Below are 57671 nucleotides of genomic sequence, written 5' to 3'. Positions count from 1 at the left end.
GACCCGGTGGACACGCCGTCCGCGCAGGCCCAGCCGCTCAACCCGATCGCCGCAGGCGACCTGAAGCGGATGGTGCGCCGGGCCGTCCAGACCGGGTCCTCGAAGGACGCCAACGTCACCAGCGGCGGCCAGGTCTCGGGCGTGAGCGCGGTCGTGAACTACCAGGAGGGCGGCCAGACCAAGACCGTCTCCTGGTTCGTCGGCTTCCGCGACGACATGGCGTTCGCGATCGCGGTCGAGGGCAGGGTGAACGCGGCGAAGATCGCCGCGACGTTCCTCACCGGCACCACGCCGTCGCCGCCGAGCAGCACCAAGCCCCCGCAGGGCACGAACCCCGGCACCGGCGGTCCCCGGCAGCCGTCCGGCGGCGGCCAGAACCAGCCGGGCCGGAACCAGCCCACGGGCAACCCGACCACCCCGAGCACGGACCCCACCCGCCACCGCTGAGCGGCCCGCGTGGGCACACTCAGTGATCGGTCGCTGGCTTTTTGTCATTCCTTGACGCGGTGGACGCAACCTCCCGCGGCCTTCCCGGCGTCTTCCCGGGTGACTGAGATCCCGCTCGGGGGGTTGCGGGACTCGGTCGCCGTGATGAGACCAGAGCCTCGTCTCGGGGGAGGCTCTGCCGTCCGGACCGGCCCGACCCTGCCGGTCGGCCCCGGTGGGCGCGCGACACGTTCGCCGCCCACCGGGGCGTCACTTTTTCCCGTCCCCCGGGAATCCCGTTGGCATCCGGCGCGTTGACCTACTAGTGTCTGGTGATGGACGCCCCGGCGTCCGACTTCTTGACAAGTCAACATGGGGGTGACCGGTCTCGACTTCGGTAGTTCGGGACAGGGGAAGCGGGTCGAGGGTTGCTGTCGTGACCTCGTAAATCCTGTGACAGCAAACCTATAACTGCCAACAAGAAGCAGTCCGAGTTCGCTCTCGCCGCCTGAGGCGAGTAGCGACTCTGCCGGCCCGGGTACGTCTCCGCCCCGGGATCCGGCATCATCAGGAGACTCCACTCTTCCACCCGGTCGCGGGGTGGAAGAGAACATCCAACAGCGACTGAGCCCGTCGGCGACTCGCCTGCGAGAGCGCCGGGGCTGAGAAAACGTCAAGCAGGCTGCACCCGGAGAAGCCCTGCCTCATCACCGAAGGACGCGGGTTCGATTCCCGCCACCTCCACGAGATCAACTGGCCTCTGACCTGCATAGACAGGTCAGAGGCCAGTTGCGTTTCACGACCTCGCCGCAGCCGTGAGGGCTGGCGGGTGAGCGACGACCCGACGGTTACCTCCAGGACTGCCGCGGACGGTGGTTGCTTCCGCCCGAGGTGCCTGCTCCCGAGCCGTCGGGCCGCCGACCGGCCGCGTCCGGGAGCGCGGGCTCGTGCCGTAGCGGAAGTGCTGGTCGCGTCCCTGCCGCTTGTGGGGTCAGGGGGTGGGAGCGGGGCCGTAGAGGTGGATCAGGCCTCGGTAGTCGCCGAGGCCGAGGGTGGACGGGTCGGTGTTGCAGGCGGGGAGGACCGGGGCCAGCGACAGGGAGTCGTGGCCGCTCGGGACGTGGGCCAGGCCCAGCAGGTGCAGGGACTCGTGGGTGGCGACCGAGACGGCGTCGTAGTGGGACGGCGGGCAGGGCGTCTTCGGGGTGCCGGGCGGGGTCTCGGACATCCACCAGGCGACGCCGTCGGCGCGCATCGCTATGTCGGCCTCGACGATGTGGGTGCCGCGCCGCCACACGCAGGTGATGGCGAGCAGGCGCGACGCGGGGTCCGCGAAGTTCAGGAAGCCGACGGTGTTCACGCCGTCGGAGTCGCCGCAGGTGCCGCCGGCGTCGATGCCGGGCGGCTTCGGCGTCCGGGAGTCGATGGACGCCCTGATGTTCGGCGGAGGGGAGAACACGCCGCGCTTGTCGCAGTCCGTCACGGCGTGGGAGGCCCTGCGGATGCCCTCCGGCAGGGACCAGTCGAGCGCCGTGGAGTTCGGCGCGTACTGCTGCAGGTGGACCGTCGAGCCCTTCGGCCAGGAACCCCGGCTCACGTAGGTGGCGTCGGTGCAGGCGTCGTCGGTCGCGCGCCGTCGGGACGGCTCGGACGGCGCCGTGGCGTCGCTCGCGATGACGCGTCCGTCGGCGCGGTGGGAGAGCGTGAGCTGGGCTGTGCCGCCGGTCGTCGTGACGTAGGCGGTGACCGAGAGACCCTTGGCCGGGATGCGCGCGCGGGCGACGCCGTAGGCGGCGCTCAGCCTCCCGCGCGCCTCGCACTCCAGCTTCACCTTCGCGCGCGGGGGAGTGCTGAGCCGGAGCCGCCTGGCCTCCTGGGCGCAGGGTGTGCGGGCTTCGGCCGGACGGGCCGTCGCGGACAGCGTCGCGGCCAGGCAGAGCCCCGTGCCGATCGCCGCGGTCAGTCGTTGCGATTCCCGGCGCGCCGACATCAGGGACCAACTCCTTGCGTTCGTGGGTGTGGCCGCCGGTCCGGGAGCGACGGACGGAGTCGAGGAGCGGCGGAGACGGAGAGAGAGGTGGGCGGCGGGACGGAGCGAGGTCCGCCTCCGCCGCCTCGTCATGCCCGGAGCGCGCCGAGCGGAGCGCCGGGGAACCGCGCGGTGGCTAGTAGCGGGCCAGGTACGAGCGCGCCACGTACTTCTTCACCCACGCGGGCTTGACGCCGCCGTGCAGCTGGGCCCAGCCGTGGGCGGAGTGGCACCTGTCGGCGAACACGATCTTGCCGTTCGGCAGGGTGCCGAGGATCTTCCCGCGCGGTGTCAGGCGGACGTGCACCCCGTGCCGCGCGTGCACCGTGTAGCGGCAGACGGGCTCCGCGGCCGCCGTCCTGCCGGCCGCCGGGACGGCGGTGTGCGTCGCCGCCTCGGCCGCCCCGGACGCCAGCAGGGTCAGGCCCCCCAGGCCCAGCCCCGTGACCGCCAGGGCGATGCTCCGTCGTGCTGTCGCTCCCATGTATCTCCTCCTCGATCGCGCCGTCGCTTGGGCGACGTGCTTCAACGTGACTGGGAATTCCCGACATATGGCATGGCTAGGCCCGCAGTGCGCCAAGAAATGCGAAACATCTCGGGGCCGCGGAAGGCGCGGGCGGCGCGGGACGGGAAGGGCCACGCATTCGACGGCGTGTCGCGGCGAACGCGGAAGGCGCCGCGGCCGGATGGCGTGTTGATGCGGTTTGGCTGAGGAAAAGCAGATTTGTGTTATGAAGAAGTGTCATAGGAGCGTCAAATCTGAGTGATCAACGCGCTAAGGGGGCCGTTGAGGGTAGAACTCGGCGCGCGGTGCCTGTTGAGTGTCGCAAGAGCCGCGCTCACCGGAGTGGGGCTCGATCGAGATTCTCCTACTGTGTACAGAAGGGCTTCGGCATGAAGCGACTGGTGGCAACGGGTCTCCTGGCCCTCACGACCGGCGGCGTGCTGCTGAGCGCGTCCCCGGCGATGGCCGACTACGACGACAACGGCGCCGGCAACGGCAACTCGCAGAACGCTCAGATCCTGGGTGTCCAGACCTGCCGCGCGATCGACGTCGCCATCATCGGCGCGGCGATCCACAACATCCTGGGCCTCGACGACGAGTCCGGTGACTGCGCCAACGGCTCGAACTCCCGCTGATCTCGGCCTTTCCGGGCCGGGGGCGAGTTCGTGGCGTCCCCGGCCCGATCGCTTTCACCGGGCGGACGACCGCCCGGTGAAAGCCGCTTGAAAAACGGCGCCGCGGGCTCGTCCCGCGGCCCGTTCGCTTTTCCGGCCGTGCTCCCACCGCGCGGGTCCCTTTCCGGGGCGCCGACCGCGCGGACGGTCAACGCTCGTCCATCGTCCGCACGCTGTTCGACAAAGTGCGGTGGCGGTGCGCGCGCCCTTCACGGGCGGCGTGTGATGCTCGCCAGCAGATCGCGAACCCGAGCGAAGAGAACCCCCGGAGGGATGGGTGTCCCGAGTGTCCCGGCCGCCCGCGCCGCCCGGGCCGTCTCGCTCCCGGCCGATATCCGAAGGTGGCAAGACGGTGTGCCTGGCTTCCAGTCGTCACGCTGTTCCCGCGCATTCTCCGCGCGCCACCTGTTCGTACTACGAACGGTCGGTACGGCTCGTGCGCGAGCATTTTCGGGACGGTTCGCCGGAATGCCGTCCGGTACGGCCGGAGCCGGCGGTCCGTCCGGAATCGGCGCTGCCGGAGCCGACAGCGCTGCCGGAGCCGGCGGCCCGTCCGGAGCCGGCGGTACGGCGGGCGTTCTCCGCATCGTCCGCGCGGCCACTGCGCCTACCGCGCTCACCGCGCTCACCGCGCCCACCGCACTCACCGCGGCCACGCACGCGCTTGTCGCGCCCACCGCGGCCACGCACGCGCCCGTCGTGCCCGGCGCGCCCGCGGACGGCCCGCACGGCCTGGCTTTTCTGTTCCCGGGAAGGACGTCGATTTGGGAGCTCAGGGGCTTGCCGCCCTCGGCACGGCCGAGGAGACCGCGACTTTCCCGCCGGCCGTCCAGGACCCCGCGGCCGGCCCGGGAGCCCGGCGGTCGGCGCGGCGCCGGTTCCCGGCGCGCGCCTGGATCGTGTCGCGGCTGCCCGTCACCGGGTACCGCGTGTCGCTGGCGGTGCTGGACTTCGCGGTCGCCGGCGGGCTGGTGCTGCTGTGGAGTGACTCCGCCGCACGGGCCGTCCTCACCGGGACGTTCCTGGTGGCGTTGCAGGCCGCGCTCGCGGGATACCGGCCGCGCCGCGGCCCGAGCCTGGTCGACGAAGTCGCGCCTACCGCGTCCCGCGTGCTGCTGGCCGACCTCGCCGTCAACCGCGTCCTGCTGGCGCCCGGCCCCGCGGCGCTGCCTCTCGCGACGCTGCGGATGCTGGAGTTCGTCCTGGCCGCGACGCTGCTGTCCCTCGCCGGGCGCATGCTGGTGTTCGACGCCGCGCGGCGGTTCCGGCGCAGGCCCGGACGGCTCAGGGCGACGGCCGTCATCGGGGCCGGGGGCGCGGCCGACCGGATCGCCGAGCACCTCGACCGCAACCCGGAGCTGGGGCTGGCGGTCACGGCCCGCATCGACCCGCACGAGATCGACGAGCCCGGCCTGCAAGCGGCGGCGGCCGGGGAGTGGCCGCAGCTCACGCGGGCCCTGCGCCGGGCGCGGACGCGCGTGGCCGTCGTGGTCTGCGAGGGCGTCGACCCGGTGCGGATGGACGGCGCCGCCCGCGCCGCCGCCCGGATCTCGGGCGAGGTCTGGGCGGTCGTGAGCACGCCGGGCGTGGTGCCCGCCGGGGCGCGGGGCCGCGAGTTCCTCGGCGGCGTCCCGGTCGCCCGCGTTCGGGACGCCGCGCAGGTCACCCCCGCTCAGCGCGCCAAGCGGATGTTCGACTTCGCGGTGGCGTCCGCGCTGGTCATGGCGCTCGGCTGGCTCATGCTGGCCTGCGCGGTCGCCGTCCGGATCGAGGGCGGACGCGGCGTGCTGTTCCGCCAGCGCCGCGTCGGACGCCTCGGCCGCGAGTTCACGCTGGTCAAGTTCCGGACGGTCCGTCCGAGCACCGAGCACCACGGGGACACGAGCTGGTCGGTCGACCACCATCGGCTGGTGGGGCCGGTGGGCCGGTTCCTGCGCAAGACCTCCCTGGACGAGCTGCCGCAGCTGTGGAACGTCATCCGCGGCGACATGAGCCTCGTCGGGCCGCGTCCCGAGCGGCCCCACTTCGTCGCCACGTTCAGCTCGTCCGTCCCGAACTACGGGCTGCGGCACCGGATGCCGGTCGGGATGACCGGCTGGGCCCAGGTGAACGGGCTGCGCGGCGACACCTCGATCGAGGACCGCGTCCGTTACGACAACTACTACATCGATCACTGGTCGTTCGCCGCGGATCTCCGGATCCTGCTGATGACCGTCCGGTCGGTGATCGTGCGGGAAGGCCGGTGACCGGTCGATGAATCCGCCAGTACCCACCGACGATCCACCCGGTTCCGCATGACGGGCGCGCAGTCGCCGGCCGCGGCCCGGGACCGGCGTCCGTGCCACCGCACCCTCCCGCAGCAGATCCACCTCCCGCGCAGGCAGGGCCGGGGGCCGCGCCACGGCCGGACCTCGACGCTCCGCCGGCTCCCCGGGCCGCGCCCCTCGTGGCTCGTCGCGGCGACCGTGCTGAGCGTGGCCGCACCGCTGAGGGACGGCCCGGTCGGTTCCGGCACGCACGCCTCGACGGGTGACGCCGCCAGTCTCGTCCTCGTCGCGGTCGCCGGAGCGCTGTGGCTGCGGGACCGTCCCCGCACCCGTGCGCGCGTTCCCGTCGCCGTCGCGCTCGTGCTCGCGGCGCTGGTCGTCGCGGCGGCCGTCTCGACGATGTGCTCGCCCGACACCGGCACGAGCCTGGTGGGCTGGGTGCGGGAGACGCAGGTCCTCGTCCTGGTGCCGCTCGCGGTCGCCGTCTCGCTGCGCGACCGGCGGGACGTCGCGGTCGTCGCCGGGGCGATGATCGCGCTCGGCGCCGGCGAGGCCGCGTTCGGCATCTGGCAGACGGCCACCCGCCACGGCGCGTCGTACGGGGGACGGCTCGTCCGCGCCGTCGGGACGTTCGGGGCGCTGGACGTCATGGCGATGGCGACCGTCTGCGGCATCGCGCTCATCATGGCCGTCTCGCTCGCGGTCACCGCGGACGGCCGGCGGCGCCGCGCCGCGCTGCTCCTGGTCGCGGCCGTCCTCGGCGCGGGGCTGCTCTGCTCGCTGAGCCGGGGGAGCTGGATCGCGGTCACGGCCGGCGTCCTGGTCGTCCTGCTGCGGTTCGACGCCAGGCTGGCCCTGCGCGCCTGCCTCTGCGGCGTCGCGGCGCTCACCGTGCTCGTCGGCGGGTTCGGGATCGGCTCGGGGACGGTCGCGGAGCGCACGCAGTCCATCGTCGGCGCCGCCCGGAACCCGGACCGCTCGGTCGGCGACCGGTACGCGCTCTGGAACACCGCCGAAGCGATGTGGCAGGACCGCCCCGTCACCGGCGTGGGCGTCAAGAACTTCCCGGCGTTCCGCGACGCGTACGCGCCGCCGCAGCTCTCCGGGGCCAGCGACACCGACGACCCGGTCACCGGCTACGTCCGGGAGCCGCTGCTCTCGCCGCACGACCAGTACCTGCTGATGCTCTCCGAACAGGGGCTCCTCGGTGCGGGCGCGTTCCTGCTCCTCGTCGGCGGCGTGTCCGCCGGGCTGTGGCGCCGGGCCCGGCCCGCGGACGGGCACTGGCTGCTCTGCCTGGGCGTCCTGACGGCGACGGCGGTGAACTTCCTCTACGCCGACATGGGCGGGCCCACCACCGTCCTCATCGGCGTCGTGCTGGGCCTCGCCGTCCGTCACGCCGGTCCCGTCCGGACCGTCGCCACGGCCGACGTCCCCGACCGGCCGGAGCGCGCGCGGTGACCACCACCGGAACCCCCGCCGTCCGGACCCGGGACGCCGCGTCCAAGTCCGAGGTCCTCTCGGTCGGACGCGCCGCCGCGCTCTCGGCGGTCCTCGTCTGCGCGGGGACGGGCATGGGGTTCGTCCGGGACCTGCTGCTCGCCCACCACTTCGGCGCCGGTCCCAGCACGGACGCGTTCCTGGTGTCCTGGACGGTCCCGGAGACGGTCTCGCCGCTGCTCATCGAGGACGCCATGGCGCTGATCATGGTCCCGGTCGTGACCCGCGCGATGCTGCGGCCGAACGGCGTGTCGCGGCTGGCGCGCCGGGTCGCGCCGCGCCTGGTCCTCGTGCTGGCGCTGCTGTCGGCGACCGTGATGCTGCTGGCCCCCTGGCTGGTGCGGATCGCCGCGCCGGGCGTCCACCAGGCGTCGGCGGTGACGTGCCTGCGGCTCACGGCGGTGACCGTCCTGACGTTCGGCGTCACGGGGTTCATGAGCGCGACCCTGCGCCCGCACCACCGGTTCGGGCCGCCCGCCGCGATCTACCTCGCCTACAACATCGGCATTCTGGCGATGCTGCTCACGCTGGCGCACTCGTGGGGGATCACCAGCGCGGCGCTCGGCGTCGCCTGCGGCAGCCTGTTCATGGTCCTCGTGCAGCTCCCGGCGTTCGTCCGGGTGCTCCGGCGGGATCGCGGGGCGGCGCCCGACCGCGCCGCCCGGCCCCACACCGAGCAGGCCCGCGCGGCGGCGCGCGTGGAGGCGCGGCACGTGCAGATCGCGGCCGCCGCGCCCGTCGTGACGTTCACGCTGGTCCGGCAGTCGCAGGTGCTGGTCGAGCGTTTCTTCGGGTCGAGCCTCCCCGAGGGGACGATCTCGCACCTGAACTACGCGCAGAAGGTCGCGCAGGTGCCGATGATGCTGGCGCTGCTGGTCGCGACGGTCACCTTCCCGCGGCTCGTCCGCGCCCACCTGGACGACGACGCCGGACGGCTGCGGCGGCGGATCGAGGGCGACCTCACGGTCGTCGCGCTGCTGATCATCGCGGCCGTCGCCTACCTGTGGACGTTCGCGCCGCTGATCACGCGCGTGATGTTCCAGCACGGCGAGTTCACCCATGCCGACTCGGTGAGCACGGCGCGGATCCTGCGGGTCTACTCGCTCGGGCTGCTCGCCCAGTGCGCGCTCGGGGTGAGCGTCCGCGCCCTGTCGGCGGGACGCCGGCCGAGCTGGCGGACGCCGCTCGCGATGGCGGCCGGTCTCACCGTGACGTTCACCGTCGCCGCGCTGTTCAGCGCGAGCCGCGGGGCCGGGGCGCTGGCGGCGGGCAACGCCCTCGGGATCAGCGTCGCCGCCGTCCTGCAGCTCGTGACGGTGCGCCGGAAGGTCGCGCCCATCCGGTTCGGCCTCCTCGGACGGCGCCTCCTCGTGACCGCGGGCTGCGCCGTCGCGGCCGGGTTCGCCGCCGACCGGGCGACGCGGCTCGTGGCCGGGCACGCGGCCCCGATCGTCCGGCTGCTGGTGGGCGGCGTGGTGCTGCTGGCGGTCATGGCGGCGGCGCTGGCCGTCGCCGCCCTCGTGACCGGCGCCTTCCGGGACCTGCGCGGCGGGACGGCGGGCCCGGACGCGGCGGCGCCCCCGGACGCGCCGCAGGCCAGAACGGACGGAACAGGCAGAACGGGCGGAACGGACGAGGCCGGGTCGGCTCCGCCCGCGGGATCACTGCCGGCCATGCGAAGGGTGAACGGCTGATGGGCATCGTCTGGACGACCAGGATCCGGCTTCCCGGCAGGGCGCGGCCGAGCGGGGGAGGGCACCGCGCCGGCGAGGGCCGGACCGGGCCGGACACATCGCCGCCGCTCGGAAGCGCGGAGCCCGGCGCCCTCGCCGCGGACGAGCCGCCCGGCGACGAGCCGCCCGGCGACGAGCCGCCCGGAGAGGAGCGGCGCGGAGACGAGCAGCGCGGAGACGAGCAGCGCGGCGACGCGCCGGGCCGGATGCCGCCCGTGCTGATGTACCACTCGGTGGACCACTACCGCGAGGATCCGCACCTGATCACCGTCACGCCCGACCGGTTCCTGCGGCAGATGCGCTGGCTGGAGGCCAACGGGCTGCGCGGCGTCGGCGTCGGCGAGCTGCTCGCCGCCAAGGCCGCCGGACGGCACCGGCGGCTGGTCGGGCTGACCTTCGACGACGGCTACGCCGACTTCGCGGGCCAGGTCGTCCCGGTGCTGACGCGGATGGGTTTCACGGCGACGGTCTTCATGGTCACGGGGGAGATCGGCGGGACCAACTCCTGGGACGACGGCCCCCGCAAGCGCCTGATGAGCGCCGAGCAGCTCCGCGCGATGGCGGGGTGGGGGATGGAGGTCGCGTCCCACGGCGTCCGGCACCTGTCGCTTCCCGAAGTCGGCCACGGCGAGCTCGTCAGGGAGCTCCGGGAGAGCCGCAGTCAGCTCGAAGACCTCTTGCAGCGGCCCGTGACCGGATTCGCCTATCCGTACGGGAATGTCACGTCCCGCGAGGCGGCGGCCGTCCGGGAGGCGGGCTACGACTACGCCTGCGCCATCTGGACCTCGGGCGCCGACCGGCACGCGCTCGCCCGCACCTACGTCGGCGAGCGCGACGACCCGCTGCGGATGCGGCTCAAGTTCGCCCGCCACCGGTTCCGGCAGAGGAGGCTGGCATGACCCGCGTCCTGCACCTCATCACCGGGCTCGGCCTCGGCGGCGCGGAGCACCAGTTGCTGCTGCTCGCGCGGCACCTGCCCGTCCAGTGCGAGGTGGCGGTGCTGGCCGGGCCGACGACGCTGGCGGGCGAGCTGCGCGCGCTCGGCGTCCCCGTGCACGACCTGAACATGGCCCACAACCGGGACCTCTCGGTCCTGCCGAGGCTGGTGTCGCTGATCCGGCGCGGCGGGTACGACGCCGTCCACACCCATCTGTACCGGGCGTGCCTGTACGGCAGGGTCGCCGCCCGTGTCGCGGGCGTGCGGCGCATCATCGCCACCGAGCACTCCCTCGGCGACGACCACATGGAGGGCCGCAGCACGAGCTGGCCCGTGCGGATGATGTACCGCGCGACCGAGCGGCTCGGCCACACCACGATCGCGGTGTCGCCCACCGTCGAGCGGCGGCTGCGGGACTGGGGCGTGCCGGAGCAGCGGCTCGTCACCATCCCGAACGGCCTGGACCCCGCCCTGTTCGCGTTCAGCTCCGAGGCGCGCGAGCGCGTCCGGGCCGAGCTGGGCCTCGCCCCGGAGGACTTCGTCGTCGGGACGGTCGGACGCCTCGTCTCCACCAAGCGGATGGACGTCCTGATCGACGCGGTCGCCCAGGTGCCCGAGGCCAAGCTGCTGATCGTCGGGGACGGCCCGGACGCGCCCCACCTCCAGGCGCGGGCGTCGGCGTCACCGGCGAGCGCCCGCATCGTCTTCACGGGCGCGCGGCAGGACATCGGCGCGCACCTCTCCGCGATGGACGTGTTCGCCTCGCCCTCCGAGCACGAGACCTTCGGGCTCAGCGTCCTCGAAGCGCTGGCGAACGGGCTCCCGACGCTCTACACGACCTGCCCGGCCCTGGACGACCTGGAGAGACCGGAAGTCCTGGCCCGGCTCGACGACCCGGCCGGACGGCCCGCTCCCGACGACCCGCCGGCCAGGCGCGTGCCCGGCACCGCCGAGGACTACGCGGAGGCGATCGGCGAGCTTCGGGACGGGCCGCAACGGCCGCGCCCCTGCGCCGGCGCGGCGCGGGCGTACGCGGTCGACGGCCTCGTCGCCCGGCTGGTCACGCTCTACCAGGCCGACCACCCCGGCCCCATGACGACTCCCGAGGAGGCACACCCATGACCACCGCGCACACCGAGACGGCCGAGAACCGCCCGGACGGCGACGCCGGACCCCCGCCCGCCCGCCCGCGCGGCCCGCTGCGCGCCACCGCGCTGCCGCTGCTCATGATCGCGATCGGCGCGGTCGCGGGGACGGCGTACGGGCTGGCCACGCCCCCGACCTACGAGGCGTCCGCGCACGTGCTCGTGACGGCCGACCGGACCGGCGCCGGTCCGGACGCGGTGAACTACGCGCAGGCGTACGGGCGGCTCGCGAGCCTGCCCGAGACGCTGGCCTGGGCGCCGTCGCCGCCGTGGGGGAGGTCGGTGGACGCGGCGGCGCGCAGCGTCCACACCTCCACGTCCCCCGACACGCCGCTCATCCGGCTGATCGCCTCCGCGTCCCGGCCGGACCGCGCCGCCACGCTCGCGAACGCCGCGGCCGCCGCGCTCGTGCGCTACGGCAGCGTCCACCAGCAGGACACGGGCGTCCGGGTCGTGCTGATGAGCAACGCGCTGGTCCCGGCGGACGCCAGCTCCCCCAAGCCCGCGCTGGACATCGCCGTCGGCGCGGCGGCGGGCGGGCTGCTCGCGGCGCTCGCGGCGCTCGCGGGCGTGCAGTGGCCGCAGCGCGGGACCCGCCGCCGCACCGGCGACACCGCCCGGCCGTCCGGCCGCCGGCACCGTGCTGAGCAGGCCGCCGCGGAGGCCGGGCAGTGAGCCTTCACCCCTCCTCGCACCCCTCCTCGCTCCGGACGGACGCCGCCCGGTGGCACACCGGCGTGCACCGCGACGACTCCGCCTGGGAGGTCCTGCGCGAGGACTGGGACGACCTCTACGAGCGCAGCGGCGCCACGCCGTTCCAGTCGTTCGCGTGGAACGCGGCCTGGTGGCGGCACTACGGCGGCCCCGGACGGCTGCGGCTCGTCACGGTCCGGCGGGACGGCCGGCTCGTGGCGCTCGCCCCCCTGACGCTCCGGCGGCGCTACGGGCACCGCGTCCTCGCGCCGCTCGCCGCCGCCCAGAGCGACCACACCGACGTGCTGATCGATCCCGGCCACGCGGTGACGGCGGCCGGGCGGCTCGCCGAGGCGCTGCTGGACGAGCCGGGCTGGAGCGTCCTGGACTTCCCCGAGGTCATGCCGAACGGCGCGGTCGCGCGCCTCGCCGAGCACTGGTCGCCGCCGAGCCGGCGCGAGCCGTCCTCGGTCTGCCTGTGCCTGCCGGCGTGCGAACCGGCGGAGTTCACCGCCCGGTTCCCGCGCCGGACGGCGGGCAAGCTCCGCGCCCGGCTCCGCAAGATCGAGGCGCACGGGCTGGACGTCCGGCAGATCGCGCCGGACGAGGCGCGGCGCGCGGTCGGCGAGATGCTGCGCCTGCACCACCGGCAGTGGCAGGGGCGCGGGATCAACGCCGAGCACCTCCGGCCGCGCTTCGCCGCGATGCTGACCGACGCCGCGGCCTCGATGATCGCGTCCGGGCAGGCGGCGCTCACCGAGTACCGGCGCGGCGGCCTGCTCGTCGCGAGCGACCTGGTCGTCATCGGCCCCGACTGGGTCGGCGCGTACCTGTACGGCGCGGAACCGGGCCTGCGCACCGGCATGGACGTGTCGCTGATGCTGCTCACCAACGACCTGCGGCTGGCCTGCGGGCAGGGCCGCCCGTCCCTGAGCCTGCTGCGCGGCCAGGAGGAGTACAAGCTCAAGTGGCAGCCGACGCCCGTCCAGAACGAGCGGATCGTCCTGTGCCGGTCCGCGCGGGCGGCGGGCTACCTGGGCCTGGTGGCGGGCCGGGGACGGCTCACCCGGATCCGCCGGGCGGCCCGCGCCCGCGCCGCCCGAGCCGCCGGCCCCCATGACTGACGACCTCGCTTCCGGCGAGACCTCCGCCGGGCTCGGGCCGCAGGGGCGGGCGCTGCGGGTGCTGCACGTGTCGCAGCCCACGACGGGCGGCGTCGCGGGTTACCTCGCGCAGACCGTCGCCGCGCAGCGCCGGCGCGGCTGGCAGGTCTCGGTGGCCTGCCCGCCGGACGGCACCCTCCCGCAGGACGCCGGCGACCAGGGCGCGCTCGTCGTGCCGTGGCGGGCGTCCCGCGCGCCCGGTCCCGGCACGCTGGACGAGGTGCGCGACCTGCGCCACATCGTCGGTTCGCTGCGTCCGGACGTGGTCCACCTGCACTCGTCGAAGGCGGGGCTCGCGGGACGGCTGCCCGGCGTCGCCAGGGGACGCCCCGTCCTGTTCCAGCCGCACGGGTGGTCGTGGCTGACCGGCAGCGGGACGTACGCGCGCGCGAGCGCGTGGTGGGAACGGTGGGCCGCGCGCCGCGCCGACGCGATCGTGTGCGTGGGGGAGGGCGAGCGTCACCAGGGACTCGAAAAGGGCATTCGGGAACGGATGTGGACGATCCGGAACGGCGTCGACCTCAGCCGCTTCCGATCCGCCGACGAGCAGGACCGCAGGCAGGCCCGGGACCGGCTGGGCCTTCCCCCCGGCGCGCCGCTGGTGGTGTGCGTAGGGCGCGTGACCAGGCAGAAGGGCCAGGACGTCCTGCTGGACGCGTGGGAGCGGGTCGCGGCGGCCTGCCCGGACGCCGAACTCGCGCTCGTCGGATCGGGCGACGCCCTGGACGGACTGCGGCAGCGAGGCGGGGAACGCGTGCGCTTCGTCGCCGAGGTCGCGGACCCGCGCGACTGGCTCGCGGCGGCGCACGTGGTCGCCGTGCCGTCCCGCTGGGAGGGGCTGCCGCTGGTCGCGCTGGAGGCCCTCGCGGTCGGACGCTCCGTCGTCGCGTCGCGGATTCCCGGGCTGGTCGAGGTCGTCACGTCCGAGGTGGGGGCCCTGGTGCCGTGCGAGGACGCGGACGAGCTGGCGCGAGCGCTCGCGCTTCGCCTCCGGGACTCCGATCTCGTCGCGTCCGAGGAGAAGGCGGCGGGCGTGCGCGTCCGCGACTTCGACATGGCCGAGACGCAGCGGCGCCTCTGCGCGCTCACGCTCGCCGTCGCGATGGGGACCGCCGGGGCCCCCGCGCTGGAGAGCCCCGTCCCGGTCACCTAGGAGCAGCCGCGCGCTCGCTGCGTGGACGTTCCGCCGACCGCGAGCGGCTTCGACGGCTGGGCGATGTAGGCGGACGCGCCGACCACGGCCTGCCCGGGCGGCGTCGGCGGCGCGAGGGCCGTCGGTGACGGCGTGGGCTCGGCCGAAGACGACGCGACCGCCGCCGTCGGCGCGGACAGCGCAGGCGGAGGGGTGGTCGCGCGCGGCGCGACCGGGCTCACTTGAACCATCACGGTAGGACGCTCCGGACACTGCGCGTTCGGCGCCGGTGACGCGGATGGCGCGTTCGGCGCGGGTGGCACGACCGGCGCGGGCGTTGCCGCCGCCGCGGGCGTGGGTTGCGTCGGCAAGGGCGACTGCGTGGACGGCCCCGGAGGCGGTGTCATCGGCGGTGCCGCAGCAGTCGCTTCCGACGACTTCGGGATCTGGGCCGTCGATGAGGAGTCGGCCGTCCCGGACGGCACGGGTGCAGTCGTCGGCGTCGGTGACGGTGTGGCCGGGGCCGCGGGCGGCGTCGCCGGGACCGTGGACGCGGGCGGCGTCACAGCCGCCGGCGGAGGAGCGGTCGCGCGCGGAGGAGCGGTCGGTTGCGGCGCCGGGAGCGTTCCAGGCGGGACGTGCACGTGCGGGATGTTCGGCACGTGCGGGATGGGCGGCACCGGCGAAATGGTCGGTATCGGCGGAATGGTCGGTATCGGCGGGATCAGCCCCGGCTTCGTCGGGACCTGCGAGCCCGGCGGCGGTGTCGGCGCCGTCGCCGGCGGGGTGGCCGGTGGCGTCGCAGGCGGCGTGGACGGCGGCGTGGACGGCGGTGTGGCCGGCGGCGTGGACGGCGGGGCGGGCAGGCCGCGTCCGCCGAACAGCTTCCGGTACACGGCGGACGAGCTGGGATTCCGGCGGCAGCCCCAGACGCCGTGCGGGCAGTAGTCGGTGACGGTCTGGTAGACGACCCGGTGCGTCGAGATCCAGTGGTACATCCCGGCCACGAAGGCGGGGTCGTCGGAGTTTCGGAACAGGCCCCACTCGGGGAACGACAGGGGCTTGCCGTGCGCCGCGCCGAAGCTCGCCTGGTCGGCCAGGCCGTAGGGCTCGTTGACGAAGTCCTGGAAGTCGGCGCCCTCGGGCTGGTCGTAGTTGTCCGAGCCGAGGATGTCGACGACGTCGTCGCCGGGGTAGCAGCGCGTCCAGGGGATGACGTCCCGGCCGCGGCTGGCCGTGAAGTCGAACCGGAAGCGGGCCCCCGGCACCGAGCGCATCACCGCGACGATCCGCCGCCAGTACACGCGCCACCGGTCGGGGTTCGGGGCGCACCGGCTGGTGTAGGTCTCGCCGTTCATCTCCCAGCCGGGGACGATGACGGCGTCGGCGCCGCCGCCGCTCACCATCCGGGCGGCGAGCTCGTGGAAGTGCCCGTCGTAGGCGCCGGTCGCGCCGATCGACAGCTGCGCGGACACGGCGCCGTCGCTCAGCCGCGCCTCGTTCCGCGGCAGCATCGGGACGTTCAGGACCAGGAGCTTGCCGGGATTGGCGCGCTTCCAGCCGAGCCACGGCCGCAGGACCTCGGGCGCGCCCTCGATGTCCTCCCACCGGTTTCCGGGAAGGTAGGTGTGGCCGACGTCCACCGGCGAGCCGAGCCACCGCTCGAAATCGGGGACCTGCCGCACCCCGTCGTCGCCCGACCCGAGGAACGCGCCGAGCGGAACCGCGTGCTCGGCTTGGCCGGCGGATTGCGTGGACCCGCGGAAAGGCGAGCCGACGCCAAGCATGAGGAAAACGGTCACCGCCGCGAGTGAGATCGCACCCCAAGTCTTCGGAGAAGTGGGTATGGGCGGAATAAAACGCCTGACACCGGTGCGCCCAGGGGGGAATCTCATGCATAGAATATGCCCGGCATCTTTGCCCGGCGAACCGCGGGTCCCGCCGAATTGAGAACTCTTTACCAACCTCGATTTGGGGTGAATCTTGGCGGAAGCGGCAAAACGGCTCACGCTTCTCGACTGCGGATCCGGGCCCGAATTCGACACCACGCTCCCGGTCCTTCTCTTCCGCACCAACCACTACCCGCTGCACCACGGCACGCTCGCCGCCGTCCGCTCGCTCGGACGCGCCGGGATCGAGGTGCACGCCCTGCTGGAGGGGCCGGCCAGCCCGGCGAGCCGGTCCCGCTACCTGCGCCGCCCGCATGCCCTGGGCCCGCGCCCGTCCGACGCCCCGGCGCTGCTGGAACACCTGGGCCGGACTGCCGACCGCATCGGCCGGCCGGCGCTGCTCGTCCCGCTGGACGACGCCGCCGCGCTCTTCTCGGCCGAGCACCGCCCGGCGCTGGAGGGCCATTTCCGACTACCCGGTATGAGTCCCTCTCCCGGTGAATTCGCGGACAAGTCACTTCTGCTCGAATCGTGCCTGCGAGCCGGAATTCCCGTCCCCGCGAGCCTGGTACCGGACGTGCCGGACGTGGCGGCGTCCGACCTCGCCGCGCTGGGATATCCGCTCATCGCCAAGTTCGCGCGGCCCTGGCTGCTCCCACCCGGAACCCGGAGCACCACCCTGGTGGGCGACTACCGGCAGGCGCGCGGCCTGCTCTTCCTTTCCTTCGCCCGCGACCACCGCGCCGCCGGGCCCCTCATCTTCCAGAGAATCGTCGGCGACACCGGGCACGACTGGTTCTTCCAGGGATATTTCGACCGGAACTCGGACCTCGTCTTCGGCGGCGCGGGCAAGAAGCGGCTCGCCTATCCGCGCCGGAACGGCGCGACGGTCGTCGGCGAATGGCTCCGCAACGACCGGCTGGAACGGCACGTCCGCGCGCTCGCGAAACGGCTCCGCTACTGCGGGCCCGCCGACCTCGACTTCCGGTACGACCAGCGGGCCGACGCCTACAGCCTGCTCGACTACAACCCGCGGCTCGGCGCGCAGTTCCGCCTGTTCACCGACCGCCGCGGCACCGACCTCGTCCGGGTGATGCACCTGCTGTCCTCCGGACGGCGCGTGCCGCGCCCGGAGCCGGTGTTCGGCCGCAGGATCCTCGTCGAGAACCACTACCTGCCGCTGATGGCGGCGGCGCCGGCCCACGGGCTCGCCGCGCTGCGCGAGGGCGAGCTGGCCTGGCTCGCGGCCGACGACCTCGCGCCGATGGCGACGCTCGTCCGGCAGAGCCTGCGCGTCGTGGCGGGCAAGGCGGCCCGGCGCGTCCCGATCCCGGCCGGCCTCGGACGGCGCCTCGCCCGCGTCCCCGCCGCCGCGCCCGCGCCGGCGTCCGCGCCGCCGGCCGTCGACGTCAACCAGTGAACGGAGCACAGCCCATGCCCACCTCCCTCGCGGACGCCGTCGTCGTCGGTGCCGGTCCCTACGGTCTCTCGGCGGCGGCGCACCTCCGGGGCGCGGGGCTGGACTGCCGGATCATCGGCACGCCCATGCACTTCTGGAACCACCACATGCCCGCCGGGATGTTCCTGAAGTCCGAGCCGTTCGCGTCCAGCCTCAGCTCGCCCGCGGACGGGACGTCCTTCCTCGACTACCGGCCGGGCTGGCGCGCCGGGCGGCCCATCCCGGTCGACACGTTCGCCTCCTACGGCGAGTGGTTCACCCGCGAGGCCGGGCTGCCCGCCGAGCCGGCCACCGTGACGTCCGTCGAGCGCGCGGACGGCCGGTTCGAGGTCGCCCTGGAGACCGGCGAGACGATCTCCACGCCGAACGTCGTCCTCGGTATCGGGATGGGCGTGTTCGCCGACCTGCCCGCCGAGCTGCGGCACCTGCCCGGCGCGCTGTGCGGCCACAGCAGCGAGTACCGCGACCTGTCGGTGTTCAAGGGCGCGCGGGTCGCGGTGGTCGGCGCGGGCCAGTCCGCGCTGGAGACCGCGGTGCTGCTCGCCGAGCAGGGCGCCGAACCGGTCCTCATCACCCGCACGCCCGCGCTGAAGTGGAACGCGGCGCCGTCCGACGGCTCGTCGCCCGCCGCGCGGCTGCTGCGCGGCCCGCAGTCGGGTCTCGGACGCGGCTACCGCACGTGGGTCTGGTCCGAGCGTCCGGAGATGACGCGGCTGCTTCCCGACCGCGTCCGCGCCCGGATCGTGCGGAACACCCTCGGCCCCGCCGGGGCGTGGTGGCTGCGCGACCGGTTCGCGACGGGCATCGCGGTCCGGACGGGCCAGCGGCTCTCCGGCGCGGACGCCACCGGCGACCGGGTGACCCTCACCACCGCCGACCGCTCCGGCGACCTGCGCGTCCTCACGGTGGACCACGTGCTCGCGGCGACCGGCTTCACCCCGGACGTCGATCGCGTCCAGATCCTCTCGCCGGAGATCCGCCGCGAGATCGCGCGCACCGGCCGCTCGCCGAAGCTGGACTCCGCCTTCGGCTCGTCCGTGCCGGGCCTGTACTTCACCGGCCTCGCGGCCGCCGCGAGCTTCGGCCCCGTGATGCGCTTCGTCCACGGAGCCGACTTCTGCGCCCGCCGCATCGCGCGCCGCCTCGGCCAGGACCGGCGCTGACCGTCTGACCGTCTGACCTGGCCGGACGCGGGTACGCGGGGCCGGGTAGGCGGGTACGCGGAGGCGCGGGGGCGCGGGGGCGCGGGGGCGCGGGTCAGCGTTTCACCCATCTCCTCGCCGCGCGGTCCCACTCGGCGTCGGTCTTCAGGCGGTCGAGGTCGGGGACGGCGCCGGGGGTGCCGGCGGGCACCTGCACCCAGCCGCGTCCCCGGTGGTCCCAGCCCTGCTCGGGGCCGGGGCCGTCCCAGCGCGTCCACCAGCCGAACTCCTCCGCCTCGGCCTCGCCCGGCCACTGCCCCGTCCAGCGGTCCCGGCCGCAGGCGTGGTCGAGGTCCAGGTCGGTCCGGTGGTGGCCCGCGCAGGTGAGCCGTCGCCCGCCGTCGTAGAGGCAGCGCGCGATCGCGCAGCCGTCGCCGTGCGGCCGGGCGATCCCGGCGCCGCAGTCCGGGCAGTAGGGGTCCAGCGAGCTCACTCGGCCTCCGCGGGAGAGTCGAACGACAGGCGCTTGCATGCGGTCGCGCCGTCCCTGGAGGAGCCGCGCGCGCCGCACACCGATACTGGCCTGACCGGTGGCCGCCACGTCCGAACGTCGCCGGAGGCGGCGGCCGAAGCCAGGGATATGTATCCGCGCTGCTAGGTGCGTCCGGCCATGAACGGTGTATTTCGCACGCCGAACGGCGCCGCTCGCCCGTCGAACGGTCCCGTTCGCTCGTCGAACGGCGTCGAGCGCCGTCGAACGGTGCCGAACGCGCCGGTCGCCCGGGGGTCCCTTCGGCCCTCCGGAGGCTCAGTCGCCCCGGGCCCGTCCCTCCGCGGACGCCATGGTGTTGATGACGACGATCGCGGCCTCGAACAGCTCGTGGACGGGACCGATCGGCCCGAGCCTCCAGGCGAACACGCACGAGGTGCCCGCGGAGGAAGGGGAGCAGCAGCCCGCGGCGCCGTCGGCGTCCCCGGTGCCGGACGGCCCGGCGGACGCGGGCTCGCACCAGACCACCTGCCGCGTCCGGACGGCCTCGGGGCGGCAGACGCTGAGGAACGGCGGCCCGTCGTCCGGGACTTGCAGGCTGCACCGGAGCCCGGACAACTTCAGGATGACCACCTGGAGCTCTTCGAGGTGCCGCGCGCCGCGCCGATCGGCGGGGTCGTCACCGTCCGGTTCCGCGCGGAGCCGTAGTGGCGCGGAGGCGTCGGCGGCCGTTCGCGCACCGGGATGGTCCGGTGTGAACGCGCCGCGCGGCTCCGGAGGAAGGAACCAGGAACGGAGCCGTGCGTGCGCCGGTATCCCGCGCACATCGGTCTCGACTGGACGTTCCAAAGGCCGCCGGAATCTCCGGTCGGAAATCCAGGACATGGATCGAACCCCCCTGTCGTTCTCGCGAACTCGGCCGTTCTCGGCCGTCCCTCGTGGCGCGCTCGCCGGTGGTCGTCACGGCGCGCGCGTGCGGACCGCCTGGAAAGGCGGCCGGGATCGGCCGGACGGAACTCCGCACGGCCGAGGGCGGCGCCGGGCGCCGGCGGTGATATCGGGAACTCGTTCTCGGAGTACGGGACCGGGAGAAGCGGCTGCAAGCGTCCCTGGGAAAAGAGCGGGACGGCGCCTCGGTCCGTTCTCGGTGTTCTATGCCGTCCGCCGGTTATGCCGAATCTGCTCCGGCGGCGGCGGACCTTTCGATCGCACTGTTCCGCGTGACACCCACCCCCCTGTGGGTCCTGCACGTGCCCTCGCATCGTATGCGAGCGGCTCCGAGCAGGAGTGGCGTTCCGGGAAATGGGGCCGGGGCGCGGAATCGCGGCCGGGGTTCAGTCGGGCGGGGTCCCGGAGGTGCCGGTTTCGTCGCCCGGCTCGCGGCGCGGGCGCAGAGCGCCGGTGACGGCTCCGCTGACCGTGACGGAGGCGGTCACGACGAGCCAGCGTTCGGCCGCGGTCGGGGGAGCGACCGGGGCGAGGTACCAGAGGGCGAGGGCGAGCAGCGCGAGCAGGAGCCCGCCGAGCACGCCCTCGCCGATCGCGTAGAGGCGCGTCCCGAACGGGTCGGGTCCGTCCGGGGGTTCGGTTGGGCCGGACGGCTCCGCCATGGTCGCGACACCTCCCCAACAGCGAGCGGTCGGATGGCCGGGGGGAGGGGGTGTGGGACGCGGGGGCCGGGCCCGAGGGCGGGAACCGGGGCGCGTGACGTCGGGCGACATCGCGCGACGCGGCGCGACGCGGGCGACGCGGGGCGACGGGTACGACGGGGCGCGACGCGGTGTGCGACGCGGCGCGACGGGGTGCGGACCGGACCCGGCGGCCCGCCCGCACCCCGGACCGCTAGCGGTGGCCGACCGGAGTCAGTGGTCGACCGAGCCGTTGACGCAGTCCCCCGATTCGTCGCTGATGCCCAGGATGTTGTGGATGGCCGCGCCGATGCCGGCGATGTCGATTCCACGGCAGGTCTGGATGCCGACGATCTGGATGTTCCCCGTGTTGTCGTTGTCCCTGCCGTTGCCGGCCATGGCCGGCGTGGCCAGGAGACTCGTGAACCCCACGCCGCTGAGGAGGGTCGCAGCGGCCAGTCGCTTGCGCATGAGTACTCCAATTCACTTGTCTCGTCGCCGACGGCGCCAACCGCGCCCGCGGCGTCCCGTTCATCGCATCCCACAACTTCGCCCGGCGGCACGTGTAACAAACGCGCTTTACCGAGTCCTTGCCGGTAACGGGAGTTCTCTTCGACCGCGGCGCCCGAGTATCGCCGTTCGGCAAAAGCGGGCACCGCTGTGCGGACGGCGCTCCGGACGGTCGGCTAACTTCGCGTGTTGCTCGCGCTAGCTCGAATTCAAGAAGGGCCGGCCCGGCTTTATCGGCGGATAGTGGATGGGTCGCGAGGTTCGGGAGGTTAAGCCGGGCGGTGGTGCTCTGTAAGGCACTGCGGTCGGTTCCGGCCATACGGCGCGTTGCCGGTCGGTCTGACACTCCGAATGACATGCTGGTCCTCTCGCGGTGCCGAGTTCCGGTGCTACGGTTCTCGGGCGCCGAACGAGAAGTGCGAAAGCGTGACTCCACTCGCTGCGGACCCTCGAAAGGCGCTGTCATCAGCGCATGCCACAGCCGAGTCCGCCGCCGCACCGGCCATTCGAACTCGATCTTGCGACGGTCGGCCATGGCCGCCCGGGACCCGCCATCAGCCGGGCATGGACGACGCGTTCGAGCAGACATTCCAAAGGAGCACAAATGCGCAACTGGGCCAAGAACGTGAGCCGCGCCGCGCTCGTCGCGGCCGGCCTGGCGGCCGTGGGAGCGGGACTGCCCACCGGCGCCGCCCTCGCCGAGACGACCAACGGCGACTACAGCGTGCTGGGCGGCAACCAGCTCTACGCGCCGATCTCGGTGCCGGTGAACTTCAGCGGCAACGCCCTCGGCGTCCTCGGCGTCGCCAACGCCAAGTCGGTCGACGGCGCGCACGTCCTCAACTTCCAGCCCGGCGACTCCCGCGACGGCGTGCAGACGTCCGGGGAGGGCTCGGTGGGCGGCGGCAACCAGCTCTACGCGCCGATCTCGGCGCCGCTGAACATCTGCGGGAACGACATCGCCGTCGCCGCGGTCACCAACGCGCTCTGCCGCGGCTCGGCGAGCGTCGACAACATCGTCGCCGGTCACCGCGCCGGTTACCCGGACGGCTCGCGCGGCGGCGACGCGGCGCTGAAGACCTCGGGCAAGTACAGCGTCCTCGGCGGCAACCAGGCGTACCTCCCGGTCAGCGTGCCGGTCAACCTCTGCGGCAACGCGGGCGCCCTGCTCGGGGCCGCCAACGGCCACTGCTTCGGCTCGGCGTCGGTGCGCAACTTCCAGCTCGGGGGCCACCGGGTGGCGCCGCTGCCCTCGACCCGGCGCGTCGCCGGACCGCAGCCGTCGGCCGCCCAGCCGATGTCGGCCCAGCAGTCCTCGTCGGCCCGGCCGCCGGAGGCGGGCGGCCGGCCCGCGCCGGGCAAGCAGCCGCTGAAGGTCGAGCAGCTCGCGGCGGGCAAGAAGCCGGCGTCGGCCAGGCAGATGCCGCCGGTCGCGCGCGCCCTGCGCAACGTCGTCCGCAAGCTCGGCATCCCGGTTCCCGGGCCGGACGCGCCCCCCGGCCCGCAGCCGTCGCTGCTGAAGGGCATGCCGATCAGCGTCGCCGGCCACCGGCTTCCGTTCCTCGGCGGATAGCGACCGGCCGGGCGTCCGAGCGGCCGCCCGGCCACCTCACCAGTCACCGGTCAGCGCACCGCCGCCCGGCCCCGGTCCTCCCGGCGCCCGGAACCCGGCGGTGCGCTGTCGCGTGTGGCGGCGTCCCGCCGGGGACGGCGGTCCCGCCGGGAGGCGGCATCACCAAGGCGGCGTCACCGAAGCGGCATCACCAAGGCGGCGTCACCGAAGCGGCGTCACCGAAGCGGCATCACCAAGGCGGTATCACCAAGGAGGAGTAGTGCGTTTCAGACGGCTTCTCGCCGGAGCGATGACCGGCGCCATCGGATGGGCGGGCGCGACCGGGCCCGTCCACGCCGCGCCGGACCGCGGCGTCCCGGGATCGGCGCGGGAGGCGCGCGCGTCCCGTCCCGCCGCGGCCGATCCGTCCCGGGTCGAACTGATCATTCCGAAGCTGCACGTGGACGACCCGGTCGGCGAGGGCGTGTCCGAGTCCGACCTCTGGCATGGCGTCGGGCACTATCCGGGCACCGCGGACCCCGGCCAGGTCGGCAACGCGGTGTTCCTCGGCCACCGGACGTCCGGCGCGGCCCCGTTCAGCGAGCTGGAGCGGATGCGGGCGGGCGACGCGGTGATCCTGGTCGTGGGACGGACCCGGTACACCTACCGGGTCACCGGGACGCGGATCACCGAGCCGAACGACCTCAGCGTGCTCGCGCCGGTGCCGATGGAACCGGGCCGGCGGGCGACCGGCGCGTGGGCGACGCTCGTGACGTGCCACCCGCGCGGTTCGGACCGCCAGCGTTTCGTGGTTTTCGCCCGCTTGACGCACTAGTGACCAACCCATCGCGCCCAGCGGTGTATGTCCAGGGACATTTCCGATCAGGAACGTTCATGGCTCGGGTTTCACTTCGAGCCGCCCAAACATCCCGGGCGGCAGCGTTCCGCCTGATCGGAAGGGGATTTCATGCTCGTGAAGGGCAAACTCGCGTTCGTGAAGGGGGCCGTCGCGCTCGGTTGCGCGGCGGCCGCCGTGGCGGGCACCACGGGGGTGGCCTCGGCTTCGGTCGGCCAGTTCTTCTACCGCGTCGACGGCGTGCCGAGGGTGCTGACCAACGCCCAGGACGGTGAGTGCCTCAGCCTGGAGGGCACCGGCACGAACTTCGGCAACTTCACCGACACGACCGTCCAGGTGTTCGCGGGGACGCAGTGCCGGGGCCCGAGCGTCTACCTGAACCCGTACTCCGGCGACAACGGCGCGCCACCGGTCGGGTACAGCCTCCGGTTCCTGAACTGACCGGCGGCACGAAGGCGGTCGCGGCGCTCGCCGCCCGACCGCCTTCTCCCTTTTCCGATGGGTGCGTCCCGCCGTCCGCCCCGGTCAGCGGGACGGGTTCGCGGACAGTTCCGCCGAGAGCCGTTCGAGGCACGCGCGATGGCGTTCGCGGACGAGGGTCCGCGCCTGGAGGCCGGCCGTCCGGGCCTCGGCCTCCCGCCTCCTGCGGGGATGGAGCAGCAGCCGGTGGTCGTCCTTGCCGATCACGGCGTCCGCGACCCAGCGTTCGAGCGTGGCGCGGCAGGCCCGCTGGTACCTCGCCCGCGCCGTCCCGCCCGCCGCCAGGACGCCGACCGCTCCCGCGACGAGCAGCGAGATCGTCGCCGCGTCCCCGAGGGCGAGGACGAGCAGCAGCCATCCGATCAGCGTCAGGAACGGCTGCGTCCATGAGGAGAGGCGCCGTCCGAGGAGCGCGGAGGCGGCCCCGGCGACGCTCAGCGCGAGGACGACGCTCAGGAATCTCATCAGCAGGCGTCCGAACGTCGCGTCGGCGGGCCACACGACCAGCGCCGGGGCGACCAGGCAGTAACCGAGGCAGACGCCCGCGCCGCCGAGCGCGCCCAGCATCAGCGCGGCCAGCGATTCGCCCGCGCCTCGCCGGTTGCGAGAGCCGCTCCAGACGAGGACGACACCGAGCAGCATCCCCACGCCGACGCTCGTCAGCACGCCCGCCGCGAGCGCGGCGGCGAAGGCGCGCCGGCTCACCGGCGCGAGGATCAGCCCGCGAGCGACGGCCGCCACCGCGAGGACGGTGAGGGCGAGGACCGGGCTCGCGGCGCACAGCCCGTCGAGCACCGCTCCGTGCGTGAGTTCGAGGGATCCCATGGCCGCCCCATCGCCGCGTCCGAGTGCCGACGTCCGTGATCACTGCCCGGGGCGGCCCCGCCTAAGGCGCGCTTCCCGCAAAGAGTCGGCCATCCGGATTCAAGATCGGTCCGTGCCGGGCCGGTCCCGCTTCCGGATCCAGGCGAGGACGGCGGCGAGGCACAGCATCGGGACCGCGGGAAGCAGGTAGCGGTAGTCGAAGTCGGCGGTGGCGGCCGGCAGGACGATCAGCGCGGCGCCGGTCAGCAGCGGCAGCAGCGCCGGGCTCCGCCACCGCCGGACGATCCCGGCCAGACCGGCCAGCAGGATCAGCGCCAGCAGCGGCCCGCGCAGGAAGACCAGCCGCTGGTAGTCGCGGATCCATCCCGCGAACGGCTCGACCACGCGCGGACGGGCGGTCGCGCCGCCGTACCGTTCGGACGCCTTCTCGGCCGTGACGGGCCGCTCGTAGCGGGCCGCGAACCGGTACTCGGCGACCGTCCGGGCGGTCGGGCGGTTCGTGCGATGCGGCGCGAACCCGCGCACGCTGTCCACCGCGACCGTCCGGAGGTAGTCGAGAGGCTGGGCGAGGACGGCCCGCTTGGCGAAGTCACCCGCGAGCTCGTTGCCCTTCCGGTCGGCGATGCCGGTGGAGAACGTCCGGAAGGGAGCGTGGACGCCCCACATGGCCGCGAACGCGGCGTCCATGCCGGGGGTGTCGTGCGTCCAGTCGCGGCAGAACACGCGCTCGTCGGCGGGCGGGCGGATCCTGTCGCAGTCGGCGAAGGCGGCGACGCGTCCGAAGAGGAACAGGCCGCCGGTGTCGGTGAGGCCCCAGTGCCCGTTCTCGGCGCGGTACCAGGCGGCGTACGAGCCGAGCACGATGGCGAAGGCGACGGCCAGGGCCCCGGCGGGACGCCATCCCGCCCGGCGCACGAGCAGGACGAGCAGGGCGACCGCGACCAGGGGGAGTCCGACCGTCCGGGTGACCGCAGCCGCGCCGAAGAGCAGCCCGGAGACCAGCGCGAGCGTCCAGGGCGGGGTGGCGCGCCACAGCAGCGCGACGACCGCTGCGACCAGGAGTAACTCGAACAGCGCGTCCGACAGGACGATGTGCTCCAGCTCGATCTGGTACGCGTCCAGCAGCGGCACGGCGGCGGCCAGGCAGCCGAGCAGGCCGGGCAGGACGGCGCGGTCCGGCCAGGCCGGGCGCGCCGTCCGGTAGGCGGCCAGATAGAGCAGGACGCCGATCGCCAGCCCGAAGAGGTGCTGCGCGAACGCGACCGCGCCGAGGTCGTGCAGCGGTCGCAGCGCCCACAGCAGGAGCGGGTAACCGCTCGGCCGCAGGACGGACGGCACCGGGTCCAGCGCGTCGCGCAGGTAGGTGCCCGAGTCGCCGAACCACAGCACCGACGGGTACCCGGCCATGGCGACCAACCGCGCCACGGCCGCCGCGACCAGCAGCAGCGCGAACGGCCCGTGCCGCCGCGCCACCGCCCGCAGTCCGTTTCCGTCCGCCGCACGCCCGTTGCCGAGCGGACGCGCCGACGCGTCCACCGTCACGATTACCCCTTGACGGCCCTACCCGGATGTCGCCGGGAGACACCGGAGAGTAAGGACGGCGCAGGGCGGAACGGCCGGAAGCGGACGCCCCGGCCGCGCCGGAGCGCGCCCTACCTAGGCTGTTGCCGTGAGCGTGCGACGGCCCCGCCGGGTGCCGCCCCGGCGGGGTGCGGGCGGCGCCGGAAGGCTCGGCCGATCCGACCGTGTTCGACGCATCCGACCCCCGATGAGGTGATCAAGCCGCGTTTGCGGCACGATATCCACCAATCGACACCGCCCGCGGTTCGGCCGCCGGAACGCCGCAGCCCCGCTGACTCGTCCGTTGACCATGGTCGGCGGGAGGAGTAGTTTCCGGCGCGGAACTCGTGCCTGGCCATGAGCAACCGGAGGACCCGCCCAGATGGAACGTGCGGCAGGGCCAACCGGGGGATACGCCGAGGACGCCGAACGGGCGGCGACCGAGGCGCTCGTCATCGTGGAACCGATGACCCCGGGCCGGGCCCGCCGCGCGGCCGGCATCGTCGGCATGGCGGGGCTGCTCGGCGAGGCCCGCGAGCACCTGGACCGGCGCGGCGGCACGGTCGTGCTGACCGGCCCGCCCGGCATCGGGAAGTCGACGCTGCTGGAGCGGCTCGCCGAGGGCTACGCCGGGCACACGGTGCTGCGCTGCGCGCCCGCCGAGTCCGAGAGCCAGCTCCCGTTCCTCGGCCTGATCGACCTGCTGTCCACGACCGGCGACGACGTGCTCGACCTGCTGCCGGGGCACCAGCGGGCGGTGCTGCGGTCGGCGCTGCTGCGCGGCGGCGACCCGCCGCCCGAGCGCGGCCCGCTGCCGCTGCGGCTGGCCGTCCTCGACCTGTTCCGGGTGCTGTGCGCGCGGTCGCCGGTGCTGCTGGTGATCGACGACGCGCAGTGGCTGGACGGCCCGAGCGCCGAGCTGTTGGCGTTCGTGGCGCGCCGCGCGGCCGGGCTGCCGCTGCGCGCGCTCGTGGCCGTCCGGACCGATCCGCGCGGACGGTACGACGCGGGCTTCTGCCCGGGGCCGGTGCACGCGCTGAACGTGCCGGGCCTGACCGTGACCGAGGTGTCGCAGCTGCTCGGCGACCGCTGGCCGCGTCCGGTGGTGGCGCGCGTGCACGAGGTCAGCGGCGGCAACCCGTTCTTCGCCCTGGAGCTCGGGCGCGCGCTGGCCGAGTCGCCGCCGGAGTCGACCGACGACGAGCTCCCGCTCCCCGACAGCCTGCGCGACCTCATGCTCGACCGCCTCGGCACGCTGTCGGAGGACGCCCGCCGGACGCTGCTGACCGCGACCGCCGCCGCCCGTCCGACGCTGCGGCTGCTGCGCGCCGCCGGGCGCGACGGCGCGGACGAGGACGTCGCCGCCGCCGTCCGGGACGGGATCGTCGAGATCGGGTCGGGCGAGGTCGTCCGGTTCACCCATCCGCTGCTGGCCGCCGTCGTCTACGCCGAGGCGGACCCGGGGGAGCGGCACGCGGCGCACGCGGCGCTCGCCGGTGCGGTCACCGACCCGGTGGAGCGCGCCCGGCACCGCGCGCTCATCGCCCCCGGCCCGGACGCCGAGCTGGCCGCGACCCTGGACGAGGCGGCCGTCGCGGCGCGGCGGCGCGGCGCCCCCGCGGAGGCGTGCCGGCTCGGCCGCCTCGCCGCCGAGCACACCCCGCCCGAGGACACCGACGGCTTCGTGAACCGGCTGCTCACCGCGTCCGAGGACGCGATCGCCGCCGGCGACCTGCCCGAGTCCCGGCGGATCGCGCACGAGGCGCTCGCCGTCGCGTCCGAGCCCGCGCAGCGGGTGCGCGGCTGGCTGGCCGTGATCGACTCGGCCGGGCAGGCGCTCGCCGAGTTCGGCGACATCTTCCCGCGCGCGCTCGCGGACGCCGGGGACGACCCGGCCCTGCTCGCGCCGCTGCACTACCGGCTCGCCTGGCGGGCCTGGCTCGTCGAGGGGTCGGCGTTCGAGGCGCACGAGCACGCGGCGCGCTCGGCGGAGCTGGCCGCCCGCGCGGGGGACCGGCGCACCGAGATCCTCGCGCTGGCCAAGCAGGCGCACCTGGCCTTCTTCCTCGGCCGCCCGGACGCGGAGCGGACGCTCGCGCGGGCGCTGTCGTCCCCGCAGGACCCGCGCGTCATGGTCGACCACAACGGCCCGGCGTTCCAGCGGTACCGGCACCACCTGCTGGCCGACCGCCTGGAGGAGGCGCGGGCCGAGCTGCGCTCGCTCATCTACCTGGTGCGGCGGCGCGGCGCGGTCGAGAGCCTGTGCCACTGCCTGCACAACCTCGCGCGCGTGGAGGTGCACCGCGGACGCTGCGACCGCGCGCTCGACGTCGCGCGGCAGAGCCTGCGCCTCGCCGAGGACAGCGACCTCAGCCAGGGACCGTCGTGGTTCTCGCTCGCGCTCGCCGAGGCGGCCGGGGGCGACCCGGAGCGGGCCGCCGACGCGGCGCGCCGGGCCGAGCAGCACAGCGCCGACGACGGCGACCTGCTGTTCCTGCCGCAGGCGTGGTTCGTGGCCGGGCACATCCACCTGATGGCGGGGCGGAACGAGGCGGCCGTGGCGCTGCTGCGGCGCGTCCGGCGGTCGGAGGAGGCGCAGGGGCTCGGCGACCCGGCGATGCGGCGCTGGCACGGCGACCTCGCCGAGGCGCTCGCCCTCGCCGGGCACCTGGACGAGGCGGCCGAGCTGATCGAGGAGACCCGCGCCCGCGCGACCCGGCTGGAGCGCCGCGTGATGGTCGCGGTGATGGACCGGGCCGCCGCGCTGGTCGCGGCCGGGCGCGGCGACCACGCCACCGCGTCCGCGCTCGCGCGCCGGTCGGCGATGGCGCTGGCGGAGCTGCCGTTCCGGCTGGAGGAGGGCCGCTCCTGGCTGACGCTGGGACGCCTCCGCCTCGGCCAGAACGACGCCCGGACGGCGCGCTCGGCGCTGCGGGAGGCGCGCCGCGTCTTCGCGCACGCGCACGCGCGCCCGTGGCTGGCACTGGTCACCGCGGAGCTGGACCGCGTCCGCGACCTGGACCGGGCGCAGGCCCCGGCCGCGCCGTCCGCGGCGCTCGGCGACCTGAGCGCGATGGAGGCGAAGGTGGCCGCGCTCGTCGCCGAGGGCGCGACCAACCGGGAGATCGCGGCGCGGCTGTTCATCAGCGTCAAGACCGTCGAGGCGGCGCTCACCCGGACCTACCGGAAGCTCGGCGTCCGCTCGCGCGTCGATCTCGCGCGCCTGGCCTCGTCCCCGCGCACCCCGGTCCAGGACCCGCCGCCGGACGACGCCTGACCCGTCCGGCAGGGGCGGCGCGTCCGGGAGGGACGGCGCGTCCGGCGGGGGCGGCGCGTCCGGGAGGGACGGCGCGTCCGGGAGGGGCGGCGCGTCCGGCAGGGGCGGCGCGTCCGGGTTCGGCCTCCGGCAGGTTCGGCGCGGGGTCGCCGGTGCCGGATCGGCCGTCAAGGGACGCCTGTCGGCGCGGACTCGGCGGTGGACGCGTCGTCGCAGGTCGTGGCCTCCGTCATGCCGGTCAGGAAGCGGTTACCGGGGTTCACCCGGCGGTGTCATCTGGGCGTGGCGTCCGGTTCATGTGCATGTCCGTAGGGATATCCCTAACGTTCGGGCTTCGGTCTTCCTTGGACGAGTTGGTGCGCTGAGACTGCCGTTGATCCGAGATGCGGCGAATTACCCCGCTCATGCCGCGAAAGGAGCGCACCGCCAGTCCCGTGTTCGCCGCCCTCGTCCCCCCGTTCTGAACACGCCCGCCGTCCCCCGCGGCGGGCCACCCTGCCCACGAGGCGAGAGGGAACCGATCCACATGACCCCACGTCGTATCGTGACGGTGTCGAGCGCGGCCGTGATCGCCGCGGCCGGCCTCGTCGCCCTCCCCATGGCGGCCCAGGCCGGGCCCACGCCGAAACCCGGCATGCCGGCCGGACCGTCGTCGTTCGCCAAGGACGACTTCACGACCGACCCGTCCCCCAGCACCCGCAGCAAGGCGGTCAAGGACGCCGAGAAGGCCCTCGCGGCCCACCCCGGGCAGGCGCACGCCCAGTCCGGGCACGCGTTCGTCCCGCGCACGGTGGTCGTCGACAGGAACGGCGCGGCCGACGTCCGCTTCGACCGCACCTACAAGGGACTGCCGGTCTACGGCGGCGACCTGGTCGTCCACCTGAAGCCGGGCGGCTCCTACAAGGAGATCGACACCGCCGCCAAGGCGACCCCGACCGTGCCGACCGCGCCGCTCGTCAGCGCGAAGCAGGCGCAGGCCGCCTCCCGCGGCCAGGTGCGCGGGAAGGTCAGCTCGGTCGACAAGCCGCACCTGGCGGTGTGGAACTCCGGCCGGTCGTCCCAGCTCGTGTGGGAGACCGTCGTCCGGGGCGTCCGCTCGGACCGGACGCCGACCGTCCTGCACGTCCTGGTGGACGCGCGCAAGGGCAAGGTCATCACCAAGCGGGACGAGATCAGCTCCCTGCTGTCGCCCGCGCAGGCCGCCAAGGCCGCCAAGGCGAAGCAGCAGCCGAGCACGAACATCCTGACCGCGGGCACCGGGAACTCGATCTACAGCGGCTCGGTGTCGATCGACCTCACGCAGTCGGGCAGCACGTGGTCGATGAAGGACCCGTCGCACGGCAACGGCTACACGACGAACATGAACCACGGTACGAGCGGTACCGGCACGATCTTCAGCAACTCCACCGGCACGTTCGGCAACGGAAGCAACAGCGACCCCGCCTCCGCCGGTGTGGACGCCCACTACGGCGCGGCCGAGACGTACGACTACTACAAGAACGTGCACGGTCGCAGCGGCATCTTCGGCGACGGCCGGGGCGTCCCCTCCCGCGTGCACTACGACAACGCGTACGTGAACGCCTTCTGGGACGGCACCCAGATGACCTACGGCGACGGGCAGAACAACGCCCGCCCGCTCGTCGAGCTCGACGTCGCCGGCCACGAGATGAGCCACGGTGTCTCCGGAGCCCTCACCAACTGGGACGAGAACGGTGAGACCGGCGGCATGAACGAGGGCACGAGCGACATCTTCGGGACGATGGTGGAGTTCTACGCCAACAACCCGGTCGACAAGCCCGACTACACCATGGGCGAGCTCATCAACATCAACGGCGACAACCAGCCGCTGCGCTGGATGTACAACCCGTCGCTCGACGGCAACTCCCCGAACTGCTACAGCAGCAACAACGGGAACCTCGACCCGCACTACTCGCTCGGCCCGCTCACGCACTGGTTCTTCCTGCTCGCGGTCGGCTCCGGCGACCACGGCTACGGCAACAGCCCGACCTGCAACAACTCCACCGTCACCGGTCTGGGCAACAGCAAGGCCGAGAAGATCTGGTACAAGGCGCTCGCGTCCTACGCCAACAGCAACGAGAACTACGCGCAGGCCCGCATCGACTCCCTCAAGGCCGCCGCGGACCTGTACGGCACGCACTGCACCGAGTACAACACGGTGAACTCCGCCTGGGCGGCGGTCAGCGTCACCGGCACCGACCCGGTCCCCGGCACCTGCGGCGGCCAGCCCGGCTCGCCGTCGGTGACCAACCCCGGCGACCAGACCAGCACGGTCGGGACGGCCGTCAGCCTGCAGATCAAGGCGACCGACCCGAACAACCAGACGCTGACCTACAGCGCCACCGGGCTCCCGGCCGGCCTGTCGATCAACGCCTCGACCGGCCTGATCTCCGGCACCCCGACCACCGCGGGCACCTCCTCGGTGACCGTGACCGCCAAGAACACCTCCGGGAACACCGGCACCACCACGTTCAACTGGACGGTCAACCCGGTCGGCGGCGGGTGCTCCAGCCCGGGCAACAAGGTGCAGAACGGCGGGTTCGAGTCCGGGACCACGCCGTGGACCACCACCTCCGGCGTCGTGTCGGCCAACGGCAACGGTGAGACCGCCCACACCGGCACCTACTTCGCCTGGCTGGACGGCTACGGCACCACCCACACCGACAGCGCGTCGCAGTCGGTGACGATCCCGGCCGGGTGCAAGGCGACCCTCACCTACTGGCTGCACATCGACACCGACGAGTCCGGCAGCACCCCGTACGACACGCTGACGGTCAAGGCCGGCTCCACCACGCTGAAGACGTACACCAACGTCAACGCGAACACCGGCTACGCGCAGCAGACGGTCGACCTGTCGTCCTTCGCGGGCAAGACCGTGACGCTGTCCTTCAGCGGCACCGAGGACGCCGGTCTCCAGACCAGCTTCGTCATCGACGACGTGGCGGTGAACGCCTCCTGAGTCGCCGGGCGCCGGCCGCCGTTCCCCCGGCGGCGGCCGGCGCCGCATGACGGAGCCGGATGACGGTTCCACCCTTCGTCCCGGGCGCGGCACCACCCGGTCGCGCCCGGGACCCGCCCGCGAGGGAGAACCCCGTGACACGCACATCCCCTGGCGCACGACCCCCGGTGCGCCGCGTGAGAAGACTCCCCGGAAGACGGCCGCTCGGAAGAGGGCTCCCCGGAAGAAGGCTCCTCGCCCTCGGCGCCGGCGTCGCGCTCGCCACCGCGAGCCTCGCCGCGCCGTCCGTCCCCGCCTCGGCCCAGGCGGGCCCCGCGAAACCGAAGCCCCGCACGGCCGCGGCGGACTGCGCGCCCGCGCAGGTCGTCGGCAACGGCGGCTTCGAGAACGGCACCTCGCCCTGGACGGCGTCCAGCAACGTGATCTTCACGGGCGGCGGCGAGACCGCGCACTCCGGCAGCCGGTTCGCCCGGCTCGGCGGCCTCGGCCGCACGCACACCGACACGCTGTCCCAGTCGGTGACGCTGCCCGCCGGATGCTCCTCGGCGTCCCTGTCGTTCTGGCTGCACGTCGACACCGACGAGACCGACCAGGTCGCCTACGACAAGCTCACCGCCAAGATCGGCACGACCACGCTCGGCACGTTCTCCAACCTGGACGCCGCCGACGGGTACGTGAAGAAGACCTTCGACGTGTCCGCCTACGCGGGCCAGACCGTCACGCTCACCTTCACCGGCGCGGAGGACCCGAGCCTCCAGACCAGCTTCGTGCTGGACGACGTCGCGCTGGACGTCTCCGGCGGGACCACCCCGCCCGGCGGCGACTCCACGCGCACGCCCGCCGCGCCGTCCTACACGGTGAACCTGACGAGCGACTCGTCCGGCGGGACGTGGACCGGGCACGAGTCGGCGTCGTTCACCAACGCGTCGGCGACCCCGCTGTCGGAGGTCTACCTGCGGCTGTGGGACAACTACCACGGAAGCTGCCCGTCCAGCACGCCGATCACCGTCGGCAACGTCACCGGCGGCACCGCCGGGTCGCTGGAGGTCGGCTGCACCGCGCTGAAGATCACCCTGCCCGCGCCGCTGAACCAGGGGCAGAGCGGCACGGTCGGCTTCGACCTGAAGATCGTCGTGCCGTCCGGGGCGGACCGGTTCGGCCGGGACGGCTCCTACAACTTCATCGGCAACGCGCTGCCCGTGCTCGCCATCCGGGACGCCTCCGGCTGGCACCTCGACCCCTACACCAACAACGGCGAGTCGTTCTACTCGCTGGCGTCGGACTTCAAGGTCACCCTCGACCACCCGACCTCGATCGCGGTGCCCGCCACCGGCACCTCGGTGGACACGCCCGGATCGTCCGGCCGGACGGTCACCACGGCGACCGCGGCCAAGGTGCGCGACTTCGCCTGGGGCGCCGGGCCGTTCCAGAAGATCTCCGGCACCTCGTCCGGCGGCGTGAAGGTCAACGTCTACTGGGTGAGCGGCATCTCGTCCTCGTCCGCGCAGTCGATGCTGAACACGGCGACGAACGCGCTGGACGTCCACTCCTCGCGGTTCGGGGCCTACCCGTACGGCGAGGCCGACGTGATCCTCGACAACAACTTCTGGTTCGGCGGCATGGAGTACCCGGGATTCGTGCTCGACCTGGTCAGCTCCACCGCGCTCGCGCACGAGTTCGCCCACCAGTGGTGGTACGGGATCGTCGGCGACGACGAGTACAACAGCCCCTGGCTGGACGAGGCGTTCGCGGACTACTCGACCGACCTGTACTTCGGCGACGACGGCGCGGGCTGCTGGTCGAACGTGTCCTGGGCGTCGTCCGCCGAGAAGATCACCAACTCGATGGCGTACTGGGACGCGCACTCGTCGCGGTACTCCACGGTCGTCTACGGCTACGGCAAGTGCGCGCTGCACGACCTGCGGCGCGTCCTCGGTGACACCGCCATGGCCACGCTGCTGCGCAACTACGCGCAGTCCCACTGGTACGGGGTCTCCACGACGGCGGAGTTCAAGGCCGCGGCGCAGGCCGCGACCTCGACCGACCTGACGTCGTTCTGGTCCCAGCACCGCATCGAAGGCTGACCGCGCCGGGCCGGGGTCTGCCCCCGAGCCCCGGCACCGGCGCGGTTGGAGGACCCGCCCCCCGCCCGCGTCCGCCCCGTCCACCCCCCCGGACGGGGCGGGCGCGCGTCCGGCGTCCGCGACCGGCTTTTTTCCGGCTCGTTCTCGCGGCCTGTTGCGCGGCCGATCTCGGGGTTCGGTTTCCGGCTCGGACACCTTCCGGAAAAGGGATGTTCGGGAATTCCCGTCCGAACGTTCGTTTGGGTCTTCCACTGTGACGCAGGTCTCCGGGAGGCTGGGCCCATGGAGGACAAGATCGCGCTCGTGACCGGGGCCACGTCGGGGATCGGGAAGGAGACCGCGCGCGAGCTCGCCCGGCGCGGCTTCCGCGTCGGCATCGTGGCGCGCAACCCCACCCGCGCCGAGCGCGCCGTCGCCGAGCTGGCCGAGAGCGTGCCCGGTGCGATCTTCGACCTGTTCCCGGCCGACCTCTCGGCGCTGGAGGACGTCCGGCACGTCGCCGAGCGCGTCCACGCCGCCTACGGCTCGCTGGACGTCCTGGTGAACAACGCGGGCGTGCACCTGCCCCGGGCCAAGACCAGCGCGGACGGCTACGACCGCATGATCGCCACCAACCACCTCGGCCCCTTCCTGCTCACCGAGCTGCTGCTCGGCCCGCTGGAGAAGGCCGGATGCGCGGGGGGCGCGCGCGTGGTGACCGTGGCGTCCGAGGCGCACCGTCACGCGGGCCGCCTCGACCCCGACCGGTTCGCCGAGCCCACTCCTTACGGGCCGTCCGGATCGTTCCGCGTGTACGCCCGGTCCAAGCTGCTCAACATCCTGTTCACGCAGGAACTCGCCGCGCGCCTGGACGGCACGGGCGTCACGGCCAACGCGGTGTGCCCCGGAATGGCCGCCACGGGCCTCGTCCGCGACCTCCCCGGCACCGGACGCGTCGCCGGGCTGCTGTCCCACACGCCCGCGCTGCGCACTCCGGCGCAGGCCGCCCGCGTCGTCGTCCGCGTAGCGACCGACGCCGAATTCGCCACCCGGACGGGCGAGTTCATCACGTCCACGCCCGGCCTGCGCTTCCTGCCCCGCTCCGGCCCCCTCAAGGACGAGACCCTCCGGCGTGCCGTCTGGGACCGTTCGTCCGCGCTTGTCGGCCTTCCCACCCGCTAACGTTGCCCCCGTGAGCCACCCGCACGACCCCCGCACCCCACCCCCGCACCCCTCCACCCACCCGCAGAACCCCGCCTACGGCCAAGCCCAGCCGTACGGCCAGAACCCGACGTACGGCCAAGCCCGGCCGTACGGTCAAGGCCAGCCGTACGGCCAAGGCCAGCCGGTGGTCCGAGGACGCGGGTTCAAGGATGTCGGCGCGGGGATCGTGTACTTCCTGCGCGGGCTGGCGTGGGTGGCCCGGCGGCCGGGGATGTGGCTGTTCGGCCTGATCCCGGCGCTGATCGTGCTGGTGCTGTACGCGGCGCTGTTCGTCGCACTCGCGTGGAACCTGGACGACGCGGCGCGGTGGGTGACGCCGTTCGCCGACCACTGGTCGTCCGGGCTGCGGAGCGCGACGCGCGTGATCGCGGGGATCACGCTGTTCGGATCGGCGGCGTTCCTCGCCGTGCTGACGTTCACCGCGCTGACGCTGCTGGTCGGCGACCCGTTCTACGAGCGGATCGCGGTCGCGGTCGAGGACTCGATGGGCGGCGCGCCGCCCGAGCCGGACGTCCCGCTCTGGAGGCAGATCGCGCGGGCCGTGAAGGACGCGCTGATCCTCGGCCTCTACGCGGTCGGGTTCGGGCTGCTGTTCTTCGTGCTCGGGTTCCTGCCGGTCGTCGGTCAGACGGTCGTGCCGGTCGTCGCGGCGTGGGTTTCGGGATACTTCCTCGCGGGCGAGCTCACCGCCGTCATGCTGGAACGGCGCGGGCTGAGGCGCCGCGACCGGTTCGCGCTCCTGCGCGCGCACCGGTCCCTCGCGGTGGGTTTCGGCGTGTCCGCATTCGTGGTCTTCCTCGTTCCTCTGGGTGCGGTGCTGGCCATGCCGGGCGCGGTCGCGGGCGGCGCGATCCTGGTGCGGGAACGGCTCGTGCCTGCGATTCCCCCGGGCAATGGCGATCACGTGTCAGCGGCGCATCACTGAGGCGATAGAAAGATGTGTCCTGAGCGTAATTACCGGCCGGTCCATAATGAGTGATCTTCGCGTAACGTGTGCCGCATGTCCGATCAGGGGGAGCGCGGAACGCGCTGGACCGACATGAGCGAGAACGGAGCCGGGGGAGAGATGGCGGAGGCGCCGACCGGCCCGCTGCCCGCCCAGCCCGCCGCCGGACGGGCCCCTCGGAAGGGCGCCGGATCCCCGTCGCGGATGTCGTTCCCCGAGATCGAGGTCAAGGTCCCCGAGGTCGCCATCCCCGAACCCACGGGCCGCACGGAGTTCTCCGAATCCCCCTTCGCCGAGCCCGAACCCGAGCCCGAACCCGAGCCGGAACCCGAACCCGAACCTGAAGCCGAATCGGCCGGGTCCGTGCCGGAACCGGAGCCTGAACCGGCTCCCGCGGCGGCGCCCGAGTACCACGACGTCTGGGGCAAGGTCGAGGCCCCGCACCTGCACAAGCCGCCGCCCGCGCCGCAGGCGCCCGCGCCCCGCGCGCCCCGTACGCAACAGCCCGAGCCGCCGGAACCCGAGGAGTGGCGGTCCGAGTCCCGCGAGCCCGAGCAGCGGGAGCCGGAGATGTGGCGGCCCGAGTCCCGCGAGGCTGAGCAGCGGGAGCCGGAGGCGTGGCGGCCTGAGCCGCCCGAGCCCGCCGTCGCCGAGGAGCCGTCCGCGCCGGAGCCGCTGCCGACCGTCGAGGCGAAGACGCAGAGCACGCAGGACCTCGCGGCCGTCGTCGGCCCGGTCGAGTTCGACGTCGAGCCCCGGGAGCGGGACGAGCCCGAGACTGGACCGCCGTCCGCCGGCCCGTGGTGGCACGACGAGCCGCGCGAGCCCGTCCCGGCCTGGGAGGAGCCCCGGCCGCCCCGGCACCAGGCCCCGGCTCCGGTTCCGGCCGACGCGTCCGCGCCGCCGCGGCCCCGGGCCGCGGACGTGAAGGTCGCCCCGGTGGACGAGCCGGTCGGCGGCCAGGCGGCCTGGGAGGGCTCGCTGTTCGAGGGCGACGCCGGGAGCGGCGGAGAGGACGGCCGGTACGCGCCCGTGGCCGATCCGACCGCGGCCTCGGGCACGGCGCGTCCGGGACGGCCGAGCAGCGGCAACTGGCAGATGCCCGGCTGGATGGCGGACGAGAAGACCGCCGACGAGATGCTGGCCGGCGGGGACGGCGGCGACCGCCGCCGGTCCGACGGCTTCGGCGACGACGGCGGGGGCGGCCGGTCCCGCGTCGCGCTGTTCGGCGGCGTGGGCCTGCTGGTCGTCGCGCTGCTCGCGGCGGGCGGCGTGTACTTCATGAAGGGCGGGAAGGGCGGTTCCGAGGCGTCCACCGCGGCCGACGGGCGGCAGAAGCCGCCGGGCGCCGCGCACCGGACGAACCGCCCCGAGCCGCCGAAGGCGCAGCTGCCGCCGGACAAGCCGCTGGCGAAGTTCGCCGGCCACCCCGGCAAGATCGCCGGACGGGCGACCGACGCGCGGTCCGGGCTGTCCTATCCGCGGTTCGCAGAGCCGTGGCAGGCGCCGAACAAGAAGAACAAGCTCGCCGTGCCGGGCTGGTCGGGGCAGCAGGTCCTGGTCACCGAGAAGCACGGCGACCGGGTCTGGACGGGCCGGATGCTCACCGGCTCGCTGGCCCCGGAGCTCCAGTCGCGCTATGACGGGCCGAAGAGCCTCAAGGAGGTCGCGGTCCTCGCGGCCAAGGGCTTCGACAAGGAGTTCTACGACTTCGAGCACGTGTCGAGCCCGCTCGCGTCCGAGGAGATCGAGGTCGGCGCCCGCAAGGGCCGGCTGGTCGCGAGCTACGTGAAGTACAAGCGGCCCGGCGTGAAGGCGACCGGCGAGGTCGCGGTCACGGTCGTGGTCGACACCGGCCACAAGGTCCCGGCCGTCGTGTTCGCCTCGATCCCGAACACCGACCGCAAGCTCTGGCCGGACCTCAACGCCTTCGTGGACGGGCTCAGGGTCGCCTCCTGACCAGCGTCCCCGGGGGGCCGGCATGCGCGCCCGGGACAACCGAATATCGTTCTAATAAGCTGTGGCTTACTCCCGAGCGAGAGGTGCGGCCATGGCGATCGGACTGACCGAGGAGCACGAGGCGCTCGCCGCGTCCGTGCGGGGACTGGTCGAGCGGCACGGCGTGGACCGGACGGTCCGCGCGACCGTCGAGAACGGTCCCGAACGCCGCCCCGCCTTCTGGGACGCGCTGGCCGAGCAGGGCCTCCCCGGGCTGCACCTGCCCGAACGGCACGGCGGCCAGGGCGGCGGCCTGCTGGAGCAGGCGGTCGCGCTGGAGGAGCTGGGCCGCGCGCTCGCCCCCGGCCCGTACCTGCCGACCGTCCTGGCGTCCGCGATCATCGCGCGCGGGGACGGCAAGCTCGCCGGCGAGCTGCTCCCCGGCCTCGCCGACGGTTCGCGCACGGCGGCCGTCGCCCTCACCGGCGAGCTCTCCGAGGACGGCGGGACGGTCGGCCCCGTGCTGGGCGCGTCCCTCGCCGACGTGCTCGTCCTTCCCCTGAGCGATGGCCGATGGGTCGTCGTGGACGCCGCCGACGTCCGCGTCGAGCCGCTCGAATCGCTCGATCTGACGCGTCCGGTGGGGGAGGTCGCGGTCGCGGGCCTCGCTCCGCTCGACGAGAGCCGCGTGGTCGACGGCGTGGACGTCCGGGCGCTCGCGACCGTCCTGCTCGGCGCGGAGGCGTGCGGCGTCGCGGCCCGCGCGCTGGACGACGCCGTCGCCTACGCAAAGCTGCGCGAGCAGTTCGGCCGTCCGATCGGGCGGTTCCAGGGCGTCAAGCACCGCTGCGGCCGGATGCTGATCGCCCTCGAACGCGCCCGCGCCGCCGTCTGGGACGCCGCCCGCGCCCTCTCCGAGGACGACCCGGACCAGCGCGCCCTCGCCCTCGCGGTGGCGCGCGCGCTCGCCGCCGATGCGGCCGTGACCTGCGCGGAAGGCAACATCCAGGTGCACGGCGGCATCGGCTACACGTTCGAGCACGACGCGCACCTGGTCTACCGGCGGGCGCTGACGCTGCGCGCGCTGCTCGGCCGGGCGCGCGGCGCCCGCGCGACGATCGCGGAACTCGCCGTCCGGGGCGTCCGGCGCGAGATGGACGTCGAGCTGGCCGAGGACGCGGCGCCGCTGCGCGCCGGGATCCGCGCCCGGGTGCGCGAGCTCGCCGAAATGGAGGTCTTCGAGCAGCGCGCCGCGATGGCCGCCGAGGGCTGGGTGACGCCGCACCTGCCGAGGCCGTGGGGACGGGACGCCGGTCCGCTGGAGCAGATCGTCATCCAGCAGGAGCTGCGCGCGGCGGACGTCCGGCCCGTCCCGCTGATGATCGCGGCGTGGGTGGTGCCGTCGCTCGTCCAGTACGGCACCGAGGAGCAGCAGGAGCGGTTCCTGGGGCCGACGCTGCGCGGCGAGATCGTCTGGTGCCAGCTGTTCAGCGAGCCGGGCGCGGGCAGCGACCTCGCGAGCCTCGCGACGCGGGCCGAGCGCGTCGAGGGCGGCTGGTCGATCAGCGGGCAGAAGATCTGGACGTCCCTCGCGCGCGACGCGCAGTGGGGGATCTGCCTGGCCCGCACGGATCCGGACCGGCCGAAGCACGACGGGATCAGCTACTTCCTCGTGGACATGGCGTCGCCCGGCATCGAGATCCGGCCGCTGCGCGAGTGCACCGGCGACGCGGTGTTCAACGAGGTCTTCCTGGACGGCGTGTTCGTCCCGGACGACCTGGTCGTCGGCGCGGTGAACGAGGGCTGGCGGGTCGCGCGCAACACCCTCGCCAACGAGCGCGTCGGCCTGACCAGCTCCTTCCAACTGGGCGGTGACCTGCGGAAGCTGGTCCGGCTCGCGCGGGAGCTGGACGTCGCGGACGATCCGGTCGTCCGCGACGAGCTCGGTCGGCTCGCCGCCGACGAGCACGCGTTCAACCTGCTTGGGCTGCGCGCGACGCTGAAGCAGCTCAGCGGCACCGACCCGGGCGCGACCGCGAACGTCCGGAAGCTGGTCGCGATGGAGCACGGCCAGCGCGTCACCGAGTACGGCTTCACCCTGCTGGACGCCGAGGGCGCGCTCACCGGCGGCTGGCGCGACGACCTGCGCCGCCGCTGGACGCGCTACCTGCTGGCGTCCCGCGCGATGTCGATCGGCGGCGGCACGACCGAGGTGAACCTGAACGTGATCGGCGAGCGCATCCTCGGCCTGCCCCGCGACTGACGGTCCGCGTGGCCGTGCGGGAGCGACGGCTCCCGCACGGATCGCGCGGCGTCAGCAGTGGGTCTTGAGGAACCGGCTGAGCGGCACGCCCTTCAGGTACGAGTACTTCTTGCCGTTGACGGTGACGATCCCGGCGCCGCTGTATCCGGCGAAGGTGTGCAGGGCCTTGGACCGGCACTTGTAGGCGGCCGTCACCGAGTTCGCCTTGACGTTCTTCTTCAGGTTCTTGGCCCGGACGGGCGTCTTCTTCGCGATGCCGACGCCGGCCTCGACGCCGAGCGCGTACACCTTCTTCGAGCAGGTCACCTTGGTCGTCAGCTTCACGTAGCCGCCGGACCGGTACGGCCCGACGGTGCTGATCCGGCAGTACGACGGGAGGCCCTTGGCGGCGGCGCCGGTCCGCGGGGCCGCCGAGGCGGGCCCGGCGAGGCTCGCCGCCAGCGTGGCGGCTCCGGCGGCGACACCGGCCAGGGTGAGGGTCTTGCGCGTCCGCATGCGTCTCCTCGCGATGATCGGTCGATCCGTGGATCGGTTGAACGTGGCGGGCGGGCGGCAAGATCCTGGCAGAGGGAGGCGGTCCGGCGGGCGTCCGCTTGCGGTCACCGAGCGAGGCTCACCGGTCCCGCGCCGGGACCGACGCATTGTCATGGATTGTCATGATTTCGCTGATCGTCTGGTCATTTGTTACCTCGGGCACTACTGTGACGAGACACATCCCTCGCATCCCCCGACGTGGAAGGTACCCCTGATGCGCATAGCGATCGCTGCCATCGCGGGCGTGCTGCTGGCGCTGTTGACCTCGGTGAGCGTCATCCATTACGAGAACGCGTCGCAGCAGGACCCCGTCCTGAAGCCGCTGTACAACTACGGCTCCCGGTAGGCCGGGCTCCGCCCCCGCGATGGCCGTCGTCCCCGCCCAGCCGACCGGCGCGCCGCCGACCGTCGAGGTCGTCGTGCCCGCCTACAACGAGGCCGTCCGGCTGCCGGGCGGCCTGGACGCGCTGGGCGCCGGGCTCGCCGCGCTCCCGGTGGCGGCGTCGGTCCTCGTGGTGGACAACGGCAGCACCGACGGGACGGCCCGGATCGCGGCGTCCTGGCGCGGCCCCGTCCCGGTCCGGGTGATCGACTGCCCCGAGCGCGGCAAGGGCGCGGCGGTCCGCGCGGGCCTGCTCGCCACGAGCGCCCGGTACGTGGGGTTCTGCGACGCCGACATGGCCACCGACCTCTCCGGCCTGGACGCCGCGCTCGCGCTGCTCCGCGCCGGCCGTCCGGTGGTGGTCGGCTCGCGCCGGCACCCGGCGTCCCTGGTCGAGGACTACAGCCATCCGCTCCGCAAGGTCGGGGCGATCGTGTTCAACCGGCTCACCCGCGACCTCGCGGGCGGCGTCACCGACACCCAGTGCGGCTTCAAGTTCTTCGACGGCCCGCTCGCCCGCGCGGCGGCCGCCGACCTCACGACGACCGGGTTCGCCTTCGACGTCGAGCTGCTGATGCACTGCGCGCGGCGCGGCGCGGAGATCACCGCGATCCCGGTCCGCTGGCGGGACGTGCCCGGCTCGACGTTCTCGGTGCGCCGCCACTCCGCGCGCTGCCTGCGGGACGTGGTGGCGATCCGGCTGGCCGCCCGCCGCCGGGCCGTGGTCGCCGAGCCGGCCGCCTCGCAACCGGACGCCGGCGTCGTCCCGCTGCCGCTCACCGAGATCAGCGGGGCCGGGTCCGGATGACCGAGGGCGTCCGCGCGCTGCGCGTGGCGATCGTGAACTGGCGCGACCCCTGGCATCCGGCCGCGGGCGGCGCCGAGCGGTACGCCTGGGAGATCGCCCGCCGGTTCGCCGCAGGCGGGGCCGCCGTGACGTACGTCACCTGCCGCGCCCCCGGCCAGCTCCGGCGCGAGCGGGTCGAGGGCGTCGACTTCGTCCGGCTCGGCGGCCGGTTCACCGTGTATCCGCTGGTCCTGGCGTGGATGCTGGCGCACCGGAGGCGGTTCGACGCGGTGCTGGACTGCCAGAACGGCATCCCGTTCTTCACGCCGTGGGTGCTGCCGCGCCGCGTCCCGGTGTTCTGCGCGATCTTCCACGTGCACGACGAGCAGTTCGGCCTGTACTTCCCGGCCTGGCTCGCCTGGATCGGCCGAACGCTGGAGGGCCCGGTCGCGCGCCGGACCTACCGGCGGCACGCCTGCACCGCGATCTCGCCGACGACGGTCGAGGCGCTGCGCTCCCGGCTCGCCTGGACGGGCCCGGTCTACCTCGTCCCGGTCGGCGTGGACCGGCCGCGCGACGACCCGGCGCCGCGCCCCGCGCCCGACCCGTCCGCGCCGCGGCTGGTGTGCGTGACCCGGCTCGTCCCGCACAAGCGCGTGGACCTGCTGCTCGACCTGGTGGAACGGGAGCTGCCCGGGCGGCCCGGGCTGCGGCTGCGGATCATCGGGCGCGGCCCGGAGCAGGACCGGCTCGCGGCCGAGATCGCCGCGCGCGGGCTCGGCGGCGCGGTCGAGCTGCTCGGCTTCGTCCCGGAGGACGGGAAGGCCGCCGCGCTCGCGGACGCCGACGTCCACCTGAGCGCCTCGCGCGGCGAGGGCTGGGGCCTGGTCGTCGCGGAGGCCGCCGCGCTCGGCGTCCCGACGATCGCCTACGACGTGGACGGCCTGCGCGACGCGGTCCGGGACGGCACGACCGGCTGGCTCGCCGCCGACACCGGCGACGCGGCCGAGCTCGCCCACACCCTCGACCGGGCGCTGAAGGAGCTCGCCGACCCGGACCGCCGCGAGGCGATCGCGGACGCCTGCCGCGCCTGGGCCGCCGAGTTCGACTGGGAGCGCACCGCCGCCCGGATGGGCGAGCTGGTCGGCGCGGCCCGGCGCCGCGGCGGCAGCGGCACCGGCCGGACGACCGCACCCGGGGCGGACGCACACGTCGTCCGCCGGTACCGTGACGGTCACCTCCGGGTCGTGGAGGGTCCGGTCCGGGACGAGCTGCTGGACGCGGGCGAGGCGGAGGCGCTGCGTCCCGCCACGCCCCTCGAACGCCTGCTCGGCCGTGTCGAGGCCGCCGCCGTGAACACCGGCGACGGCGTCGGCAAGGCTGACGGCGACGGCGACGGCGACGGCAAAGGTGTCGGCGGCGGCAAGGCTGTCGGCGAGGGTGTCGGCGACGGCTTCGCGGACGCCGCCGGACGCTGATCCGGCGGTTCGAGGGTCGGTACGGGTCGGGTCCGGGGGGAGGCGAGCGCCATGGTGGTCGGCGACCCGTCCGCGACCGTGCCGGACGGCGTGTCGATCGTGTCCGCCGAGGTCGCGGTCGATCCGCGGCTGCGCGACCGGCTGCGCCTGCTGGTGTGCTGCCTCGCCCTGACCGCGCTCGCGGTGTGCGCCGAGCCGGGCCTGCTGCTCGCCGACACGAAGATCGACATGGTGCTGGACCCCGGCGCGTTCCTCGGCCGGGCGCTGCACCTCTGGGACGCCGAGCAGTTCGGCCAGCTCCAGAACCAGGCGGCCGGCTACTTCGTCCCGATGGGCCCGTTCTACTGGCTCGGCCACGCGGCCGGGATGCCCGCCTGGATCGTCCAGCGGCTCTGGTTCGCGCTGCTGATGTGCGCGGCGCTGCTCGGCGTGCGGGCGCTCGCGGCGCGGCTGGAGGTGGGCGGCCCGACGACCCGCCTCGCCGCGGGCATGGCGTACGCGCTCAGCCCGCACGCGCTGTCGTCGCTCGGCCAGAACTCCTGGGAGTACCTGCCGCTCGCGATGCTGCCCTGGACGGTCGTCCCGCTCGCCACCGCCGCGCGGCGCGACGGCGGCCGGATCCGGGCCGCCGCGCGCTCCGGGCTGGCCGCCGGGCTGTGCGGCGGCATCAACGGCACCGCGACGGTCGCGGTCCTGGTCGTCCCGTTCCTGTTCCTGCTGACCCGGCCGCGCGGGACGCGCCGGTTCCGGCTGCTGGCCTGGTGGACGGTCGCGACGGCGTGCGCCGTCGGCTGGTGGCTGGTGCCGCTCGTCCTGACCGGCCGGTACGGGTTCTCCTGGCTGGGCTACACCGAGCAGGCCGACACGACGACCGCGACCACCGGCCTGGTGGACGTGCTGCGCGGCACCGAGCGCTGGATCAACTACCTGCCGCAGGCGCTGCCGGTCGGGTCGGCGCTGGCCGGGCACGCCTGGCTGGTCGTCGTCACGGCGGTGCTGGCCGCGCTGGGGCTCGCCGGGCTCGTCCGCCGGGACCTGCCGGACCGGACGTTCCCGCTGCTCGTGCTCCTCGGCGGCGTCGCGATCGTCGCGGCCGGGCACGCGAGCCGGATCGAGGGCCCGCTCGCTCCGCACCTGCGCGACCTGCTGGACGGCCCGCTCGCGCCGCTCCGCAACCTGTACAAGTTCGACGGGATGGTCCGGCTGCCGCTGGCGCTCGGCATCGCCCACCTGCCCGGCACGCTGCGCGAACGGCGGTTCCGGGTCGGCGTACTCGCCGCCACGGTGCTGACGCTGTTCGCGGTAGCGACGCCCGCGATGGCGAACGGCCTCGCCGCGCCCGGCGCCTTCCCGGACGTCCCGCAGTACTGGCGGGACGCGGCGTCGTGGCTGAACAAGCGGGCCGGGACGCAGTCCGTCCTGGCCTTGCCCGGCTCGCGGACGGGCAGCTACACGTGGGGCCGTCCGATGGATGACGTCGTCCAGCCGCTGCTGCGGACGCGCTGGGGCGCCCGCCAGATGGTCCCGCAGGGCTCGCCCGGCTACGCGCGGATGCTGGACGCCATCGACCAGCGCGTCGCGGCGGGCCGCGGCTCGGCCGGGCTCTCGGAGGTGCTGGCGCGGTCGGGCGTGCGGTACCTGCTCGTCCGCAACGACCTCTCGCGGGGCGACCTGAGCGGCGCGTGGCCCGCGCGCGTGCACGAGGCGCTCGACACCTCGCCGGGCGTCCGCCGCGTCGCGGCGTTCGGCGACCAGCCCGGCGGCTGGAGCGACGACGCGGTGAGCGCGCTCGACCAGAAGTACCCGGCGGTCGAGATCTACCAGGTGGACGGCGCCCGCCCGGTGGCCGGCCTGCTCGACGCGGACGGCGCGGTCCGGCTGCGCGGCGGCCCCGAGGGCCTGCTCGACCTGGCCGACGCGGGCGGCCTCAAGGGCCGTCCGGTGCTGGTCGGGGACGACGCGTCCGACCTCGGCGGGGCGCCGGTGGCGTCCGACGCGGCGCGGCTGCGCGACCGGGCGCGGTCGGAGATCCGCACGCAGATCGGCCCGACGCTGACGGCCGGGTCGAGGATCGAGACCGAGAACGCCCTCGGCCCCGATCCGGGCGACCCGGCCTGGGACGGCGCGCAGACGGTCGCCGAGTACGACGGGATCAGGAACGTGACCGCGTCGTCCTCGGCGTCCGATCCGGTGACGCCGATCGGGATCCAGGACCCGGCCGCGATCCCGTACGCGGCGCTCGACCGCGACCCGGACACGCAGTGGATCACCGGCGGGACGGCCGGGCCGGTCGGGCAGTGGCTCCGCGTGGACCTGCCGTCCCCGCTGGATCCAGGCTCGATCCAGGTGACCTTCACCCGCAACGACCTGCTCGGCCCGGCCCCGAGCCGCGTCGCGGTGGAGACCGAGCGCGGCAGCCAGGTGCAGGACGTCCGGCCGGTCGCGGGCGCGCAGACGCTCGCCGCGCCGCCCGGCCCGACGTCGTGGGTGCGGCTGCGGATCCTCGCGGTCGCCGGGAAGGCCGGGGAGGGCTCGCGGGTCGGCGTCCGGGAGCTGTCGATCCCCGGCGTGACCGCCGACCGGTACCTGCGGCTCCCGGCCGTCCCGAAGCGGCCGGGCGGCGGCACCGCGGCGCAGGTCATGGGCCGGGTGACGCCGCCGCGGCCGGAGTGCATGCGCGGTTCGGCGCGCTGGGTCTGCTCGCCGGAGCTGGCGCGCGGCGACGAGGACGGCGCGACCCTGCGCCGCGTCTTCACCGGCCGCGGCGGCTCGGCGGCCGTCACGGGCCGGGCGGTCGTCACCGATCCGGACCTGATCGACAAGCTCACCCGGAACGGATCGCAGACCAGGGTCGCCGCCAGCTCGACGTGGACGAAGGAGGCCCCGGCCCAGCCGCGCGCCGCCGTGGACGGCGACCCCGCCACGACCTGGATCGCGGCGGGCGACGACAAGAAGCCGACCCTGACCCTCGCGTGGGGAAGGAAGCTGAAGCTGGACGAGCTGACCGTCACCCGGCCGCCGGGCGCGCGGTCGGCGCTGACCGTGACCGTCCTCGGCACGCACGGCGAGGCCCGCGAGGGCCTGGTGGACGGCAGCGGCAAGCTCCGGTTCGCGCCGATGCGCACCGACCGGGTGACGCTGCGGTTCGCGACGTCGCAGGTGCCCGTCCAGGTGTCGGAGGTGGCGATCCCGGGCGTGCCGACGCTGACCCGGTCGGGTTTCCTGCCGTTCACCACGTCCTGCGGGACGGGGCCGGACCTCGCGGTCAACGGGCACGCGGTCAAGACGAGGATCACCGGGACGGTCGACGACGTGCTCGGCGGGCGTCCGGTGGCGTTCCGCGCCTGCCGCGCCGTCCGGCTGGCGGACGGCGACAACCGGGTGACCGCGGGCGGCCGGTTCCGCGTCGACTCCCTGGCCGTGGACCCGGACGGCGCGCTCGCCGCCGCCCCGGCGGGCAAGGCGCGGCCGGTGACCGTCGAGTCGTGGGGGCCGGGCGAGCGGCGGCTCCGGCTGAGCTCGCCGCGCCGGTCCTTCCTGGTCGTGAACGAGAACTACAACACCGGCTGGAAGGCCGTCACGGCGAACGGCGACGAGCTGCGTCCGATCCGGCTGGACGGCTGGCGGCAGGGCTTCGAGGTCCCCGCCGGGACGTCCGGGACGATCACGCTCGAATACGCGCCCGACACCGCCTACCGGGGCGCGCTGTTCGGCGGCCTCGGCCTGCTGGCGCTGCTGGTGCCCGTCGCGTTGCGGCGTCCGGGCCGGGGTGCGTCGCCGCCGCCACCCGCCGCTCCGGTCGCGCCGCGAGCACCCGGCGGACGCGTCGCCCGGTCCCTGCGCGTCGCGGCCCCGGTCGGTCTCGCGGCGGCCCTCGGCTTCTGGCTGGCGGGACCGCTCGGCCTGGCCGTCGCGGCGGTGTCCGCGCTGGTCGGGGCGGTCCCGCAGTGGTCGGGCCGGCGGGCGGCCCGGCGCGTCCGGTCGGCCTGGATCGCCGCGTTCTTCATGCTGGTCGGCGGCGTGTCGGTCGCCGTCGCGGCCTGGCTGGCGCAGCGCGGCGTCGAGGGCGACCTGTTCTCGCTGCTCCGGGACGTCCTGCCGCAGATCTGCGGCCTGGCCGTGCTGGGACGGCTCACCGCCGCCCTCACCGCGCCGGACGCCCCCGACGCCTGGCTCGCGGACGGCGTGGAACTGCGCTGGTCGGCGGCGATGCCGCGGTCGACCCCCGGCCGCGACCTCGGCTGGCCCGGCCCGCCGCGCCGCTAGCCGCCCTGCCGACCGTCCGCCGCGCCGCTAGCCGCCCTGCCGACCGTCCGCCGTGCCGCTAGCCGCCCTGCCGGCCGCCCGCCGCGCCGCTGGGCGCCGGCCGTCCGCCGCCGGCAGCCCGCCGCGACGCCAGCCGCCCGCCGAGCTTCCGGACGGGCTCCTCGACCACGTAGTGGCTGACGGTCGCGACGGCCACGGTCAGCGCGAAGCAGACCGGGAAGTCGGTGAGCAGGTTCCCGCTGAACGGCGCGTGGCCGGTCAGGTCGAACCACACGAAGATCACCACGAACTGCCAGAGGAAGATCCCGTACGAGACCCGGCCGAGGAACGCCAGCACCGGGTTGCCGAGCACCCGGCCGACCACCGGGTCGCCGGCCGGGGCCAGCGCCGCCGGGGCGACGAGCAGCACCGCGACCAGGCCGTACAGGACGACGGAGAACCCGGTCGTCCAGCCGTTGGCCGAGTTCAGCCGGGAGATCCCGGTGATCGGCGTGGACGCGATGACGTACACGAGCGCGCACGCCGCCCAGCAGACCACCGCGGAGTCGGCGACCGTCAGGGAGAACCGGGCCGCCGGGCCGAGCGGCGCCGCGTTCGCCCAGACCGTCACGACGGCCAGCGCCATCCCCGCGCCGAACCACCCGAGGTACTGCGGGAGCATGCTGCCCCAGTACGGCGGATCGGACGTCTGGAGCACCGCGATCGCGTACCCGACCGACCCGACCGTCATCGCGCCCAGCGCGTACAGCAGGCGACGCGCCCGGACGTCCACGGACCGCCCGCGCCGGGCCCAGCGGTCCAGCGCGAACGCCAGCACGGGCAGGGCGACGTAGTAGGACGCCTCGACGCTCAGGCTCCACATCTGCCCGAGCCCCTTCGGCCCGAGATGGTCGGTCCACCAGGGATGCGGATCGAAGCCGTAGGCGAGGGTCGCGAGCCCGACCAGGCTCGGGACGTCCGACAGGTGGTCGCGGCTGTAGAGGCCGAGCGCGACCGCCATGACCACCCAGTACGCGGGCATGAGCCGCAGCACGCGCCGCCACAGGTAGCGGCCCGCGCCGGGCGGGCGCCGGACGCCGAGCACGGCGGCGGCCCACGGCCGGTACAGCAGCAGCCCGGACAGCACGAAGAAGATCGGCACGCCGATCTCGCCCCGGGACAGCAGCCGCAGCGGCATGGTCGGCGGCCGGAGCAGGTAGCCGGTGCTGGCGGCCACGTGGAACAGCAGGACCATCAGCGCTGCGATGGCCCGGACGCCGTCCAGCGCGTCCTGCCGTCCGGAGATCACCGGCAGCCGGGACGCGGCGGGCGCGGGCGAGGTCTCCGTCGCGGTCACGAGGCGTCCCTTCCGGCCGCGCGGGCGCCCGCGAGGAGCCCCGCCGCCTCGGTCGCCTTCAGCACGATCACCCCGGCGGCGGTGACCGGCGAGCTCAGCAGCGGGAGCCTGCGGAGCGTCCCGCCCCGGCCGAACGAGCGCGCGGTCGGACGGGTCCGGTAGGCGGGCAGCCAGCGTCCGTAATAGCGCCGCTTCCGGTAGGCGGAGCGCAGCGTGATGCGGCCCTCGTCGTGCAGGACGCCCGACGGCGTCCGGCCGATCCGCAGCCCGGACGCGGCGACCCGGTCGGCGAGGTCCCAGTCCTCGAACGCGCTGAGGTCCTCGTCGTAGCCGCCGACCGCGTCGAGGGCCGTCCGGCGGAAGATCCGTGCCGCCTCCACGGCCGGATCGCCCAGGTAGGCGCGCTTCTCCACGGCCCGCACCCGCGCCCAGAACCCCTGCCCGAACGACTCCTCGGGGATGACCAGCCCGCCGAGCCCCGGATCGGCGTCGAACGCCTCGGCCGCCTCGGCGGCGATGCCGGGGGAGGCGACCATGTCCGAGTCGACGAACGCCACCACGTCCCCGGACGCCGCGCGCCAGCCGATGTTCCGCTGCGCGCTGCGCTCGGGTCCGCCCGCCAGCACGGTGTCGGCGTAGGCGGCGGCGATCTCCGGCGTCCCGTCCTCGGACGCGTTGTCCACGACGACCAGCTCGACCGGCGCGGACTGGGCGCGCAGCGACGCCAGGCACCGCTCCAGCGTCCGGGCGGAGTTCCGGGTCGGCACGACGACGGTCACACGTGCGGGGCTCAGCGCGACCTCCCGGGGTGGACGTGTCGGAGCAGGCTAGCCCGGATCGCCCGGAACCGGGACGACCTCCCACCCGGCTCCCCGTCCGGGTCCGCCCAGGGCAGGCGGCGCGGCAGGAACGACGCGAGCGCGGCGGCGACGAGCAGGACGGCGGCGGCCATGGCCAGCGTCCGCGCGGTCGCGTGCGGTGCGGCGACATCCTGCACCCTGGTGAACACGACGTCCGGGCCGTCCGTCGGCGGAAGGGCGTTCTCAAGGACCTTGTCGGTCAGGGGCGGCGAGGCGTCGGCGGCGCCCTCTCCGGACGTGCCGTAGAACGCGATCCCGGCCGCCGCGACGCCCAGGACGCCCGCGAACTGCGTCACCGAGTTGTAGACGCCGGACGCCGCGCCCGACGCGTCCGCCGGGACGTCCGCGAGGACGGAATTGGCCAGTACCGGCAGCGCGAGCCCCATCCCGAGCCCGGCGCAGAACAGGCCGGGGAGCAGGTGCCAGGGACGCAGGTCGGTCCCGGCCGCGGCGAACGCGCCCGCGACGGCCGCGACCCCGCACGCCATGATCAGCAGGCCCGTCCGGACGAACGCGCGGGCGCGCGGCGGTCCGAGCCGGTGGGTCGGCTGCGCGGTGCAGGCCATCCCGGCGGGCCAGGCCGCGCCGGTCAGCGCGACCTTGAGCGGCGACCAGCCGAGCCCGGTCTGGAGTCCCCAGGTCAGCGCGATGAAGCAGGCCGCGACCGCCCCGAACAGCGCCGTCGTCACCAGCAACCCGGCCGAGAACGAGCGGCGGCGCAGCAGCGACGGCGGGACGAGCGGGCTGCGCCCGAGCCGTTCGCGCCGCCGCTCGACCGTCGCGAACGCCACCAGCGCCGGGACGCTCGCGGCCGGCAGCACCAGGCTCCACAGCGGCCAGCCGCGCTCGCGCCCCTGGACGAGCGGCAGGGTCAAAGCCAGCGCCGCGGCGCCGACCAGCACGACCCCGGCCGGGTCCAGCCGGGGCGGCGGTGTCGCGCGCGAATCGTCCATCCAGCGCGCGGCCCCGGCCAGCGCGAGCAGCCCGATCGGCACGTTCACCAGGAAGATCGCGCGCCAGCCGAGCCCGGCGACGTCGAGGTGCAGCAGGATCCCGCCGAGCAGCGGCCCGCCGACCTGGGCCGCGCCGAGCAGCATCCCGTAGAGGGTGAACGCGCGGGCGCGGGCGCGTCCGGGCGGGAACTGGACGCTGATCACCGACAGCGTCTGCGGGACCATCACCCCCGCGAACGCGCCCTGCGCGGCCCGCGCCGCGACGAGCATCCCGGGAGAGCCGGCGGCCCCGGCCGCCGCCGAGGCCGCCACGAACCCGGCGAGCCCGGCCAGCAGCACCCGGCGGCGGCCGAGGATGTCCCCGAGCCGTCCGCCCGTGACCAGCAGCAACGCGTAGGCGAGGGCGTAGGCGGACACGGTCCACTGGCCGAGCGCCGGACCGGCGTCCAGGTCCGACTGGATCCGGGGGAGCGCCACGTTCACGACCGTCACGTCCACCAGGTCCATGAACGCGGCCGCGAGCGCCACCGACAGCGCCAGCCAGCGGCGTTCCGGGACGCGTGCGCGAAGGGTCATGGGGCGTTCCTGCCGGGGGCGGACGAGGGAGGGGGACGGGACGGCTGATCCTGTAGGGTAACCGGACATGCCGGGCCGATGGCCTGGTCAGGGCCCGTCCGGCCGACCTGGCAGCGCGTCCGGGCCGGACAGGGGCCGAGCGGACCGGGGACCGGTCGTCCGGGAGGTGTGATGCGGCGTTCTCTGGGACTCGTGCTCGTCGTCGTGGGCGCGTTCCTGACCACGCTCGCACCGATGATCCGCTTCTACGTGGCCGGGCAGGTCATCCAGGCCCCGCTGAACCGCTACGAGCGCGTCCGGCTGGAGGCGTCGAACGCCAGCGTCTTCGACATGGCCTCGCTGAAGGTCCGCAAGGGCATGACCCTGGTCGCCGACAGCACCATCCGCGGCGACGTGAAGGCGAACGGCGGCAACGAGCGGATCGCCGTCTGGGACTCCTCGACGTCGATCACCGACAAGTCCACCGGCAAGCAGATCGACCTCCAGGCGTTCCGGATGGCCTTCGACCGCCGCACCGCCCAGCTCGTGAACTGCTGCGCGGCGAACGTCGGCGGCGACGTCAACGTGAAGATGTTCGGCTACGGCCTGCTGTTCCCGATCGCCGACGTGCACAAGCGCGACTACCCGTTCTACGACACGACCACCCGCCGCACGCTGCCGATGAAGTACAGCGGCGAGGAGGACGTCGCCGGGATGAGCACCTACAAGTTCGTCCAGCAGGTGCCGCTCGCCAAGGTCGAGTCGATGGACGTCAAGCTGCCGGGCGACATGCTCGGCCTCGGCAAGAACTCCGTCCCGCAGCGCGTCGACCGCTACTTCGAGGCGGTCAACACCCAGTGGGTGGACCCGCGGACCGGCATCCCGGTCAAGCAGGAGCAGAAGATCACCTCCTCGCTGCGCAACCGGGACGGCACCGGCCGCCTCATCGTCGCGGACGCCGACCTGGTCACCATCCCCGAGGACCAGAAGCACCTGGCGGACCTGTCGAACACCTCCGCCATGGAGATCGCCTGGACCCGGATCTACGGGCCGGTCCTCGCCCTGGTCGTCGGCCTCGGCCTCCTGGGCACGGGCTCGGCGATCACGCTGCTGAGCAGCCGCCGCGTTCCGCCGCCGCCCCCGGCCCCGCGCGGCCCGGACGGCCGGTTCGGCGGCCTCGCCGCGGGCACGCCGCCGAACACCCGCCGCCGCGCCCACCCGCCCGCCGGCTCCGCCCGCGCCCGCCGCCAACCCCGCCGCCTCGGCCGCACCTGACACCAACCCCGCCGCCTCGGCCGCACCTGACGCCAACTCCGCCGCCTTGGCCGTACCTGACCCCCGGACGACGCACATCGGACGGCACGGAGCGCCTCACTCCTCGTCCGGGCCCGGCGGGATCTCTTCGTCCGGCGCGGCGACTTCCAGCACCGACCGGGCGGTGAGGCGCGCGGCGGCCGACCCGTACGCGCGGCTCAGCTCGGGCGGGGACGGCGGCTGCCGCAGCATCTCCCGGGCCAGCGCGAGGACGAGCTCGCGAGCCGGCTCGCGAGCCTCCTCGCCGCCTCGCGCGACGGCGCCGTCCGGGGACCACCAGTGGTCGAGCGCGATCCCGACGGCCGCCACATCTCCGCTGGTGAGCATCGTGCGCATGGCCTCGTGGTACGAGGCGTCCACCGTGGGGAGGCGCAGCCTCCGGTGGGCTCGGTAGAGGACGGGGTCCCGGAGGCGATGGCCCTCCCAGTGGACGCTGTGCGGCGTCCCGAAGACCTGGTCGACGGGGTTCCGGCCCCAGGGGCGCGCCGGAGGGGCGTCCTCCCAGCGTTCGGCCGTCTCCTCCATGGCCGCGCGGTGGCGTTCCAGCCCGCCGGTGCGCACCAGGTAGTGGAGCGCGTACGCCTGGAGTTCCGGCTCCGCGTCGCGGAGCGCGCGCAGCAGGACGTCGTCGGCGGCGGCGCCGAGGCCGTCGGCGAGGATCCGGATCGCGGTCTCCCCGGCGCCGCGGGCGGACGGGTCGAAGATCACGCTGCTCACCGCCTCGACGAGCCGGGGGTCCGCCGTCTCCGGGGACGACTCGCCGAAGAGCCCGTACGCCGTCCAGATGGCCTTCTCCCGCACGGCGTCGGAATCCGCCCGGTCGAGGACGTCCACCAGGAGCGCGGCGTCGCCCGGCTCGGCGTGCTCCGCACCGATCACGTTCAGCGCGCTCAGTTGCGCGGCGGCGGGGACCGGACGCCGCAGCACCTCGCGGGCGCGCGCCAGGACCTCGGGCAGGTAGGCGTCGGCCAGGCCGGGGTCGTCCAGGGCGTGCCGCAGGCCCTCCCAGTGCTCGTAGTGGTCGAACGCGATGCCTATGGCGGCCGGGTCGTCGCTGCGCAGCAGCGTGGCGAACGCCTCCAGGCACGAGTCGTCGCCGAGCGGGAACCGCAACTCGTCGTGCGCGTGCCGCAGGACCGGATCGTCCAGCTCGGCGTCCTGCCAGTACGTGCTGTGGAAGCCCGCGAGCGCGCGACGGACGTCCCCGGAGAAGGGGCCGGCGTCCTCCGGCCAGGAGTCGACGAGCCGCTGGAGCACCTCCCGGTGCGCGCGGACCTTCTTCGGGGACGTCAGCTGCCCGGCGGCCCGGACCTGGACGCGCAGGTCGCCGGACTCCGTCAGGCGGACGAGGAGGGCCTCCACCTCGGGACCGCCGAGACCGCTGAGCGCGCCGATCGCCTCACCGCGGTCGCGGGCGTCCAGGCTCTCGTCGAGGGCGATCGCGCGGACGGCCGCGAAGAGGCGGGGGTTCGGCTCCGGGCCGTCCGCGAGGGCGGTGGACGCGGCCATCAGCGCCTCCTCCCGCAGTCCGGGATCGGAGATCGTCTCCAGGATCCCGGCGATCCGGTCGGCGTCCTCGTGCTCGCCGAGGTGCCACACCATCGTGAGCGCCCAGGAGAGCGCCCGGTGCCGGTCCTCCTCGTCCAGGGTGGACGACCGGTCGAGCAGGTCGCGGGCGACGAAGAGCACCTCGCCGTCCAGCGGGCGGTACGGGTTGTCCACGCCCCATCTGGTGTCCGCCTGAGCCTGCTGGTAGTCGCTCAGCGCGTCGCACACGACGTCGATGTCGTCGCTGTGCAGCCGCCGGGCGAACACGGCGAGAACCGAGGCTTCGTCACCGTCCGGCAGGGGCCCTCCTCCATGTAGTACGCGTTCTAAGTCACTCGCCTCCCTGGCCCGAGATCCCAGCGATCTCCGTAACTAGAACCTGTTGCAGTTTGCGGGGGCGGGGGGTTATGTTCGTCGGGTGCGGACACGAGTCACCGAACTTTTCGGCATCGAGTATCCGATCTTCGCATTCAGTCACTGCCGCGACGTGGTCGCCGCGGTGAGCCGCGCCGGCGGCATGGGCGTGCTCGGCGCCCTGTACTTCACCCCCGAGGAGCTCGAACTCGAACTGAAGTGGATCGACGAGCACGTCGGCGGCAAGCCGTACGGCGTGGACGTGGTGATGCCCGCCAAGTACGAGGGCGCGGACGCGGGCGACGCCGAGGAACTTCTCGGCCGCCTCCAGGCGATGATCCCTCAGGGCCACCGCGACTTCCTGGAGGGGCTGCTCGCCGAGCACGGCGTCGAGCCGCCGTCCGAGAAGGCCAACCGGACGCTGCTCGGCTGGACCGACCAGACGGCGCGTCCGCAGGTCGAGGTCGCCCTCCGGCACGACATCGCGCTGCTGGCCAGCGCCCTCGGCCCGCCCCCGGCGGACGTCGTGGAGCTGGCGCACGAGCACGGCGTCAAGGTCGCGGGCCTCGCGTCCACCGCCCGGCACGCGGGCAAGCAGGTCGCCGCCGGGGTGGACATCATCGTCGCGCAGGGCACCGAGGCGGGCGGCCACACCGGCGAGGTCTCGACGATGGTCCTGATCCCCGAGGTCGTGGACGCCGTGGGGGAGGACACGATCGTCCTCGCGGCCGGCGGCATCGGCCGCGGACGCCAGGTCGCCGCCGGGCTCGCGCTCGGCGCCGAGGGCGTCTGGACGGGGTCCATCTGGCTCACGGTGGAGGAGGCGGACACCCCCGAGCGCGCCCTGCCGAAGCTGCTGGACGCGACGTCGCGGGACACCGTCCGGTCCCGGGCCTGGACGGGCAAGCCCGCGCGGTTCCTGAAGACCGCGTGGACGGACGCCTGGGAGAGCGAGGCGTCCCCCGGCACGCTGCCGATGCCCATGCAGTTCATGCTGGTGTCGGACGCGCTGCCGCGGATCGCCCGGTCCGGCGACGGCGAGCTGGTCACCTTCCCGGTCGGGCAGATCGTCGGCAGCATGAACAAGGTCAAGCCCGCCGCGCAGGTCGTCTACGACCTCATCGAGGAGTACGTCGAGGCCGTCGACCGCCTGACCGGCCTCACCAACGCCGAGTGAGACGCCGCGTCCCCCGTCCCGGAGTTCGTCCGGGACGGGGGACGCCGCTTCTCACACCTCGGGCGCGATCACACGTCCGGCGCGATCACGCGTCCGGCGCGGTCACGCGTCCGGCGCGGCCGTGTCGCATCGGACGACGGTCACGCGTCCGGCCTGACCGTCACGTTCCGGGCGACCGTCACGCGTCCGGCCAGAATTCGTCACGTGCCGGGCGACCGTCACGCGTCCGCGGACTCGGAGAGCATGACCCCGGCCCGCGCGAGCGCGACCAGGCTCAGCTCGGCGGTGGCGGGGAAGGCCGCCTTCCGGTTCGAGAGCATCACGCTCGTGACGAACGTCCGGCCCTTGGCGGTGCGGGTCAGGTAGTTGGCGGTGAGCACGCCGGGCTCGCTGCCGCCCTTGAACCAGACCGTCCGGTGGGTCTTCGGGTCGAGGTCGATGACGCCGTCGTTCAGCGACAGCGCCCGGTTCACCTCGGCCTGGCCCGGCGCGGCGGCGCGGTCGCTCAGGCCCTTGAACGCCGCGCACATGTCGGTCGGGGACGCGAACCACTCGATCGAGTCGATGTCGCGCGGCTCCTGCCAGGCCGTCAGCTTCGACGGCGGGACGGTGTCCAGCCCGGCCAGCGCGCCGTACCGCTTGGCGCGCGGCAGCGCGAGGTAGCTCTTCGCGGTGGCGGGGTAGTTCGAGCCCTTCAGCGCGAACATCTCGCGCGTGGTCAGGAACGGCTGCGTGTGCTGCGGGCGCCGGTTCCCGAGGACGGGCAGCTCGCGCTCGACGGTGTCGCGTCCGAGCCGGTTGATGAGGTGGTCGGCGGCGGTGTTGTCGCTGATCCCGATCATGT

General features: G+C 74.3%; 43 protein-coding genes and 1 other RNA gene (2 of these 44 running past the window's edge). 29 read left to right on the top strand and 15 right to left on the bottom strand.

What is annotated here, in order from left to right; genetic code table 11:
• Nucleotides 1-447: the 3' portion of a penicillin-binding transpeptidase domain-containing protein gene (locus tag ACFPCY_RS24030; protein WP_378258733.1), read on the top strand. 1593 nt of this gene lie to the left of the window's left edge; 447 of the gene's 2040 nt are visible here — the last part of the coding sequence; its start codon lies beyond the left edge, outside the window; its stop codon occupies nucleotides 445-447.
• A gap of 353 nt (nucleotides 448-800) precedes the next feature.
• Nucleotides 801-1173, top strand: a transfer-messenger RNA (tmRNA) gene (ssrA, locus tag ACFPCY_RS24025).
• Between the two features lie 244 nt (nucleotides 1174-1417).
• Here the strand turns inward: ssrA and ACFPCY_RS24020 are convergent.
• The gene (locus tag ACFPCY_RS24020; protein WP_378258731.1) at nucleotides 1418-2416 is read right to left on the bottom strand and encodes a M10 family metallopeptidase domain-containing protein; all 999 of its coding nucleotides are present in this window, start codon (nucleotides 2414-2416) and stop codon (nucleotides 1418-1420) included.
• 175 nt (nucleotides 2417-2591) lie between these two features.
• Nucleotides 2592-2939, bottom strand: coding sequence for a hypothetical protein (locus tag ACFPCY_RS24015; protein ID WP_378258729.1), 348 nt, complete (start codon nucleotides 2937-2939; stop codon nucleotides 2592-2594).
• Nucleotides 2940-3349: 410 nt separating this feature from the next.
• Between ACFPCY_RS24015 and ACFPCY_RS24010 the strand changes: the two genes are divergently transcribed.
• The 9 genes from ACFPCY_RS24010 to ACFPCY_RS23970 all read left to right on the top strand — a co-directional run bounded on the left by ACFPCY_RS24010 (nucleotide 3350) and on the right by ACFPCY_RS23970 (nucleotide 14225).
• Nucleotides 3350-3595 (top strand): hypothetical protein, encoded by a 246-nt coding sequence (locus ACFPCY_RS24010; RefSeq protein ID WP_378258728.1) that lies wholly within the window; start codon nucleotides 3350-3352, stop codon nucleotides 3593-3595.
• A gap of 803 nt (nucleotides 3596-4398) precedes the next feature.
• Entirely contained in the window at nucleotides 4399-5880 is a 1482-nt protein-coding gene (locus tag ACFPCY_RS24005; protein ID WP_378258726.1) for a sugar transferase, read from the top strand.
• A 228-nt stretch (nucleotides 5881-6108) separates the two neighbouring features.
• Nucleotides 6109-7362, top strand: coding sequence for an O-antigen ligase family protein (locus ACFPCY_RS24000; RefSeq protein ID WP_378258724.1), 1254 nt, complete (start codon nucleotides 6109-6111; stop codon nucleotides 7360-7362).
• Complete coding sequence (locus tag ACFPCY_RS23995) at nucleotides 7359-9095, top strand: lipid II flippase MurJ (RefSeq protein ID WP_378258723.1); 1737 nt, start codon at nucleotides 7359-7361, stop codon at nucleotides 9093-9095. The genes ACFPCY_RS24000 and ACFPCY_RS23995 overlap by 4 nt, the downstream gene beginning before the upstream one ends.
• On the top strand, nucleotides 9095-10033 hold the full coding sequence (locus ACFPCY_RS23990) for a polysaccharide deacetylase family protein (RefSeq protein WP_378258721.1): 939 nt from the start codon (nucleotides 9095-9097) through the stop codon (nucleotides 10031-10033). Before ACFPCY_RS23995 ends, ACFPCY_RS23990 begins: the two co-directional genes overlap by 1 nt.
• Entirely contained in the window at nucleotides 10030-11193 is a 1164-nt protein-coding gene (locus ACFPCY_RS23985; RefSeq protein WP_378258719.1) for a glycosyltransferase, read from the top strand. Before ACFPCY_RS23990 ends, ACFPCY_RS23985 begins: the two co-directional genes overlap by 4 nt.
• Nucleotides 11190-11891 (top strand): YveK family protein, encoded by a 702-nt coding sequence (locus tag ACFPCY_RS23980; protein ID WP_378258717.1) that lies wholly within the window; start codon nucleotides 11190-11192, stop codon nucleotides 11889-11891. The genes ACFPCY_RS23985 and ACFPCY_RS23980 overlap by 4 nt, the downstream gene beginning before the upstream one ends.
• The gene (locus ACFPCY_RS23975; RefSeq protein ID WP_378258715.1) at nucleotides 11888-13033 is read left to right on the top strand and encodes a GNAT family N-acetyltransferase; all 1146 of its coding nucleotides are present in this window, start codon (nucleotides 11888-11890) and stop codon (nucleotides 13031-13033) included. The genes ACFPCY_RS23980 and ACFPCY_RS23975 overlap by 4 nt, the downstream gene beginning before the upstream one ends.
• The gene (locus ACFPCY_RS23970; protein ID WP_378258713.1) at nucleotides 13026-14225 is read left to right on the top strand and encodes a glycosyltransferase; all 1200 of its coding nucleotides are present in this window, start codon (nucleotides 13026-13028) and stop codon (nucleotides 14223-14225) included. Before ACFPCY_RS23975 ends, ACFPCY_RS23970 begins: the two co-directional genes overlap by 8 nt.
• Here the strand turns inward: ACFPCY_RS23970 and ACFPCY_RS23965 are convergent.
• Entirely contained in the window at nucleotides 14222-15991 is a 1770-nt protein-coding gene (locus ACFPCY_RS23965) for a glycoside hydrolase family 26 protein (RefSeq protein WP_378258711.1), read from the bottom strand. The genes ACFPCY_RS23970 and ACFPCY_RS23965 overlap by 4 nt on opposite strands.
• A gap of 196 nt (nucleotides 15992-16187) precedes the next feature.
• On the opposite strand from ACFPCY_RS23965, the gene ACFPCY_RS23960 reads away from it, so the two are divergent.
• Both ACFPCY_RS23960 and ACFPCY_RS23955 read left to right on the top strand, forming a co-directional pair.
• Nucleotides 16188-17513, top strand: coding sequence for a carboxylate--amine ligase (locus ACFPCY_RS23960; RefSeq protein ID WP_378258709.1), 1326 nt, complete (start codon nucleotides 16188-16190; stop codon nucleotides 17511-17513).
• A gap of 14 nt (nucleotides 17514-17527) precedes the next feature.
• On the top strand, nucleotides 17528-18715 hold the full coding sequence (locus ACFPCY_RS23955; protein ID WP_378258707.1) for an NAD(P)-binding domain-containing protein: 1188 nt from the start codon (nucleotides 17528-17530) through the stop codon (nucleotides 18713-18715).
• Between the two features lie 94 nt (nucleotides 18716-18809).
• Here ACFPCY_RS23955 and ACFPCY_RS23950 read toward each other — a convergent pair whose 3' ends face one another.
• From ACFPCY_RS23950 to ACFPCY_RS23935, 4 genes are all read right to left on the bottom strand, one after another.
• Complete coding sequence (locus ACFPCY_RS23950) at nucleotides 18810-19187, bottom strand: hypothetical protein (protein WP_378258705.1); 378 nt, start codon at nucleotides 19185-19187, stop codon at nucleotides 18810-18812.
• Nucleotides 19188-19502: 315 nt separating this feature from the next.
• On the bottom strand, nucleotides 19503-19817 hold the full coding sequence (locus ACFPCY_RS23945; RefSeq protein WP_378258703.1) for a hypothetical protein: 315 nt from the start codon (nucleotides 19815-19817) through the stop codon (nucleotides 19503-19505).
• 701 nt (nucleotides 19818-20518) lie between these two features.
• Nucleotides 20519-20794, bottom strand: a complete 276-nt coding sequence (locus tag ACFPCY_RS23940) for a hypothetical protein (protein WP_378258702.1) — start codon at nucleotides 20792-20794, stop codon at nucleotides 20519-20521.
• Nucleotides 20795-21046: 252 nt separating this feature from the next.
• Nucleotides 21047-21283: a hypothetical protein gene (locus tag ACFPCY_RS23935; protein ID WP_378258700.1), complete on the bottom strand. Its 237-nt coding sequence runs from the start codon at nucleotides 21281-21283 to the stop codon at nucleotides 21047-21049.
• A gap of 643 nt (nucleotides 21284-21926) precedes the next feature.
• Between ACFPCY_RS23935 and ACFPCY_RS23930 the strand changes: the two genes are divergently transcribed.
• The 3 genes from ACFPCY_RS23930 (at nucleotide 21927) to ACFPCY_RS23920 (ending at nucleotide 24171) form a co-directional block, all read left to right on the top strand.
• Nucleotides 21927-22895 carry a chaplin family protein gene (locus tag ACFPCY_RS23930; protein WP_378258698.1) on the top strand — a complete coding sequence of 323 codons (969 nt, stop codon included), beginning with the start codon at nucleotides 21927-21929 and terminating at the stop codon, nucleotides 22893-22895.
• Nucleotides 22896-23154: 259 nt separating this feature from the next.
• The gene (locus ACFPCY_RS23925) at nucleotides 23155-23709 is read left to right on the top strand and encodes a class E sortase (RefSeq protein ID WP_378258696.1); all 555 of its coding nucleotides are present in this window, start codon (nucleotides 23155-23157) and stop codon (nucleotides 23707-23709) included.
• 132 nt (nucleotides 23710-23841) lie between these two features.
• Nucleotides 23842-24171: a hypothetical protein gene (locus tag ACFPCY_RS23920; protein WP_378258694.1), complete on the top strand. Its 330-nt coding sequence runs from the start codon at nucleotides 23842-23844 to the stop codon at nucleotides 24169-24171.
• 84 nt (nucleotides 24172-24255) lie between these two features.
• On the opposite strand, the gene ACFPCY_RS23915 is transcribed toward ACFPCY_RS23920, so the two are convergent.
• On the bottom strand, nucleotides 24256-25035 hold the full coding sequence (locus ACFPCY_RS23915) for a hypothetical protein (protein ID WP_378258692.1): 780 nt from the start codon (nucleotides 25033-25035) through the stop codon (nucleotides 24256-24258).
• A gap of 99 nt (nucleotides 25036-25134) precedes the next feature.
• Nucleotides 25135-26577 carry a hypothetical protein gene (locus tag ACFPCY_RS23910; RefSeq protein WP_378258691.1) on the bottom strand — a complete coding sequence of 481 codons (1443 nt, stop codon included), beginning with the start codon at nucleotides 26575-26577 and terminating at the stop codon, nucleotides 25135-25137.
• A gap of 400 nt (nucleotides 26578-26977) precedes the next feature.
• Here ACFPCY_RS23910 and ACFPCY_RS23905 point away from each other — a divergent pair, with 400 nt between their 5' ends.
• From ACFPCY_RS23905 to ACFPCY_RS23875, 7 genes are all read left to right on the top strand, one after another.
• Entirely contained in the window at nucleotides 26978-29872 is a 2895-nt protein-coding gene (locus tag ACFPCY_RS23905) for a helix-turn-helix transcriptional regulator (protein WP_378258689.1), read from the top strand.
• A gap of 526 nt (nucleotides 29873-30398) precedes the next feature.
• Nucleotides 30399-32849: a M4 family metallopeptidase gene (locus tag ACFPCY_RS23900; RefSeq protein ID WP_378258687.1), complete on the top strand. Its 2451-nt coding sequence runs from the start codon at nucleotides 30399-30401 to the stop codon at nucleotides 32847-32849.
• A 176-nt stretch (nucleotides 32850-33025) separates the two neighbouring features.
• The gene (locus ACFPCY_RS23895) at nucleotides 33026-34933 is read left to right on the top strand and encodes a M1 family aminopeptidase (RefSeq protein ID WP_378258685.1); all 1908 of its coding nucleotides are present in this window, start codon (nucleotides 33026-33028) and stop codon (nucleotides 34931-34933) included.
• 282 nt (nucleotides 34934-35215) lie between these two features.
• Nucleotides 35216-36094 carry an SDR family NAD(P)-dependent oxidoreductase gene (locus ACFPCY_RS23890; RefSeq protein ID WP_378258683.1) on the top strand — a complete coding sequence of 293 codons (879 nt, stop codon included), beginning with the start codon at nucleotides 35216-35218 and terminating at the stop codon, nucleotides 36092-36094.
• A 10-nt stretch (nucleotides 36095-36104) separates the two neighbouring features.
• Nucleotides 36105-37061 carry an EI24 domain-containing protein gene (locus tag ACFPCY_RS23885; protein WP_378258681.1) on the top strand — a complete coding sequence of 319 codons (957 nt, stop codon included), beginning with the start codon at nucleotides 36105-36107 and terminating at the stop codon, nucleotides 37059-37061.
• Between the two features lie 75 nt (nucleotides 37062-37136).
• Nucleotides 37137-39041 carry a hypothetical protein gene (locus tag ACFPCY_RS23880; RefSeq protein WP_378258679.1) on the top strand — a complete coding sequence of 635 codons (1905 nt, stop codon included), beginning with the start codon at nucleotides 37137-37139 and terminating at the stop codon, nucleotides 39039-39041.
• A 91-nt stretch (nucleotides 39042-39132) separates the two neighbouring features.
• Nucleotides 39133-41283: an acyl-CoA dehydrogenase gene (locus tag ACFPCY_RS23875; RefSeq protein ID WP_378258677.1), complete on the top strand. Its 2151-nt coding sequence runs from the start codon at nucleotides 39133-39135 to the stop codon at nucleotides 41281-41283.
• Between the two features lie 51 nt (nucleotides 41284-41334).
• Here the strand turns inward: ACFPCY_RS23875 and ACFPCY_RS23870 are convergent, their stop codons facing one another.
• A complete protein-coding gene (locus ACFPCY_RS23870; RefSeq protein ID WP_378258675.1) occupies nucleotides 41335-41778 on the bottom strand; it encodes a hypothetical protein in 444 nt (147 codons plus the stop codon).
• Nucleotides 41779-42031: 253 nt separating this feature from the next.
• Here ACFPCY_RS23870 and ACFPCY_RS23865 point away from each other — a divergent pair, with 253 nt between their 5' ends.
• The 4 genes from ACFPCY_RS23865 to ACFPCY_RS23850 are packed head-to-tail and all read left to right on the top strand — an operon-like array spanning nucleotide 42032 to nucleotide 48730.
• Nucleotides 42032-42163 (top strand): hypothetical protein, encoded by a 132-nt coding sequence (locus ACFPCY_RS23865; protein ID WP_378258673.1) that lies wholly within the window; start codon nucleotides 42032-42034, stop codon nucleotides 42161-42163.
• A gap of 19 nt (nucleotides 42164-42182) precedes the next feature.
• A complete protein-coding gene (locus ACFPCY_RS23860) occupies nucleotides 42183-43007 on the top strand; it encodes a glycosyltransferase (RefSeq protein ID WP_378258672.1) in 825 nt (274 codons plus the stop codon).
• A complete protein-coding gene (locus ACFPCY_RS23855) occupies nucleotides 43004-44464 on the top strand; it encodes a glycosyltransferase family 4 protein (protein WP_378258669.1) in 1461 nt (486 codons plus the stop codon). The genes ACFPCY_RS23860 and ACFPCY_RS23855 overlap by 4 nt, the downstream gene beginning before the upstream one ends.
• 51 nt (nucleotides 44465-44515) lie before the next feature.
• The gene (locus ACFPCY_RS23850; RefSeq protein WP_378258667.1) at nucleotides 44516-48730 is read left to right on the top strand and encodes an alpha-(1->3)-arabinofuranosyltransferase domain-containing protein; all 4215 of its coding nucleotides are present in this window, start codon (nucleotides 44516-44518) and stop codon (nucleotides 48728-48730) included.
• A 58-nt stretch (nucleotides 48731-48788) separates the two neighbouring features.
• Here the strand turns inward: ACFPCY_RS23850 and ACFPCY_RS23845 are convergent, their stop codons facing one another.
• Genes ACFPCY_RS23845 through ACFPCY_RS23835 form a run of 3 tightly spaced genes read right to left on the bottom strand, consistent with a single transcriptional unit; the run spans nucleotide 48789 to nucleotide 52455 of the window.
• Nucleotides 48789-50066 (bottom strand): acyltransferase family protein, encoded by a 1278-nt coding sequence (locus tag ACFPCY_RS23845; protein WP_378258665.1) that lies wholly within the window; start codon nucleotides 50064-50066, stop codon nucleotides 48789-48791.
• Nucleotides 50063-50845 carry a glycosyltransferase family 2 protein gene (locus tag ACFPCY_RS23840; protein WP_378258663.1) on the bottom strand — a complete coding sequence of 261 codons (783 nt, stop codon included), beginning with the start codon at nucleotides 50843-50845 and terminating at the stop codon, nucleotides 50063-50065. Before ACFPCY_RS23840 ends, ACFPCY_RS23845 begins: the two co-directional genes overlap by 4 nt.
• A gap of 11 nt (nucleotides 50846-50856) precedes the next feature.
• Nucleotides 50857-52455, bottom strand: a complete 1599-nt coding sequence (locus ACFPCY_RS23835; RefSeq protein WP_378258661.1) for an MFS transporter — start codon at nucleotides 52453-52455, stop codon at nucleotides 50857-50859.
• Between the two features lie 171 nt (nucleotides 52456-52626).
• Between ACFPCY_RS23835 and pgfA the strand changes: the two genes are divergently transcribed.
• Entirely contained in the window at nucleotides 52627-53709 is a 1083-nt protein-coding gene (gene pgfA / locus ACFPCY_RS23830) for a cell envelope lipid trafficking protein PgfA (RefSeq protein ID WP_378258660.1), read from the top strand.
• 96 nt (nucleotides 53710-53805) lie between these two features.
• Here the strand turns inward: pgfA and ACFPCY_RS23825 are convergent, their stop codons facing one another.
• On the bottom strand, nucleotides 53806-55563 hold the full coding sequence (locus ACFPCY_RS23825) for an NACHT domain-containing protein (RefSeq protein WP_378258658.1): 1758 nt from the start codon (nucleotides 55561-55563) through the stop codon (nucleotides 53806-53808).
• Between the two features lie 151 nt (nucleotides 55564-55714).
• Between ACFPCY_RS23825 and ACFPCY_RS23820 the strand changes: the two genes are divergently transcribed.
• Nucleotides 55715-56827, top strand: coding sequence for an NAD(P)H-dependent flavin oxidoreductase (locus ACFPCY_RS23820; protein ID WP_378258656.1), 1113 nt, complete (start codon nucleotides 55715-55717; stop codon nucleotides 56825-56827).
• Between the two features lie 218 nt (nucleotides 56828-57045).
• On the opposite strand, the gene ACFPCY_RS23815 is transcribed toward ACFPCY_RS23820, so the two are convergent.
• Nucleotides 57046-57671, bottom strand: the final stretch of a protein-coding gene (locus tag ACFPCY_RS23815) for a serine hydrolase (protein ID WP_378258654.1). Its footprint extends 829 nt past the window's final position; only the last 626 of its 1455 coding nucleotides appear in the window; its start codon lies beyond the right edge, outside the window — the gene reads right to left on this strand; its stop codon occupies nucleotides 57046-57048.

Source organism: Actinomadura gamaensis (assembly GCF_042652125.1).
GTDB lineage: Bacteria > Actinomycetota > Actinomycetes > Streptosporangiales > Streptosporangiaceae > Spirillospora > Spirillospora gamaensis.
This window is presented reverse-complemented; position numbering and strand designations above follow the sequence as displayed.

Coding starts and splice junctions, on each gene's coding strand:
- ACFPCY_RS23915 (WP_378258692.1), bottom strand. CDS start 25,035: ATGGGATCCCTCGAACTCACGCACGGAGCGGTGCTCGACGGGCTGTGC.
- ACFPCY_RS23870 (WP_378258675.1), bottom strand. CDS start 41,778: ATGCGGACGCGCAAGACCCTCACCCTGGCCGGTGTCGCCGCCGGAGCC.
- ACFPCY_RS24020 (WP_378258731.1), bottom strand. CDS start 2,416: ATGTCGGCGCGCCGGGAATCGCAACGACTGACCGCGGCGATCGGCACG.
- ACFPCY_RS23855 (WP_378258669.1), top strand. CDS start 43,004: ATGACCGAGGGCGTCCGCGCGCTGCGCGTGGCGATCGTGAACTGGCGC.
- ACFPCY_RS24010 (WP_378258728.1), top strand. CDS start 3,350: ATGAAGCGACTGGTGGCAACGGGTCTCCTGGCCCTCACGACCGGCGGC.
- ACFPCY_RS23990 (WP_378258721.1), top strand. CDS start 9,095: ATGGGCATCGTCTGGACGACCAGGATCCGGCTTCCCGGCAGGGCGCGG.
- ACFPCY_RS23970 (WP_378258713.1), top strand. CDS start 13,026: ATGACTGACGACCTCGCTTCCGGCGAGACCTCCGCCGGGCTCGGGCCG.
- ACFPCY_RS23890 (WP_378258683.1), top strand. CDS start 35,216: ATGGAGGACAAGATCGCGCTCGTGACCGGGGCCACGTCGGGGATCGGG.
- ACFPCY_RS23875 (WP_378258677.1), top strand. CDS start 39,133: ATGGCGATCGGACTGACCGAGGAGCACGAGGCGCTCGCCGCGTCCGTG.
- ACFPCY_RS23980 (WP_378258717.1), top strand. CDS start 11,190: ATGACCACCGCGCACACCGAGACGGCCGAGAACCGCCCGGACGGCGAC.
- ACFPCY_RS23955 (WP_378258707.1), top strand. CDS start 17,528: ATGCCCACCTCCCTCGCGGACGCCGTCGTCGTCGGTGCCGGTCCCTAC.
- ACFPCY_RS23965 (WP_378258711.1), bottom strand. CDS start 15,991: ATGCTTGGCGTCGGCTCGCCTTTCCGCGGGTCCACGCAATCCGCCGGC.
- ACFPCY_RS23985 (WP_378258719.1), top strand. CDS start 10,030: ATGACCCGCGTCCTGCACCTCATCACCGGGCTCGGCCTCGGCGGCGCG.
- ACFPCY_RS23835 (WP_378258661.1), bottom strand. CDS start 52,455: ATGACCCTTCGCGCACGCGTCCCGGAACGCCGCTGGCTGGCGCTGTCG.
- ACFPCY_RS23860 (WP_378258672.1), top strand. CDS start 42,183: ATGGCCGTCGTCCCCGCCCAGCCGACCGGCGCGCCGCCGACCGTCGAG.
- ACFPCY_RS23935 (WP_378258700.1), bottom strand. CDS start 21,283: ATGCGCAAGCGACTGGCCGCTGCGACCCTCCTCAGCGGCGTGGGGTTC.
- ACFPCY_RS23880 (WP_378258679.1), top strand. CDS start 37,137: ATGTCCGATCAGGGGGAGCGCGGAACGCGCTGGACCGACATGAGCGAG.
- ACFPCY_RS23905 (WP_378258689.1), top strand. CDS start 26,978: ATGGAACGTGCGGCAGGGCCAACCGGGGGATACGCCGAGGACGCCGAA.
- ACFPCY_RS23900 (WP_378258687.1), top strand. CDS start 30,399: ATGACCCCACGTCGTATCGTGACGGTGTCGAGCGCGGCCGTGATCGCC.
- ACFPCY_RS23940 (WP_378258702.1), bottom strand. CDS start 20,794: ATGGCGGAGCCGTCCGGCCCAACCGAACCCCCGGACGGACCCGACCCG.
- ACFPCY_RS23930 (WP_378258698.1), top strand. CDS start 21,927: ATGCGCAACTGGGCCAAGAACGTGAGCCGCGCCGCGCTCGTCGCGGCC.
- ACFPCY_RS23920 (WP_378258694.1), top strand. CDS start 23,842: ATGCTCGTGAAGGGCAAACTCGCGTTCGTGAAGGGGGCCGTCGCGCTC.
- ACFPCY_RS24015 (WP_378258729.1), bottom strand. CDS start 2,939: ATGGGAGCGACAGCACGACGGAGCATCGCCCTGGCGGTCACGGGGCTG.
- ACFPCY_RS23865 (WP_378258673.1), top strand. CDS start 42,032: ATGCGCATAGCGATCGCTGCCATCGCGGGCGTGCTGCTGGCGCTGTTG.
- ACFPCY_RS23850 (WP_378258667.1), top strand. CDS start 44,516: ATGGTGGTCGGCGACCCGTCCGCGACCGTGCCGGACGGCGTGTCGATC.
- pgfA (WP_378258660.1), top strand. CDS start 52,627: ATGCGGCGTTCTCTGGGACTCGTGCTCGTCGTCGTGGGCGCGTTCCTG.